This is a genomic window from Streptomyces vastus, assembly GCF_039532825.1.
GTDB classification, from domain to species: domain Bacteria; phylum Actinomycetota; class Actinomycetes; order Streptomycetales; family Streptomycetaceae; genus Streptomyces; species Streptomyces vastus.
The window spans coordinates 111,923-160,899 of the sequence record NZ_BAAASJ010000030.1; the positions used below are offsets into that span (position 1 = coordinate 111,923).

Consider the following 48,977-nt stretch of genomic DNA (forward strand, 5'->3'; position numbering starts at 1 on the left):
TACTTCATCGTGGCCGAAGCCCTGACCAACATCGCCAAGCACAGCAGGGCCCAGCACGCCACCGTCACCGTCCGCAGCCACGACGGCCGACTGCACCTGCAGATCAAGGACGACGGCCAGGGCGGCGCGGACGAAGCCGGCGGCTCGGGCCTGACCGGTATGCGCCGCCGCATAGCGGCCCACGACGGCACTCTCACCCTGACCAGCCCGCCCGGCGGGCCCACAACCCTCGAGGTGGACCTCCCATGCGGATCGTGATCGCCGAGGACGACCCTCTGCTGCGCGAAGGGCTCGCACTGCTGCTGCGGGCGGAGTCGCTCGACGTGGTGGCCACCGCCGGTACGGCCGACGGGATCCTCGACGCCATCGACGTACACAAGCCCGATGTCGCCATCTTCGACGTACGGATGCCCCCGACCCATACGGACGAGGGCATCGTCGCGGCGGTCGAGGCCAGACGCCGTCGGCCGGACCTGGCCGTGCTCGTGCTGTCCGCGTACGTCGAGCAGAGCTTCGCCACGGAACTGCTCACCGGCGGCGTCACCAGCCTCGGTTATCTGCTCAAGGAGCGGGTCGGGCGGGTCGAGGAGTTCCTGGACGCACTGCGGCGCGTGGCGTCCGGCGGCACCGCTATCGACCCCGAGGTCGTCGCGCAGCTCTTCACTCGCAGCCGCCACGACACCCGCCTGGAACGCCTCAGCCCCCGCGAACGCGACGTACTCGCCCTGATGGCCGAGGGCCTCGGCAACTCCGCCATCGCCGAACGCCTCGTCGTCACGGACGGCGCCGTGCACAAGCACATCCGCAGCATCTTCGCCAAGCTCGACCTGTCCCCCACCGACCAGGTGGACAGGCGCGTCGCCGCGGTCCTCCGCTACCTCGAGGACGTACGCCGCCGCGCCTGACCGACCGCCCGACGCGGCGAACTAGGCAGGAACAGCAACGCCGTTGAACGTCGTCTCGGGCGTCTGAGGGCTGGTGAACCGGGCGTTGACGAGATACAGCCGGTCCCCCCAGCGGGCGGCAGTGGTCGGCACGTCGAACCGGGGATCGGTGATCGTCCGCTTCAGCGTGGCCGTGGTGACCTTCGCGTCGAGGTCCCAGACACTGATCAGGTTCTGCCGGTTCTGCACGACGTACAAAGTGCGGCCTATACGCAGCAGACCGTCGCCGTTGGCCACATCGGCCTGCCCCTTCAGCGCGATCTTCTTCGCCTCACCGGTCTTGATGTCCACGTGGTAGAGCTCGCCCGGCGTGCTCTTGACGACGATCAGACCGCGGCCGTCAGGGGTTTCGACGATGCCGTTGGCGTTGTTCACGTCGGGCGTCTGCACCCAGTCACCACCGAGCGGCAGACTGCGTACCTCGCCGCCCCGGCCGCGGGGTACGCCGTACAGCACGGCGTTGCGGGAGTCGGTGAGCCAGGCGCGGTCGCCGAGGAGTATGACGTCGTTGACGAACGTGGCCGTGCTGTCGGTCAGTTGGTACGTGGACTTGAGCCTGCCGCTGCGGGAGTCGACGATGCGCGCGGTGCCGCCGGCACCTCCGGCGAGGTACAGCAGACCGTCGTGGTCCAGCTTCAGCCCGATGGACGCCGTGCCGGTGGCTCCCTCGAAGAGGACGCCGCCCTTGCCGGTGCGCAGGTCGGTGCGGTAGACGGCGCCGTTCGCGCGGGAGCCCATGTAGGCGTACGGCTTTCTGCCGATGGTGATGCCCTCGGGCAGCCAGCCGTCCGGGAGCGGGAACTCGGTCGGCCACGCACTCTTTACGGTTCCGGCGGCGGCACTGGCCGTGCCGGCACCGGCGGCCAGCGTGAGCGCGGCGGCGGCCCCGCCGAGAACGGTGCGCCGGGATGGCCGGGCTTGGTTCGGGGACATGGTTCCGGGCCTCCATGAAGGTGGGGGTGAAACTCTGCGAACTCGGCAACTCAGCGATCTGGTAGTGCACTTGGAGACATCGAGAACCAGACCGAGCCCAGCTCCCGAACTCTGCCCGCTCGAACGCCCCGCCCCACACGAGAGTTCCCCTTGGAATCCTCCCCTCCTGCAAGGGAGGGGAGTCCTGGCTGGCCGCCTCCTGGAGCAGCGCTCCAGGAGGACTTCTGCCAGCATCTTGTCGAGCTGAGCCTGGCCGCAGGTGGCCTTCTGGCCGGAGCCTTGTTGTGCAGGTGTACGGCCTTGGATTTGGCGACGCATTCGTTCCACAGCCAGCGGCATCGGTCCCACTCCGCCGCCAGGGCGGTGCGAGCGGCGGCAGACACGCGCAGCCGGTAGCTGTACCGGGCCTGCCCGGCCTCCGCAGCCGCCGTCACCTGCGCCACCTCGCCCCTTTCACGGCCCCGGCCGAGAGTTTCACTGTGGCGCGCCTGTGGTCATGGGCCGGTCGATATCGGATCGCGTGAGACAGGTGCGCGCTGGCACGCTGCCTGCATGGATCACGCGGAGGTACTGCTCATCGGAGGGCGGGCCGGAGTCGGCAAGACGACGGTGGGGTGGGAGGTTTCGGCGTTGCTGCGGGCTGCGGCGGTCCCGCATGCGGTCATCGACGGTGACTTCATGGGACAGGTGCATCCGGCACCGGAGGGGGACCCTCACCGCTCGGAGATCACGGAGAGCAATCTGACTGCCGTGTGGGCGAACTACGCCCGGCGCGGCTACCGCCGACTGATCTACACGAACACTCTGAGTGTGCTGCCCGAGACGACGGGAATGTTCGAGCGCGCCCTGGGTCCGGGCGTCCGGATCGTACGGGTCCTGCTCACCGCCTCCGATGCCACCGCCCACGAGCGGCTGGTCCGCCGGGAACTGGGTTCGGAGCTCGAGCAGGAGCTGGCGGGCAGTGCACGCAAGGCGCGACTGCTGGACCGACGGGCCCCAGCGGACACCATGCGGGTGGTGACAGACGGGCGGCCTGTCGTGGACATCGCCCGCGAGGTGGTGGCCGCCACCGACTGGACCGGATGGCAATCCGCTCGCTCTGCAAGGCACGGCGGGTGACGCAGGTCATAACCGTCCGTGTCATACGCAGCGCGCTCCCCCGTCGTGTCCCCTGCGCAAGGCTCTAACTTGCTTAACTAAATCAACGTACTTACATTTTATGGCATCGCGCATACCGACCGCCCACCCGGAGGCCCGACCATGTCCCACGCACAACCCCGCACCGCCACCACCGGCGCGGCAGCGCCACCGCGGCCGAACGTCGTGGTCGCGGTGCTGGCCTTCGGCGGGATCGTGGTCTCGCTGATGCAGACCCTTGTCATCCCGATCGTTCCGGAGCTGCCCACCCTCCTGAACGCCCCGGCGTCCGACACCGCCTGGGCCGTCACCGCCACCCTGCTCGCCGCCGCCGTCGCGACGCCGATGATGGGGCGGCTCGGCGACATGTACGGCAAGCGCCGGATGCTGCTGGTCAGCCTGGTCATGCTGGTGGCCGGGTCGATCACGGCCGCGCTCAGCGACTCCCTGGGCCCGATGATCGTCGGGCGTGCGCTGCAGGGTCTGGCCTCCGGTGTCATCCCGCTCGGCATCAGCATCATGCGCGACGAACTGCCCGCCGAACGGCTCGGTTCCGCCACCGCGCTGATGAGCGCGTCGCTCGGCGTCGGCGGCGCCCTCGGTCTGCCCGCCGCCGCGCTCATCGCCGACAACTTCGACTGGCACGTACTGTTCTGGGCCTCGGCCGGCATGGGCGCCGTCGCCCTGCTGCTCGTACCGGCCCTTGTACCGGAGTCGCAGGTGCGCACCGGAGGACGGTTCGACCTGATCGGCGCGATCGGGATGGCGGCGGGGCTGGTGTGCCTGTTGCTGGCGATCTCCAAGGGCGGGGACTGGGGCTGGGACAGCCGCACCACCCTCGGCCTGTTCGGTGCGTCCGCCGTGATCCTGCTGGTGTGGGGCCTTTTCGAGCTGCGCACCAAGGAACCGCTGGTCGACCTGCGGACCACCGCGCGCCGTCAGGTGCTGTTCACCAACCTCGCCTCGATAGCCGTCGGCTTCGCGATGTTCGCGATGTCCCTCGTCATTCCGCAGCTCCTGCAGTTGCCTGAGGCGACCGGATACGGTCTGGGCCAGTCGCTGCTCGCCGCCGGTCTCGTCATGGCGCCGTCCGGCCTGGTGATGATGGCCCTGGCCCCGGTCTCCGCGGCCGTCTCCAAGGCCAAGGGCCCCAAGGTGACGCTGATGATCGGCTCCCTGATCGTGGCCGGAGGCTACGGACTGAACATCGTGCTGCTGGACGAGGTCTGGCACTTCATCCTCGTGTCCTGCGTCATCGGCGCCGGTATCGGCTTCACGTACGGTTCGATGCCCGCGCTGATCATGAGCGCCGTGCCCGCGTCCGAGACGGGCGCCGCGAACAGCCTCAACACCTTGATGCGGTCCATCGGTACGTCGGTCGCCAGCGCGGTCGCCGGGGTCATCCTGGCGCAGATGACCACCACCTTCGGTTCCACCGCCCTGCCCTCCGAGGACGGCTTCAAGGCGGTCCTGGGCATCGGTGTCGGCGCGGCCCTTCTCGCCTTTGTCGTCGCCTCGTTCATCCCGCGACGGCAGCCGGTCGCGGCCGAGGCGGCCGGAACTTCCGGGACGCCGGACGGTGACGGGAGCGCGGACGACGCCGCCGCACTGGCCGTTCCCGCTGCCGCCGACGCAGGTGCGTCCAGCGTGCCGGTCACCCTTCCGCAGCCCCGCCGGCCCCTGGACGCGGCGGCCTTGGATGACGACGACACGACCGGCGTCCCCGTCCGCGGACACGTCCGCGGGGCGGAGAGCGCGCCCGTGTCCGGTGCCGCGGTGACGCTGATCTCCCTCGAGGGGCGGCAGCTCGGCCGGGCGGTCGCGCAGGGCGACGGCTCGTACGGTGTGCGGGCGCCGGGCGCCGGTTCGTACGTCCTGATCGCCGTGGCCGACGGCTACCGGCCGCAAGCCGCGACCGTCGTCGTAGGGGACGCCCCGGTGACGTACGACGTCCTGCTGAGCGGCACCAGCGGGCTTGCCGGGGTGGTGCGGTCGGCGGACAGCGGGGTGCGGGTCGCCGGGGCCGTGGTCATCGTGACCGATGTCCGTGGCGAGGTGCTGGCCAGTGGGGAGACGGACGCCATGGGCGAGTTCACCGTCCCGGACCTGGTGCCGGGGACGGTGACCCTCGCGGTCAACTCGGCCAAGCACCGGCCGCTGGCATTGCCCGTCGAGATCGGCGGCGCGGGGGCCACCCGTGTGGAGGTCGAGCTGCATCCCGGTGCGCAGGTACGGGGCACGGTGCGCGGCGCGGGTGCTCCGCTGAGCGACGCGCGGGTCACGCTGATGGACGCCGCGGGCAACGTGGTCGCCACGACGACGACCGGCGTCGAAGGGGCGTACGCCTTCTCCGACCTGGACAGCGGGGACTACACGGTCATGGCGACCGGCTACCCGCCGAAGGCCACCGCGGTGACCGTCTCCGGCGGTGGCGTCGACGGCCATGACATCGAACTGGCCCACGGAGGCGAGTAGTTCGGCCGGACTGGACGGCAAACGGCACGCACGGAAGAGAAGAGAGACGCGATGGCACTCAGCGCACGGATACGCACCCGGGACGGCTGGGCCGTGCCGCACGCGGTGGTCATGGTGACGGACATGACCGGCACGCAGATCCTGCGCGCGGAGGCGGACGCCGAGGGCGCCGTCAGGGACGACGCGCATCTCGAGCCGGGCTCGTACACGGCGATCGTGACCGCGGTGGGGTACGCGCCCGCCGCCTCGACCGCGCTCGTCACGGCGAGCGGTCGTGCGGAGCTCGGCCAGATCGTCCTCGGCCGGCAGGCGGGCGTCGAGCTGCCGCCGCCGGGTCCGTGGACGATCGACCCCGCCCACTCCTCGGTGGAGGCGGTGGCCCAGCATCTGGGGCTGTCCAGCGTGCACGGCCGTTTCACCGGCTTCGGCGGTCGCATCGAGATCGGCGAGGACGCCGGCAAGTCCCGGGTCGAGGCGTCCGTCCGCGCCACCTTGGGCGGGCAGAGGTTGCCTGCCCCGGGCTCGGCCTTGCTGTCCGTCAGGCCGCCGCGCGGGCGAAGCGGAGGGTGGTGGTAATGGTGGTCAGGCCGCGCATCATGCCCATCTGGTTCCAGGAGATGCCGAACTCGGTGCGGTCGACGGTCAGTTCGGCAGCCAGGGTGACCGCGTCGGCTGACGAGTCGGTGGCGCGGGCGGTGAAGGACACGGGGCGGCTGACGCCGCGTACGGTCAGCTGACCGGAGACCTCAACTGTGTCGTCCGTACGCGGGACGCAGCTGCGCACGGCGAAGGTGATCGCGGGGTGCCGGTCCACGTCGAAGAAGTCGGCAGAGCGCAGGTGCTTGTCGCGCTTGGTGTGCTTGGTGTCCAGGGAGGCGGCGTCGACAGTCACCGTGCCGCTGGCGGAACCGTCGGGGCGGACCTCGCCCTCGCCCGTGATCCCCGCGAAGGTGCCGTTCACGGTGACCATGCCCCACATCGTCTTCTGCCGGACGGCGACGGTGGAGCGGGCGGGGTCGAGCTGCCAGAGGCCGGTTTCGACTGCGACGGACATGAGGTTTCTCCTGACGGGGGCGTGCGTGACTGGTCACTGAAGGAGGTTATCCAAATTTGGACAGTCACACGCTAGCCCGTTATCCAAAATTGGACAACCGTTAGACTTGAGCATCATGGCCGACTCCACCGCCCCCACCGACCTGCCCGAGCGTGATCCATCGGGCGAGTCCTCTGGCGCTCCCACGGGCGAGGGCGGGCTGCTGCCGACGGAGCTGCGCGCCTGGATGCATCTGCTGGCCGCGGCCGGTGCGGTCGAGCAGCAGCTGCGTTCCCGCGTCAAGGACGCCCTCGGGATCTCGCACGACGAGTTCCTCATCGTGTGCCTGCTGGCCGACCAGCCCGGAGGCGGGCTGCGGATGACCCGCATCGCCGAACTCCTGGGCCGCCCCAAGACCCGGCTGACGTATCAGGTCGCCTGCCTCCAGCACGCCGGACTCGTCACCAAGGGTTCGGTCTGTGGCGACAGGCGCGGCATCGAGGTGACCCTCACCGAGAAGGCACGCCGGCTCCTGAAAGACACCTCGCCCCCTCTCGCGCACGCCGTCACCGACGCCGTCACCCGCGCCCTCGGCCCCGAGCAACGCGCTGCCCTGTGCGGCCTGCTGCCGGGCACAGCGGACACCGACCGCCAGCCGGACGAGCCGCCGGACAGGAGGGCCCTGTGACCGAGCAGCCCGCACCACTCCCGCTCACCGGCGTGACCGTCGTGAGCGTCGAGCAAGCCGTGGCCGCCCCCTTCGCCACCCGCCAGCTGGCCGATCTCGGCGCACGGATCATCAAGGTGGAGCGGCCGGGGGAGGGGGACTTCGCCCGGCGGTACGACACCACAGTCGACGGAGAGTCCAGCTATTTCGTATGGCTCAACCGGTCCAAGGAATCCCTCACCCTCGACCTGAAGTCGGCACAGGGGCGGGAGATCCTGGAGCAACTGCTCGGCGGGGCCGATGTGTTCGTCCAGAATCTGGCCCCGGGTGCGGCCGCCAGGCTGGGGCTGAGCGCGACGGATCTGGCCGCACGGCACCCCTCCCTCATCCCCTGCTCCATCTCCGGTTACGGAAGCAGCGGACCCTGGGCGAACCGAAAGGCGTACGACCTGCTCGTGCAGTGCCAGACCGGGCTGGTCTCACTGACCGGGAACGAGCACGGAGCGGCCCGCGCGGGGGTGTCGGTCGCCGACATCGCCGCGGGGATGTACGCGTACTCGGGCATCCTCACCGCCCTCTACACCCGCGCGACCACCGGCGTCGCCCGGGCCGTGGAGGTGTCCCTCTTCGAAGCGCTGGCCGAGTGGATGAGCCAGCCCGCCTACTACACCCGCCACAGCGGAACCCAGCCGCCCCGCATCGGCACCCAGCACGCCACCATCGCCCCGTACGGCGCGTTCACCGCGACCGACGGCAAGGACGTGCTGTTCTCGATCCAGAACGAACGCGAGTGGGTCGCGCTGTGCGAGCGGTTCCTGGAACGTCCTGAGCTCATCGAGGATCCGCGGTTCGCGACCGGCTCGGACCGGGTGGCGCACCGCGACGAGCTCAACGCGATCGTCGCCGAGCGGTTCAGCCGGTCCGGCAGCCGCGAGGTGGAGAAGCTGCTGGACGAGGCCGGTATCGCGAACGCCGGGGTCAATGACGTAGAGGAGTTCCTCGCCCATCCCGTACTCAGCGCGCGGGAGCGATGGCAGGACGTACGCCTGCCCGGCGGCGGTGCGGTGCCGGCGCTCCTGCCACCGGTGGACCTGGCCGGCACGACCGCCCGCATGGACCCCGTCCCCGCAGTCGGCGAGCACACCGAAGGGATCCTGGCCGAACTGGGGCACAGCGCGGAGGCCATCGATGGCCTCCGCGCCGCCAAGGTCGTCTGACGCGGCCTCGGACGTCAGTCGCAGTAGACGTCCCGCCCCGGCCGCTCCCCCATGGCCAGGAATCGGGACACGGTCCGGTCGCCGCACTCGTTGCCGTTGGCGAGGTAGGCGTCATGGCCGGTGGAGTTCACGGTCACCATGGTGGCGCGCTTGCCGAGGGCGCTACGGAGCTTCAGGGCGCCGCTCAGCGGAGTGGCGCGAAACGCCCCATCCTGCCAACTGGCCTATGTTGAGGGGGGGTTTACCCGAGTTGGGAATGGGGTTTTCCAACGTCTGAGCCGGGGCCGTGAGCGATCACGCTGAGCGTGCGCCTTGCGTGCAAGGCATATTGTTTTGCCCATGCCGCAAGACGACCATGGTGAGCTCGACAGCCTCGTACGCAAACGGATCCGCGCCCTGCGTATGGCGCAGGGCTGGTCCCTCGACGAGCTGGCCACCCGCGCCCGGCTCAGCCCGTCCACGCTCAGCCGCATCGAGAACGGTCAGCGCCGCCTCGCGCTGGATCAACTCGTCACCCTCGCCCGCGCCCTGGACACCTCGCTCGACCAGCTGGTCGAGACCGCCGCCGACGATGTCATCTCCAGCCCGGTGATCGACGCGGCCCACCAGCGGATGCAGTGGCTCATCCGTGCGGACCCGGGCATGACCGTCATACGTCAGCGCATGACGGACCCGCCGCCCGACAGCCCCTCGCGCATGCGTGCCCACCCCGGCCGTGAATGGCTCGTCGTCCTCTCCGGTACTGCCGTCCTCCTGCTGGGCAACCGGCGCCTTCGCGTGGAGACCAACCAGGCCGCCGAGTTCCCGACGATGCTCCCGCACGCCATCGGCGCCGAGGGCGGGCCGTGCGAGGTCCTGGGCATCTTCGACCGTGACGCCCGCCGCGGGCACCAGCGCAGCGAGGGTGCCGAATGACGGGCTTCTTGCGCAGACGGCAGGCCCGGTGGCCATCGTCTTGCTCTTTCGGGAAGCGGCCACGTCACGCGCCCGTGATCCTCTTAGCGTCGTCGGCATGACTCACACATCCCAGCGCGCCTCGCACGATCACCAAGGGCACGGAACCGACCAGCACGGAGCGGACCCCGACGCCGACGGCCAGGCGGAGATCCTCGACCTGGACGCCGAGGTGCTCGCCGAGTACATCGCCTCCATCACCGCATGGTTGCCCGTTGGAGCCGCCCCTCGTCACATCGTGGATCTGGGCTGCGGGACCGGGACCGGCACCTTCGCACTGCTCAAGCGCTTCCCTCATGCCGAGGTGACCGCCGTCGACACCTCGGCCGGGCACCTGCACCGCCTGTTCGAGAAGGCCACGACGGAAGGCGTGGCCGACCGGGTGCGCACCGTCCAGGCCGACCTCGACGCGACCTGGCCCGACCTCGGCACGCCCGAACTGGTCTGGGCATCAGCCTCCATGCACCACATGGCCGATCCTGACCGCGCCCTGGGCCAGGTCCGCAACACGCTTGCGCCGGGCGGGCTGTTCGTCGTCGTCGAACTGGCCGGCTTCCCCAGGTTCCTGCCCGAAGACGCCCCCGAAGACCGTCCCGGTCTCGAGGAACGCTGCCACGCCGCGCTTGCGCGGCAGCACGCCGAACATGTGCCGCACCGGGGCGCCGACTGGGGAGCCAAACTCACCGCTGCCGGCTTCACCGTCGAGGCCGAACGCACCGTCAGCGTGAACCTTGGCCCGCCCCACACCGACGCAGTTGGCCGCTACGCGCTCAGCAGCCTGCGCCGGCTGCGCAGCGGTGCCGCCCAGGCGCTGACAGCCGAGGACCTCGGGGCACTCGACCGGCTGCTCGACGCCGAGGGGCCGCACAGCGTTCTGCGGCGCGGCGACCTGACGGTGCGCACGGAGCGCATGGTGTGGGCCGCGCGGCACGCCTCCGGCGGTTGATCGGGGCGGCCTACGGGGGTGGTTCGTTCGGTTCGTGGGCGGGTGCGGGTGCGTTGTGGCTTGTCGCGCCCCGCTCAACCACCAGAGGCACTTGTCGGGCGGACCATCACGCAGTCGAACTCCACAACCCGCCCTGTGGCCGGTTCGCGGGTCACCGGGTACATGCCCGTGATCTCGAAGCCCGCCTCCTCGTACACCGCGACAGCCTCGTGCATTTGCGGGCTGCCCTCGTAGAGCCGGAGGAGGGCGACCTCCGACTGCATGCCGACGAAGTCGTCGATGCGTTTGCCGGCGCCCGCGAAGACCTCCAGGTCGTAGCCCTGGGTGTCCATCTTCAGGTAGGGCCGCGGATCGGTGAGGCCGTCCAACGCCTCGTCCATCACCGCGTCCAGGCGACGGATCTCGATCTGCTCCATGGTCGACTTGGCGAACCGCTTGTAGCGGCCCTTGCCGTACTCGGTGGGCGGGAGAAGGGAGTTCATGGAGTTCCAGTTGGAGTGGATCTCCATGGTGGCTTCTTCGCGGCCGAGGCCGCAGTTGTAGACGTGCCAGTCGGGGTCGTTCTCCGCCTTCTTCTGCAGCTTGGCGAAATGCTCTGCGGTGGGCTCGAAGGAGACGATGCGGCCGGTGTAGCCATGGCGGCGCAGGCGGCTGCCGTACTGGCCGGCGTTGGCGCCCACGTCGAAGACGCAGTTCACCTGGTACTTGTCCAGCAGACCATTCACGTGGTGCGCGCACAGGTAGTCGGCGGCGGCGAGCTGGAGGACGCGTTCGTCGCCCTTCGCCGCGTCCGGGTCGAACAGCAGGTGCGCCCCGGTCTGCCCGAGCGCGACGCTCTTCCACTTCGCCGACTTCGGCTTGGCCTTGGACCCCGCTGTACGACCGCGGGTCACCAGCCACGCGTCGCCACCGACAGGCGTTACGGCGTAGGCGCTACTTCGGCGGGCCAGCAGGTCCGCGCCCGCCTCCAGAGAGATCTGGGCACGCCCGCGGCGCCGGGAGACCAACGCCTCTCCGGGGCCAAGATCGAGTACCTGCACCCCGAGCTTGGGGGCCAGCTTGAGTAGTCGCCTGAAAAGGGTCTGCATCCAGACACCCTTACACGCGAGCAGCCGTTCGTTGAAGCGATCGCTTAACTTCCCGTTCAAGTAACGCCCTGTTCACGCGGGTACCAGAAGCGAACCCCGCGGGCGTGCACACAGGGTGCTCGCGCCCTGACGCCCGCATGCCCACTCCCCACGCCCTCAAGCCCCCGGCCCCCGCCCCGCCGGCTCCGGCGCCCCCTCCGCCTCGGGCGGCGTCGCCATCGGCCGACGGCGACGTACAACCGCCGTCAAACGCATGCCCAGCGGCTCCGTGAAGCGAGCCGTCAGCGGACCGAGTACGACCAGGATCAGGACGTACGCCGTGGCCAGCGGCCCGAGGGACGGTTCGATGCCCGCCGTGACCGCAAGGCCGGCGATCACGATCGAGAACTCGCCGCGCGCCACCAGCGCGCCGCCCGCCCGCCAGCGCCCCTTCGTCGAGATCCCGGCCCGCCCGGCGGCCCAGTACCCGGTGGCGATCTTCGTGACGGCGGTGACCAGGGCCAGAGCGAGCGCGGGCAGCAGCACCGGCGGCATGCTGGCCGGGTCGGTGTGCAGGCCGAAGAAGACGAAGAACACGGCGGCGAACAGGTCCCGGAGCGGGGAGAGCAGATTGTGCGCGCCCTCCGCCACCTCCCCGGACAGCGCGATGCCGACCAGGAACGCGCCCACCGCCGCCGAGACCTGGAGCTGCTGGGCCAGCCCGGCGACCAGCAGGGTCAGGCCGAGTACGACCAGAAGCAGCTTCTCGGGGTCGTCGCTGGAGACGAAACGGGAGATGAGACGGCCGTACCGCACCGCGACCACCAGTACGAGGGCCGCCGCACCCAGTGCGATGGCCAGCGTGACGCTGCCCGAGGCGAGGCCCGTGCCGGCCAGCAGGGCGGTGATGATCGGCAGATAGACGGCCATCGACAGGTCTTCGAGCACCAGGATGCTGAGGATCACGGGAGTCTCACGGTTGCCGAGCCGTCCCAGGTCGCCGAGGACCTTGGCGATGACTCCGGAGGACGAGATCCAGGTGACTCCGGCGAGGACCACGGCGGCCACCGGACCCCAGCCGAGCAGCAGCGCCATGACCGCGCCGGGCAGGGCGTTCAGGGCGGCGTCGACCAGGCCCGCCGGGTACTGGGTCTTGAGGTTCGTGACCAGATCGCTCGCCGTGTACTCGAGCCCCAGCATGAGCAGCAGCAGTACGACCCCGATCTCGGCGCCGATCGCCACGAACTCCTCGCTGGTGCCCAGCGGCAGCAACCCGCCCTTCCCGAAGGCGAGTCCGGCGAGCAGATACAGCGGGATGGGCGAGAACGAGAACCGCCCGGCGAAGCGGCCCAGCAGCCCCAGGCTGAGGATGATGGCGCCGAACTCGATCAGAAAGACCGCAGAGGTGTGCACTGCCGGTTCACTCCCGTCCGAGTATCGCCGCGGCCGCCTCCACGCCCTCCCGGGTGCCGATCACGATGAGGGTGTCCCCGCCGGCCAGCCGGAAGTCCGGCGGGGGCGAGGGGATCGCCTCCGCCCGTCGCAGCACGGCGACGATCGAGGCGCCCGTCTCGGTACGCATCCGGGTCTCGCCGAGCAGCCGTCCGTTCCAGTACGAGGTGCTGGACAGTTCGAGGCGTTCGGCCACCAGGCCCAGTTCGGTGGTGGACAGCAGATTCGGACTGTGATGCGTGGGCAGCAGGGCGTCGACGAGGGCCGCCGCCTCCTTCGGCGTCAGATGCACGGACAGCGAGCAGGCGTCCGGGTCGTCCGTGCGGTACGCGCTGAACGTCCGGTCGCCGTCGCGGTGCGCGACCACCGAGAGGCGGCGCCGCTCACGTGTCGTCAGGTCGTAGCGCACCCCGATGCCCGGCAACGGCGTACTGCTCAGGCGTGGTGTGCCCATGGCTGATCCCCTGTCCGATCAAGTGCGTACGTGTCCACGGGGCTGTTTCCGCCCCACATACGCACCGTACGCAACCCGTATGGAGGCCGGCGCCCCTGGGCGGAACGCCGGCCTCCATGGTCAGCCGGTCACTTCGATCTTCCCGTTGGCCGCCTCGGCGGGTACGGCCGTCTTGCCCGCCGTGATTCCCTTCAGCAGCTCGGCAAGGTCAACTCCCGTGGTGGAGCTGAGGAGTTCCATGCCCTGCGCGACGTTGTCGGCGACCGTGCGCGACAGCTGGCTGGCGCCGTCCGTCGAGATCACCGTCATCTTGTCCACCGCGGAGAGCGGCTCGGACGCCTTGGCGACGACCTGCGGCAGCACCTCGACGAGCATCTGGAGCACGGCCGCGTCGCCGTACTGCGCGAACGCGTCCGCCTTCTTCCGCATGGCCTCCGCCTGAGCGGAACCCGTCGCCCCGATCGCGGCGGCCTCCGCCTCGCCCTCCAGCCGGACCGCCTCCGCGATCGCCGCACGCCGGGACCGCTCGGCCTCACCCTCCCTGAGGCCCTCGATGGCGTTCGCCTCGGCGAGCGCGCTACGGCGCTGCTTCTCGCCCTCACCCGACAGCCGCGCCCGCTCGGCCTCCGCCTGCGCGGCGGCGATGGCGGCCAGCCGCTCCGCCTCGGCCTGCTTCACGCGGGCCACCCGCTTGGCCTCCGCCTCCTGCTCGGCCTCGTACCGCCGGGCGTCGGCGGGCTTGCGCACCTCGGTGTCGAGCTGACGGTCCTTCAGTGCCGCCTGGCGCTCGGCCACTTTCTCCTGCTGGATCAGGACGTCCTGCTGACGGGCGGCCTCGGCGAGCGGTCCCGCCGCGTTGGCCTGCGCGGCCGCCGCGTCCGTCTCGGCCTTGATCTCGGCCTGCTTGAGCGCGAACGTCCGCTGGGCGATCGCGATCTCCTCCTCCGCCTTCAGCCGCGCCTGCTCGGCGGCCCGGCGGGCCACCGCCTCCGCGATGTCGGCCTCCTGCTTGGCCCGCGCGGCCTCCGGGCGGCCCAGGTCCTCCAGGTAGGAGCCCTCGGTGGTGATGTCCTGGATCTGGAAGGCGTCGAGCACCAGGCCCTGCCCGGACAGGCTCGCCTCGGCCTCCTCCGCCACCTGCCCGGCGAACGCGGCCCGGTCCCGGATGATGTCCTCCACCGACATCCGGCCCACGATGGACCGCAGCGCGCCGGACAGCACCTCCTGGGTGAACCCGACGATCCCGCCCTGCTGCATCAAGAACCGCTGGGCCGCGGCCCGGATCGAGTCCTCGGAGCCGCCGACCTTGACGATGGCCACGCCTTCGAGGTTGGCCTTGACCCCGCGCAGCGTGACCGCGCCGCGCACCGAGATCGGGATGTGCCGCGAGGACAGGTCGAGGGTGAACTTCTGCTGCACGAACGGCACGACGAACACGCCGCCGCCGACCACGACCTTCTGGCCGCTGTTGTCGGTGAAGATGCGGCCGGTTTCCGGGTCGGTGGACTTCTTGCCGCGCCGCCCCGTGACGATGAACGCCTCACTCGGCCCGGCCACCTTGTAGCGCGTGACGACGACGAGCGCCAGCAGCACGAGGAGTACGACGACTCCGACGACGGCGATGACGACTGGACTCATGATGACTTCCCCCCTGCCGTCTCAGGGGACGGCAGATCGGTACGTACGAATGATTGCGGGGTGTGCTGTACGAGGTCTGATGTGCGGGTCAGCGCTCGACCTGGCGGACCGTCACCGACGTCGTCGACAAGGTCCCCTCGACCCAGATCTCAGCGCCCCGCGCGATGGGAACGGCGCTCTTGGCCGCGTACTTCACCGGCTGGCCCGCGAGATACACCAGTACCTCGCCATAGCCGTCGGCCGGGATCGCGGTGACCACGGAGCCCGAGGAGCCCACCAGGTCCTCACTGCGCGGGGTGACGGCGGGATCGTCCCGCATCAGGGTTCGGCTGAGCCTCCAGGTAAGCCAGCCCGCCCCGGCACCGGCGCCGACGCCCACGGCGGTGGCGGGTCCGGCTCCGAGGCCCGTCGTGCCGAGCACGATCGCCCCGGAGAAGCCGAGCATCGAGATGAACCCGGCAATGACCGGCAGCGACAGCAGCCCGTCGAACAGCCCGTCCAGGACCCCGGCCCCGTCTAAGAGCCCTTCCAGCACCCCGTCGAAGACGAGCGCCAGGATGAGCAGAACGACCCCCGCGATGCCGAGACCGAGAAAGAAGGTCATGCGGTACGCCCCCCGTGTCCCCGCGTACGCCGACCACCTCGGCGTACGGGGATCATCTCAGACGTGTGCCTCATCGCACATTGCCGTACTCCGGCAGTCTTTACGCCGCCTTGATGCCGGTTCCGGCCCATGCACCGGGCGCCGGCCGCGGGCCAGGATGGCCGGGCAGGAAACAAGGGGAGCACGGGGGAGCTACGGAGGACGGATACGGGCCCCGGTGCCGGGGTGTCGACGGGGGAGGACATCGGCACCGGGGCCCAGTTCTGTCCCCTGTGCCCAGTTCCGGCAGTGAACCAATCCCTGGCGGTCCGCCCCAGCCGCGTATGCGTTAGAAAGGCGTCAAGGGCTGATGACGTATCCGGGGGAGCGCATGGCGGGGCGGGACGTACCCGAGGAGTACCTCGACGGCTTCCCCGTCATCCTCGCGGACGCCTCCGCGACCGGCCGCCGGCTGACCCGCGACGAACTCGTCTCCCGCCGGGCGCTGGGCGAACGGGCCGCCGAGGCCGGGTACGGGCTCCGCGCCCTCGTCGGCGCGCACCTGGCCGCCGCCCGCGCCCACTGGCCGGCCGCGGCCCTCGCCTCCACGGACAGCGTGCTCGCCGCCGTCGAACAGACCGTCGACGCCTTCGCGGAAGGGTACGAGCGGGCCCAGCGTCAGGCCGTACGCCAAGAGGAGGCGGCGCGGCGGGAGTTCATCGACGACCTGCTGTACGGGCGCAGCGACCTGGGCCGGCTCGCCGAACGCGCCGAACGCTTCGGGCTGCGCCTCTCGCATGCCCACGCCGTCGCCGTGGGGCAGGGCAGGACCGGGTACGACGAGGGGGACGCCGTCTCCCGTGAGGTGGAGCGTGCGCTGATCGGCCGGTTCGGCGACCGCAGCATTCTCATGACCACCAAGGACGGGCGGCTCGTCTGCATCGCCCCCGGCGACCAGGACGAGGTCCTCGCCTTCTTCGCCAAGCAGGCGTACGCCGCGACCGACGGCGGCCAGGTCGCCATCGGCCGCCCGCAGCCCGGAGCCGGCGGGGTCGTCCAGTCGTACGAGGAGGCCCTGAACGCCCTCGACCTGGCCGGACGCCTGGCAATCGACGCCCCCGTACTCCGCGCCGCCGACCTTCTCGTCTACCCCGTCCTCACCCGCGACCGCCAGGCCATGGCGGACCTGGTGCGCAGCGCCCTCGGCCCGCTGCGGCAGGCCCGCGGCGGCGCCCGCCCTCTCCTCGACACCCTCACCGAGTACTTCGCCTCGGGCTGCGTCGCCGCGGAGGCGGCCCGCCGGCTCTCGCTGAGCGTGCGGGCCCTCACGTACCGGCTGGACCGGATCCACCGGCTGACCGGCGCGAATCCGGCCGACCCGGTGCATCGGTACACGCTGCAGACGGCGGTGATCGGGGCGCGTCTGCTGGACTGGCCTGAAAAGGATCTCTGAGCAGGAGCCCTGAGGACGAAGCCTGGGAGAGTCGCCGCTCCCCGGCCCCGTACGGCAGGATTCGGGCCATGACCGAGCGAGCCACGAGCGAGCGCGACCGCCCCATCCGCGTCCTGATCGCCGACGATCAGGACATGGTGCGCACCGGCTTCCGTTTCTTCCTGGACGCGCAGCCGGACATCACGGTGGTCGCCGCGGCGGCGGACGGGGAGCAGGCCGTCGCGCTGGCCCGTGAGGCCCGGCCGGACGTGTGCCTGCTCGACATCCGCATGCCGAAGGCCTCAGCCTCGCGCCCCTGAAAGGGGCCCACCTGGAGCCGCCGGCTACTGCGGCACATGTTCGGCGTGGTGACGCGCAAGCGCGGCGTGGCAGCGTTCCTCGAGACCGGGACGGTCTTCGGGGGCGTCTTCGGGCAGGACCACAAGGCCATGATCTGCCCGGAACCTGGTGAATTCGCCCTGAATTTAGGTACGTTGACCGCACTTCACCCCACGCCACCCAACCCCGCCGAGGGAGCCGCAGCCGTGCCCCAGCAGCAGAAGACCTTTCGCGCCTTGGATATCGGTGACGGCACCGACGGAACCTGGGCCGCCCATGCGCAGACCCTGTGGCCGGCCGCGGACGGGTGGCTGACCGAGGAGAGCAAGACCCCGGTGGGGGCGGCCCGCGCGCGGGAGTTGTTCGAGGCCCATATGCCGGAACTGGTACCGGTGCTCGACCGGTTGGCAGCCCAACTCGACCGCCCCGGAGGCGAAACCTTCCTCACCCTCGCCGGCATACGACCGTTCTTCGCGGGCTGCAGCCAGATCGGAGCCGGCGGCACCCTTATGCGCAACTACGACTTCGACCCTGCCGAATGCGAAGGCACCATCGTCTCCTCGCACTTCCTCCGGCCCGTGATCGGGATGCAGGACGCCGGCTGGGGGCTGCTGGACGGCATGAACGACGCCGGGCTCGCCGTCTCGCTCACCTTCGGCGGACGTTTCGTGCACGGGCCCGGCTTCGCCATCCTCATCGTGCTGCGGTACCTCCTGGAGACCTGCGAGACAGTCGACGCGGCCGTCGGCAAGCTGCGTACGATCCCGATCGGCATCCCCCAGAACGTCACCCTCGTCGACGCCGACCGCGCCGTGACCGTGCACGTCGGCCCCGACATCCCCCTCACCGAGGCCGCGGACGCCTGCGCCACCAACCACCAGCACCTGCCGGTCCCGGATGAGCAGGAACAGCAGAGCCGGACCCAGGAACGCCTGGCCACGGTCCGGGCGGCGGGCCCGGACCTCCCGGCGCTGCTGAAGCCACCGCTGTACAACTCCGCGTACGACACGGGCATGGGCACCGTCTACACCGCCCACTACCGCCCCACCGAGGGACAGGTCACCTACCACTGGCCCGCCGAGAGCTGGGACCAGTCCTTCGCCGGCTTCACTCCCGGCATACGCACGGTGACCCTGGGACAAGCGGACGGATGATCGGCCGAACAACCGGAAGCCGGGGGTGGTCATCCACGTGACGTGTGCGCAAGGATGTGGTTATGACCGCGGCCCATCGCGCCATGGCTCTCCTGGAGAGCTGGCCGAACCTGATAAGTGGCCCGCCCAAGTGCACCGTTGGGCATGCCTTCGCTTCAGCGGGACACGAGATCGTCCATTTCCACACCGCTGATTCCGCCGACCTCCACCTCACCTGCACGGCGGTCGAAAGGCTGCTCCCCCAGCTCCGCCACAGCAGCGCCATCCGCGTACGCCCGGGCGCCTCCTGGATCACCGTCCTCCTCGACTGCGACGCGGACGTCGAACTCCTGCTGGGCCTCGTGAGCGTCGCGCTGAAGGAACACAGCGACGATCACGGCGAGGATCCGCGGCTCCCTCTGTCCCCGCCCTGCGACTGGGAACGCCCTGCGGAACTGCCGCCGGTCCCCGCCTCACGTCCGGGAGCGGCCCGCCGCATGGTCGACCGGCTCATCCCCCACGGGCACGGGCACTGACGTACGTACTGCCACAGGCATTCGTCACGGCGCCGTACCGGCCGGCCCCGTCCACACCGCAGTCGGCGCCGCAGGGGCCGGCGTCGTGGACGTCGGCGTGGGCGCCGCCCCCACCACCGCCACCACGGCACCCGGATCAAGCCGCCGGTACAACCACTCCGCGTCGCCGCGGCGCAGCCCGATCCACCCCGTGGTGCTGTCGTAGTTGCCGGGCGCCTTCTCGTCCAGGGTGAAGGCGACGATGTAGTTCGTACGGTTCTGGGGGGTGCGCATCCGGATCACCCACGGCGCCTTCGTCTCGTACCGTCGCCCGAGTCCGAGCGTGTCGGTGGGCAGGACCGCGGCCTTGTACTTGCCGGTGACCGTCATACGGCCCGTCGGCGTCGGCGTCTTGGCCGCCCCCGCGGAGATGGGCAGGACGCGCCCCCCGACGACCAGTTCACGCCGGGAGAGGTTCACGGTCGCGGCGGGCACCGAGCCAGCGACGGACGACGGCCCCGGTGCCTTGAGCGTGGCGGCGGGCGGTCTGGAGTGGCCCTCCTTTCCGCCGACGAACGCCATGCTCAGGACCACCGACACGGCTGCCACCGCACTGGCACCGACCGTGGCCAGGGACGCGTGACGGCGACGTCGGCGGCGTACGGCACGACGGCGGATCTCGGCGCCCGGGACGGGGGGCGGACTCTCGTGGTCGTCGGCCCACTCATGGAGAGCGCGAGCCAGTTTGCGGTGGGACTCGGCGGGCCGGGGCTCATCGGACACGGTCGTCCTCCCTCTCAGCCAGTTCGTCGGCCTCGCTCAGCCACCGCGCCAGCGCCGCGCGGCCACGGGCCAGCCGGGCCTTGACCGTGCCCACGGGCGCATCGGTTTCGGAGGCTACCTGTTCGACACTGAGGTCGCACAGATGGTGAAGTACGACGGCTCGGCGCTGCGCCTCGGGCAGCTCCCGCAACGCCTGGACCAACGCGGTGCGCTCGGGCCCCGGCCCCGGCATGTGCTCCGGCGGCGCAGTGCGGCGCACCAGTTCCAGCCAACGCCTCGCCCGCCGCCAGCGGCTCACCGCGAGCCGCATCGCGACGGTACGGATCCATGCCTCGGGAGCCCCTTCGGCCAGGAACTCCCGCCGCCGGTCCCAGGCACGTACGAACGCCTCCTGGACGACGTCCTGCGCCTCTCCGTGGTCCCCGGTGAAGGCGTAGAGCTGGCCGGTCAGCCGCGGGAACGCGGTGGCGTAGAACGCGTCGAACTCTTCCTCGGTCATGCCCCCCGCCGGAGGTCTGCGGGACGCCGTGCAGCCCGGTGGTCTCTGCCGCGTGTACGGGTCCCTGGGTCGGGTGTACGGGTCCCTGGGTCGCGTACATCGAAGCACAACACGGTAGTTGACCGAGAGTCAGCCAGGGGTCAGCGCTTCTCGTACGGGTTCGACGGCTGGTCGACGCGGTCCACCGAGGTGGCGTTCAGGACCGGGCGGGCCTCGTCCGAGCCGGGCCTGCCGGTGCGGTGCCAGGTGCCGGTGACGGTGACCCAGGTGTCGCGGGCCGGGGCCTCGGCGCCGCGGACCTGGACCTTCAGGGGCGCGGCGTCGGCGGCGCAGCAGTTGACGAAGAGGCGGGCGACGTACCACCTGCCGTCGTCGTCCTTCGTCACGAAGCCCGTCAGCCGGAGGGTGCGCCCCTTCAGGGACGCGCCGCTGTCCCACTGTGCACGCGACGCGAACGCGTTCAGCGTGAGCTCGACCGGGTCCCCCGCCGGGAGCTCGGGGAAGGTGCCGACGCCCTGCGCCGCGACCTTCGCCTCCTCGCGCTCGGCGCTGTACGAGCCGAGGGCGGGCGGCGGGTAGAGGAGGAGGGCGAGGGCGGGGGCGGCGAGGAGCCAGGCGATACGGGGGCTGCGGGTGTGATCGTGACCGTGAGGGTCCTCCGGGCCATCCCCGCCCGTGCCCTGCTCGCTTCCGTGGCCCTCAGGGCCGTGCTCGCCGTCACCGTTCTCACGCCTGACGAGGGCCAGCACCCCGAGCACGAGCAGCAGCACCCCGGAAATGACCAGATACGGCCGCAGTCCCTCCTTCACATACCGCAGATACAGCTCGCTGAAGAGAGACACCCTCAGCAACGCCGCCCCGCACAGAAGCAGCAGCACCCCCTGCGTACGGAACCTCATAGCAGCCACCACCCCACACCCACACTGCTCGCCACGGCCACGACCCACGTCACGGAGGAGAACCGGATGGCGAAGGCCCGCCCGAAGGTACCCGCCTGGAGGGCGAACAGTTTCAGATCGACCATCGGCCCGACCACCATGAACGCGAGCCGCGCGGTGGGCGAGAACCCGGTCAGCGAGGCCGCGACGAAGGCGTCGGCCTCGGAGCAGACGCACAGCACGACGGCGAGTACGGCGAGCAGCAGCACCGACAGCCAGGGCGAGCCGGTGAAGACGTCGAGCACGGAACGCGGGACGAGGATGTTGAAGGTCGCCGCGGCAGCCGCGCCCAGTACGAGGAAGCCGCCCGCGTGCAGAAAGTCGTGCTGCAGCCCGTCCCGGAACCCGCGCCACCCGGTAGGGGACGCCCCCTTGCCTGTCGTACGCCGCCGGGGCAGCCACTCCTCCTTCCCGAACCGGATCCACAGCCAGCCCATCACCACGGCGGTGGCGAGTGAGGCGACGAGCCGGGCGCCGACCATGGCCGGGTTCCCGGGAAAGGCGATGGAGGTGGCGACGAGCACGACCGGATTGATGGCGGGCGCGGACAGCAGAAAGGCCAGCGCGGCGGCGGGCGCGACACCGCGCCGCATCAGGCTGTCGGCCACCGGCACGGAAGCGCACTCGCACCCGGGGAGCACCACCCCGGCCGCCCCCGCGACGGGCACGGCGAGCGCCGGCTTCTTCGGCAGTACGCGACTGAAGACCCGCTCCGGCACGAACGCCCCGATCGCCGCCGACACCGCCGTACCCAGCAACAGGAAAGGCATCCCCTGCACGGCGATGGCCGTGAAGACGGTCCACCAGGCCCCCATGGCAGGCGTGGCGAGATCGAGCGCGAACATCGGCCCGAGCACGGACCCGACGGTGACGATCGCCACGAGGGCAACACCGCCGACCACGACATGGACGAAGCCCCTCGCGACAACGCGCGCCCCGTCGCCCAGACTCCCTCTCTCCTCCACGCCCCTTGCTTCCCGCCTCACCGAGTCGTACGTCCGTACGTCCATACCTCCGTACGTCCGGGCAGATTAGCCGGTGCCGCTGTGCGGGCTCCTCGGCGCCTTGGTGTCAGGCCCGCGCCACTGTGCCCGCGATCAGCGTGGCGACGGCGTTTTCCAGGGTGGCGCGCAGGTCCAGGCGGAGCCCGATCACGTTGGGGTCGGCTTCGTAGGCGGCGAGCGCGCTGGCGGAGGGCCGGCAGTAGGCCGAGAGGGCGCCGGCCAGGATCAGCGTCATCATGGCCACCGTCCGGGCGCCGTCGCCGAGTTCCGGCACGTACTGGCGGATGGGGTCGGTCGCGGTCGTGATGCCGGCGACGGCGGACAGCTTGTGCAGCACCACGACGTCGGGCCCACCGCCGTCCACGACGGCTACTCGGGGCGGTGTTCGCCCTCGCGTCGTAGTGCCTACGTGTCGGCCCCGTACGTCCCGTACTCCGGAAGCCCCGTCGATTCGTAGACGAGGATCGTCAGTCCGGCCAGTGTCGTCTCGTTGCTCAGGAGCCGCAGGCCGGCCGGGGCGCCGCCGTCCGGGAACAGGCGGCGGCCGGTGCCCACGACGACCGGGGCGATCGCGAGTCGCAGTTCGTCGATCAGGCCGGCGGCCAGGAGTGCCTGGCCGAGACGGGCGCTGCCGTGGATCTGGAGTTCGCGGCCGGGCTGCCGCTTCAGTTCGGCGACCTGGGCGGGGACGTCGCCGGACAGGATCGTGGTGGGGTTCCAGTCGGCCTTGGTGAGGCTGTGGGAGGCCACGTACTTCGGCAGGCCGTTCAGGATGGCGGCGGACGGGTGCTCGGTCATCTTCGGCCAGTCCCGCGCGAAGTTCAGGTACGTACGGCGGCCGAAGAGGAACGCGTCCGCCTGCTCGAGCCATGTGCCGGCCAGCCGCTCGAACGCCTCGTCCAGATGCGGTACGAACCAGCCGCCCTGGGTGAATCCGTCGCTCGTGTCCTCGTCGGGGGCGCCCGGCCCCTGCGAGACGCCGTCCAGCGACAGGAACTCCTGCAGAACCAGTCTCATCACGTATCACTCCCGCTTCGGCTTCCGCTTTCGGAATTCGGTATTCGGTATTCGGCGGGGACGTAGTCGCACCCCTCTCCCCCAGACCGTATGCCGTGCGGAGACTCATCGGTCCGACCCGGACCGCCCGACCCGGACCGCCCGATCCGAACCGTCCGTTCCGAATGGTCCGAAGCGATCGGTTCGGGAACCGTCAGTGATGCGGCCCCGCCGCCCCCGCGCTGATCAGAGCCGCGCAGGCGACAACCGCGGCGCACAGGGCCGTGAGGTAGCGGACCGAGACATGGCGGGCCGTGACGTGGAGCGCCGAGACATAGCGCGTGGACATGCGTCGGAACACGGCGACAACCTCGCATCGTCGGTGCGTTAAGTGAGGGCAATCGTAGGTTTAACGCGCCGCTTAACGTAGGGCGGAACAGGCCGAGGGGCAAGAGGGATCGGGATTCTCCTGCCCGCTTTCCGCGAGCATTAACTGGCTTGTTCCGAACGGAAGTTGATTTGTCAGTAGAGGTAAGTCGACTTACTGGCATGCTTGGGCCATGGCCGAGCGTGACGACCCGGGAATCATCGGGCGCCGAGTCCAGCAGCTGCGTACCGAACGCGGGCTGACACAGAAGCAGTTGGCGGAAGGGGCGTACACGCCGGCCTATATCTCCACGCTGGAGGCAGGGCGCGTACGGCCCTCGGAGCAGGCGTTGCGGCACATCGCCGCCCGGCTCGACGTCGCGTACGAGGAACTGGCCACCGGCCGGCCCGCCCACCTCGCCACGAACCTGCGGCTGCGGCTCACCGACGCCCAGCGCACCCTGGCCACCGGCGAGGCGGAGGCCGCAGCCGAGCAGTACGCGGCGCTGCTGGCGGAGGCGGAGGCGCACGGCCTCGACGCCGAATGCGCCGCCGCGCTGCTGGGGCTCGGCGAATGCGCCCTGGAGTCCGGCGAACTGGTCGTCGGGCGGCTCCGGTTCGAGCAGGCGGAGAAACGGCTCGCGGACACGCCGTTACCGATCCGGGTGCCCGCCCTGCGAGGACGCGCGGTCGCCCACCACCTGGCGGGCGAACTCCGGTACGCCTGCTACCTCCTGGAGTCCGCCCTCGACGAACTCAACCGCACCGGCCTGCATGACCCCGGCGCCCTGGTCCTCCTCTACGCGAGCGTGATCGGGCCGTACATGGACATGGGCGCCCACGCGCGCGCCGCCCAGGCCGCGGAGTTCGCCCTCGCGCTGGCTCCGCAGGTGCAGGACCCGGCACTGCTGGCACGTATGCACCGCTCGGTCGCCCGTACGCTGCTCGCCGAGGGCCGGACCGCGGAGGCGGACGCGTCCCTGGCGAAGGCGGCGGAGTTCTACCGCCAGCTTCAGATCCGTACGGAACTCGCCAACTGCCACTGGATGCGCGGCTACGTATACGCCCAGAACGGCCAACTCGACCGCGCTGAGAGCGAGTTGCGCGAGGCCCGCGCGATCCTCGCCGCCAAGCGCGCAACGCTCTACACCAGCCAGGTGGTGGTGGAACTGGCGGACGTCCTGCACCGGCAGGGAAAGTCGTCCGAGGCGGCGAAGCTGCTTCGCGATGTGCTCGGGGATCTGCATTCGGAGCGGGGTGCTGTGCATTCGGCGGCGGCTCATCGGCTGCTGGGGATCATCGCCGAGGACGCGCAGGACACGGAGTCGGCCGAGGAACACTACGTACTCGCGCTCAGCCTCCTCGAACGGGCGGGCGCGGCGGGCGACTTGGCCGACCTGTGCCGGATGCTGGGCGACCTGTTCCGGCGTACGGGGCGGGTGGAGGCGGCGCTGGACGCGTACCGAACCGGTCTGGGGCACCAGACCGCGCCGGGGACGACGACGCTCGGTCCGGCACCGGCGCACCCGCCACTCTGAGGGCGGCGAGTCTCGCCGTCGCGCCGACTGACAAACAGGCTGTTCCCAGAGTCGTCATATGCGAACGGAACCCAGGCGGGATCCCAGGAGGAGAAGATCTTCCGGTGACTCAGGTACTCGTCACCGATCATCCGCACACCACTGAGCCGATGAGCGACCGGCAACACGAACTCCCCGCCCCCGTCGTGACGCGACAACGAAGCGACCAGTTCCTCGGGGAGGGAAAAACCGAGCGCGACCGTCATGCCCGCCAGCATTGTGGCGACACACGCCCTGGTCCAGGCCCGGGCTGAAGGGTGGGGCCGGCGAGGACCGTGGCCTACAGGGACGTGACGAAGGCGGAGAAGGCGTCTGGGGTGACCGTGAAGGCTCCGCCTTCGGGGTTCTTGGAGTCGCGGACGGCGATGTGGGGGGTGAGGTCGGCGACCTCGACGCACTCGCCGCCACTCGATCCGCTGTACGTCGACTTGCGCCACTCGGCGTTGCCGAGAGGGGCGCACTCGACGCAATCGCCACCGCTCGTTCCGCTGTAGCTGGACTTACGCCACGTCGCGGCCGTCAGTGCCTCGCTGGTCTCCATAGCGCTCCTCCATCACGCGGGCGATCAGTTCTGCCGAGTCCTCGGGCGAGAGGGCCATGGCCTGCAAGCGAGCGTAACCGACCGAACGCTCCCTGATCACTTGCGGGTTGGCGGTCATGTGTGGGACGTCGTACGTCTCCGCGTAGAAGAGGTCCGGGTCGTCCTCGAAGCGCAGGAGATTGAACGAGCCCATCATCCCGGTGTGTTGGCCCACCGAAGAGGGCAGCACCTGAATCTGCACCCACGGTCGCGTACGGAAACTCAACAAGTGGGCCAGTTGGTTCCGCATGACCTTCCGGCCTCCCACCTCCTGGAGGAGCACCGACTCGTCCATCACCACCCAGAGGGCGGGCGGGTGCTCGCGTTCGAGGATGCGTTGCCGGTCCAGCCGAGCCACGACCATCTCCTCAGACCTTGTCGGGATGGTCCACGCCCAGCAGGGCTGCTGCGTACTCCCTCGTCTGCAGAAGCCCGTACACCAACTGGCACTGATACGTGGAGAGAAAAGTCGCCCTCGCCTCCATGTCCGCGTACGGCTGGAACCAGTTCGGCAACTGGGACCGCAGCACAAGCCCAACCAACCGCGAAAAGGCCCCCTCCGTCTCAAGGGCCACATCCACCCGCTCGCTGAACTCCCGCGTGGGAACCTTGTGCGCCGTCTCGATCTGCCCGATCAGGGACCCCGTGCAGAACACGGCCGAACCCAACTGCTTCTGGTTGAGCCCGGCGGCCTCGCGGAAGCGGCGCAGCTCCGCGCCGTAGTAGTCCAGCGGGCTCGCGCAGGGATCGAGGTCTCGGATATTGACCATGTGGCGCCAACTCCCAAGTGCACGCGGCACATCGTTTTGTTCCAGCCGTAGCCGAGCGTAACCGGATCACTCCACTCTGGTGACGTGAATCACGCAACTGACCTTCCAGAGGCGGGGCTTGGCGCCAGGTATGGCGGCAACTTCACCGTCGGTGAGCACTCGGCCCGGCACTTGCGCCGCATTCTCCGGGCGTACCTGCTGGCATGGGAGATGCCCGAACTGATCGACGCGGCGGGCCTCGCGCTCACGGAGCTGATCGCGAACGTCGTACGGCACGTACCGGGGCGGCGCTGCTCACTGCTGATGCTGCGGCGGCCGGAGGGGCTGCGGGTGGAGGTGACGGACGCCTGCCCTTCGCCGCCGTTGTCCACAGCTGTGGACGAACTGGCGGAGGGCGGCCGGGGCCTGCTGATCACCGAGGCGGTCACGGACCGGTGGGGCTGGCAGCCGCTGACGGGCGGCGGCGGCCGTACCGGCAAGACCGTGTGGTTCGAGTGCGACGCCAAGGCGCAGAGATGAAGGCATGACCGTACGCTGCATTTCGTGACCTCTGCCGCCGCCCGCACCGCGCTGGACCTCACCGGGGATCTTCCGCTCCCCGCCCTTGAGGACTTCTACCGCGACCTGCATCGCCACCCGGAGCTGTCCCTCGCCGAGCACCGCACGGCGTCGCGGCTCGCGGAGCGGCTGCGGGCGGCCGGGTACGAGACGGCCGAGGGCGTCGGCGGTACGGGCGTGGTGGGCCTGCTGCGCAACGGCGACGGCCCGACCGTCCTCCTTCGCGGCGACATGGACGCGCTGCCGGTCGCGGAGGAGACCGGGCTGCCGTACACCTCGCAGGCGCCCGGCGTCATGCACGCCTGCGGGCACGATCTGCACGTCACCTGGCTGGCGGGCGCCGCGTCCGCGCTCGCCGAGGGGCGGGACACCTGGTCCGGCACGCTGCTCGTGGTGGGCCAGCCCGCCGAGGAGACCGGCGAGGGAGCGGCGGCGATGGTCGGGGACGGGCTGTACGAACGTTTCCCGCGCCCCGACGTCCTGCTCGCCCAGCACGCGACGCCCGGTCCGACCGGGCTGTACGCGCACTCGCCCGGCCTGATCATGTCCGCCGCGACGGACGTCGACATCGTGGTGCACGGGGTGGGCGGCCACGGGTCCCGGCCCGAGGCGACGGTCGACCCGGTGGTGACGGCCGCGTACATCGTGACGCGTCTCCAGACCGTCGTATCAAGGGAGTTGGCGGCCCGGGAGTCTGCCGTCCTGACGGTCGGCCGGATCGAGGCGGGCACTCGGCACAACATCATCCCGTCCGAGGCCCACATCGCCCTCAACCTCCGTACGCAGTCCGCCGCCGTACGCGACCGGATGCTCGACTCGATCCGCCGTATCGCGGTGGGCGAGTGCGCGGCGGCGGGCTGCCCGAGCGAACCCACGATCACGATCGGCAGCAGCTTCCCGGTCACCGTGAACGACCTGGAAACCGACCGTCGCGTAGCCGCCGTCCACGGCGAGGTCTTCGGCGCGGGCACGATCCTCGACTTCGGCCCCGTGATGGGCAGCGAGGACTTCCCCGTCCTCGCCGACGGCGACCTCCCCTACGCGTACTGGTTCGTGACCAGCACCCCCGCCGACGTCTGGAACGCCGCATCCGCGGCCGGCGACCTGATGCACCAACTCGCAGCGGTCCCGAGCAACCACAGCCCACACTTCGCGCCTGACCTGGCGACGGTGGGGCCGGGGGTACGGACGCTGGTCTCGGGCGCGCTGGAGATGCTGGCGGAGCGGTGACCCCGGCCTGCCAAGGATGAGAAACGCTCAGCCATGCCGACCGACCCCAGTGATGAGTTTTCGCGCCCGCACCCGTCACACCTACGACGGGACACGACGAGGCGTAAGGATGACGTGATGAGTGCGGACACACGGCTGGAGGAGCTGGGCGTGAGCAGTCTGGGCGAGGTCGACGAGCCGGCGTTCTCGGGACTGGCGGAGCGGCACCGGCGGGAGCTGCACGTGCACTGCTACCGGATGCTCGGGTCGTTCGAGGACGCCGAGGACACCGTGCAGGAGACGTTCCTGCGTGCCTGGCGGCGGCGGGAGACCTTCGAGGGGCGGTCGACGTTCCGGGCCTGGCTGTACCGGATCGCCACAAACGCCTGCCTGGACCTGCTCGCCAAGTGCCGCCCGGAGCCTGCGACCGGCGGCGAGGTGCTGTGGCTGCAGCCCTACCCGGACCGGCTGCTCGACGAGCTGCCCGCGGGCGACGCGGACGAGCCGGAGACCGTCGCCGTCGCGCGGGAGACGATCGAGCTGGCGTACCTGGTCGCAGTCCAGCACCTCGCGCCGCGCCCCCGGGCCGTGCTGATCCTGCGGGACGTGCTGGGCTGGCCGGCGAAGGACGTCGCGGAGGTCCTCGGGAGCTCCGTCAACTCCGTGAACAGCGCGCTGCAGCGGGCCCGCGCCGGCATGCGGGAGCACCTGCCCGCCGAGCGGCAGGACTGGACCGGCGGCCAACAGGACGCCGGGACGCGCGAGCTGGTGCGCCGCTATACCGACGCCAGCGTGGCCACGGACATCCCGGCGCTGGCCTCGATGCTGCGGGACGACGTCCGCTCCTCGATGCCGCCCACGCCGGGCCTGTACGTCGGCCGCGACGCGGTGGTGAACGACTGGGTCGAGGGCGGCTTCGAGGGCATGAAGGGCCTGCGCCCCGTCCCCACCTCCGTGAACCGGCAGCCCGCCGTCGCCTTCTACCTCTGGCAGAAGCAGGAGGGCGCGTACCTGCCACTGACGATCGACGTCCTGCGCGTCACCGGCGGGGCGATCACCGAGATCGTCACGTTCCATGACGACCAGTTCCCGCGGCTCGGGCTGCCGGAGCGCCTGCCGGCGGACGGCACGGAGTAGTCCCGGTGTGGACGCTCGCGCTGCGCGGTGGCGCGCGTGTCGCGGTGGTCGCGGCGGAGTGGTACGACGACGCGTTCGGTGTCGTCACCCGCGGGCGGGTGCGGCTGGAGCTGCGCGACGGCGAGATGGGGCCGGTCCTCGGACGCGGCGCTGGGTTCTGGCTCCGCGGCACCGGCGTCCGCGCCCTGCGAAACCCCGGCCGTCGCACGGCGAGGGTGCGCATCGTCACCCCCAGTTCATGGCGCCAAGGATGATGGGCTATTCACCACTCTTTCAACCTGTATGCCGTTTTGCCCCGCTCTGGAGGGACGGCTGAGTCCGAGGTCTTGGCGCCCTTCTTACGGTGTCGTGACGTGCTGGGCGCGGAAGCGCCGTTCGGTGGAGCTCGGGACTAGCGTTTCCGTATGCGAGTACTGGTCACCGGCGGAGCCGGGTTCATCGGGTCGGCGGTTGTGGCGGCGCTTCGGGCGCGGGGGCATGAGGGGGTCGTCTACGACCTCGTGTCCGGGGGCGATGTGCGGGACCGGGGAGGTGTCGAGCGGGCGCTCGACGGGGTGGACGCCGTGTGTCATCAGGCGGCGATGGTGGGGCTGGGGAAGGGGTTCGAGGACGCGGCCGCGTACGTGAGCAGTAATGATCTCGGGACCGCTGTGTTGTTGTCCGCCATGGCGGATGCGCGGGTGCGGGGGCTGGTGCTCGCCGGGTCGATGGTCGTTTACGGGGAGGGGCGGTACGAGTGCGGGCGGCATGGGGTGGTGCGGCCGGGGCCTCGGGACGTCGCCGATCTGGATGCGGGACGGTTCGAGCCCAACTGCCCTGTGTGTGGGGATGAGTTGGCGCCGGGGCTCGTAGGTGAGGACGCTCCCGTCGATCCCCGGAACGTGTACGCCACGACCAAGCTCGCCCAGGAGCATCTGGCCGCCTCCTGGGCTCGCGCGGTGGGCGCTCGGACTGTTTCGCTTCGGTACCACAACGTGTACGGGCCGGGGATGCCGCGTGACACTCCGTACGCCGGGGTCGCTTCCTTCTTCCGGTCCGCGCTGGCACGCGGGGAGTCCCCTCGCGTCTTCGAGGACGGGGGCCAGCGGCGGGACTTCGTGCACGTGCGTGATGTGGCCTCCGCCAATGTGCTGGCCCTGGAGGCCCTTTCGGACGCGGCCCCGTTCAGGGCGTACAACGTCGGCAGCGGAGATCCGCACACCGTGGGCGAGTTGGCCGCCGCACTGGCCACCGCCCACGGCGGGCCCGCGCCCGTCGTCACCGGGGAGTACCGGCTGGGCGACGTACGGCACATCACGGCGGATTCGGCGCGGGTGCGGGGGGAGTTGGGCTGGAAGCCGGAGGTCGGATTCGAGGAGGGGGTGCGGGAGTTCGCCACGGCGGCGGCCCTGAGGGACGCTGGGCGCTGACGCGCCCCGTCAAGGGGCGCCCCATAGGGGCGCGGGGAACTGCGCGACCCGCCACGACGGGCCTGCAGCCGCGACACACCGTGTCACCCCCACCCCGTGGCGGGGGGCCTGGGGGCGCAGCCCCCCACGCGGCGGAGCCGCAAATTGATACAGCCGGGAAGGGGCGGGGCTGGGAAAAGCAACCCTCGTGAAGCTCAGCCCACCCGCTGACCAGCCCGGAGTTGCTCCAAGCGCTGGTGGACATGCCGGAGCGCGCCCTCGCGCCGCCCCGGCACGCGGCGACGCAACTCGGCCAGGGCGGAGCCCAGTTCACGGGCCGGGCCCGCGTCAGCGATACGCCCCCACTGGTGATGAGCCCGGTCAACGGCCGCCTCGACACCAGGCGCGTCCGGGGACTGCCCCGCACCGAGCCGGGCATCGGCCACAGCCAGCCAGGTCCGGCAACTGCGCACAGCGTCCCCGGCAAACATGGCCAGATCGGCCCGTACTTCCATCCAGTGCACAACCTCGTCCGACCCGGGCCCATACGTACGCAACGCGTCCTCCTCCCAACGGGCGGCCAACCCGTCGGCGTCACCGTGCCGCCCGGCCTCCACGGCGGAGGCGATCTCGGCGTGGGAGTCGAAGGGTTCGGAGGCGGCGGAGGGTACGGGCGCCTCCGGCAGGGAGGCGGCAGGGACGAACGGGGCGGGCGCCTCCGGCGGTGCGGCGCCAGCGATGAACGGCGCAGGCACCGTCTCTGGCGGTGCGTCGGCGGACACGAACGGCGCGGGCACCTTTGGCGGTGAGGCAGCAGGGGCAAGGGGCGCGGGCGGCTCCGACCGCGAGGCAGCGGAGGCAAGAGATGCGGGTGCCTCCGACCGCAAGCCGTCGGGGACGAACGGCGCCGGCGCCTCCCACGGTGAGGCAGCGTGAACGGTCGGCGCCGCTGCCGCGAACGGCGCGGGAACAGCGGGGGTGGGTGAGTCCACCGTCAGCACGAGGTCCCGCCGAACCGCCTCCGGTTCCTCCCCCGCCACCCGCGCCAGCGCCTGCTGGTGCAACTGGCCCGGCTCCGGACGGTGACCGCTGCGCAGGATCGTCGCGACGGACTTCATGTACGTCGGCATCGCGAGCGTCCGCCGGGGCGGGGGCGGAGCGATCCGTCCGTACAGCCGGGCCCCTGGACCGACGGCGAGCGGCTGCGTGGCCAGGTGCTGCCAGGTCTCCGCGTCGGCGTGCAGGTCGACGAACACCGTCGTACCGCCGGGCGCGCGCAGCCGCAGCTCCTCACGGATCCAGTGCCAGGGAAAGCCGGTGTAGCGGACGGTCGACGGGGTCGTACGGGCCAGGGCCAGGTGCGGAAGCCGTTGGCGGCGGTCGAGTTGGAGCTGGCCGGTGACGAAGACCGTCAGCGGACCGGGGGCCGTCGCGGCGGCGCGCAGGCGGGTCAGGACGGCCTGGGGCTCCAGGGGGTCGGCGAGTTCGACGACGTTGGCGGTGTCCGTGCCGGAGAGCACCGCGGGCGAGACGGCCGCGAGCACGGGGAGCACCGACGCCGCGTCCACCAGGGACCCCTTGCCCACCGGTGAAGCCGCTAGCAGCAGCACGGTCCCAGGCATCGTTCCCGCCCCCTCTCCCTCGATCACTCCATCGATCAGCACGTCAGCACCGTAACCGCTGCGCGTGCAAAGCGGGGCCAGAGGGAGGATCCCTGGGGTTCGAGCAAGCGGACGAAGTCCCTCACCCTACCTACGGGTACGTGTGACCATGGGTGCTCCTGTGAAGCTTTGAGGTCTCAAAAAGTCAGCAAAGGAACAGGACATGACCAAGCCTGTCCCCAACTCCCCCACAACCGCTGTTTCCTCGCCTGCCGCCCCCTCGGGCGCCGCCCCCGCCACCCGTCTCCTCGTGGTGGAGGACGACGTCGGCGTCCGCGACGTGCTCACCATGGCCCTGGAATTCCTCGGCTTCGAGGTGACCTGCGCAGCCACCGGCCACCAAGCCCTGCGTCTCGTCACACGGCGCACCCCCGACCTCGTCCTGCTCGACGTCAACCTCCCCGACCTCGACGGCTTCGAGGTCTGCCGGACCCTGCGCGAACGGGACCTCACCATGCCCGTGCTGTTCCTCTCCGGACGCAGCGGGGTCGACGACCGGGTGCACGGACTGGACGTGGGCGGCGACGACTTCGTCACGAAGCCGTTCGAGCTGAAGGAGGTGGCGGCCCGCATCCGCGCCCTGCTGCGCCGCACTGCCGAACCGCCCACGCGGGGCCGCTGCCTGAGCGTCGGTCATGTGCAACTCGATCCCGACGCACACCAAGTGTGGGCGGCCGGGCGCCCGGTCCGGCTCACCCCCACCGAATTCGCCCTGCTGCGCTATTTGTTGGAGAACTCCGGCCGGGTGCTGACCCGCTCCCAGATACAGGAGCGCGTCTGGAACCACCGGGACGAGAGCTCAGGCATCGTGGACACCTGCGTCTACTACCTGCGCCGCAAGCTGGGCGACCAGGACCAGTCACTCATCCGTACCGTTCGCGGTGTGGGCTACCGGCTGTCCGCGGCCTGACCGCCGAAGTCCACGTCGCGCCGCAACCTTCATCAAATCCTTATCCCGTACGGAGCGGTTCCGGATCCACGCTCGCTTCACTGGGGCCGCGGCCTCCGCTCGGGGCTGCCTCCTTTGTTTTCCACCCCCACAGGGAGCACAGCAGCATGTCTTCCGTACGGCAAAAAGTCGCGGCCGCCCTGGGTTCCGCGATCACCCTGGCCGCCCTCGTCGTGGCCACCCCCGGCACCGCCATGGCCGACCACGAGGAGCAGCCGACCGTCGCGCAGCTCCTCGAGCAGTGCAACAACGGCACGGACCGGTGCGAGTTCCACGTCGAGTCGGTCGAGAAGTACCTCGGCCCGGAGCAGCGGGTCACCTCCGACGCGTACAACTGCACGAGCGTCAACCAGAACATATCCAAGACGTGGTCGGACACCACGACGACCGGCACCTCGACGACCCAGACCATAGAGTTCGGCGGGGCCTTCGAGGCCTTCACCGCCGGGTTCAGCAGCGCCACCGGGAAGACCTGGGAGAAGTCCCACACCGAGACGCACACCGAGAGCCTGTGGATCGGCCCGCACAAGAAGGGCTGGCTCACCCACCGGGCGCACATGGTCAAGTCGCACGGCTACTACTAGCTCAACTTCGGTGACCGCTACTACGGTCACTACATCTGGTACGTCAACGACGTGACGATGACCGGCATCGACCCCGACAACACGTACGGCGAGAGCCCCGTGTTCCGCGAGGCGGAGACGAGCTCCGGCGACTGCTGAGCACGCGGGCGAGATGCCGGTTCCCCGCGCCCCGTGAGGGGCGCGGGGCTGTATCAATGCGCGGCTCCGCCGCCATGGGGGGAGCGACCAGCCACAACGCGACGGGCCCACTGCCTACGAACGCCCCGCATTCTTACGCCTCGACGGTCGGCAACGTCACCTCGAAACGACAGCCCCCCGACACATTTCGTACGATCGCCCGGCCCTGGTGGGCCTCAACGATCCCGCGCACGATCGCGAGACCAAGCCCCGCCCCCGCCGGAGGCGTCCGCGCATGGGTCCCCCGCCACCCCGTATCGAAGACGCGCGGCAGATCCTCCTCAGGAATCCCCCCACACCCATCCGTCACCGACAGCACAACCCCCTCCGGCGACCGGTGCGCGGAAACGGCCACCGTCCCATCCGACGGCGTCCGCCGAATCGCGTTGACCAGCAGGTTCCCGAGTACGCGACTCATCTCCTTGCCGTCGACCTCCACCGGCACCGGATCGATCCCGGCCCCCACCAGCCGCACGCCATGCTCACGGGCAAGCGCGTGCGCCCCCGCGAGCGCGTCCCCGACGAGGTCGTACACCGACATCCGTGAAGGGCTCAGCGCCAGCGCGCCCGCATGGATGCGGGAGAGTTCGAAGAGGTCGCCGACCATGTCGTTGAGCCGCTCGACCTCCGTACGGATCTGCCGCAGATAGCGTTCCGGCTCCGCCGCGACCCCGTCCTCCAGCGCCTCCGACATCGCGCGCAGTCCGGCCAGCGGGGTGCGCAGGTCGTGCGAGATCCAGGCGACGAGTTCGCGCCGGGAGGTCTCCAGGGCGCGTTCGCGGTCCCGGGACTCGTGGAGCTTCGCGCTGGTGGCCGCCAACTCCCGGCTCAGCGCGTCGAGTTCGGCGGTCGTGTGCCCTGCGGGCGCGGCGAAGTCACCGCCGTCGCCGAAGGAGCGGGCGGCGAGCGTGAGCGCCCGGCTGCGGGCGACCACCCAGCGGCCCAGGAACATCGCCGTCGCCAGGGAGACCACGGCCGCCATCGCGACGACCGTCGTCACAACGGTGAGGTCGTGATCGTTCAGGAACATCGCCTGCGCCACCGCCAGTGTTCCGGCGAGCATCGCGGTCACGGCGACGGCGGTGACCACGCCCAGCGAGACGGTCAGGGACCGCCGCCGGACGAACCACAGCGTGAGCGCCCCGAACAGCCCGGCGGCCGCCGCTCCGAGGAAGGCGAAGAAGGCGATGAGGAGTATGTCCTGCATGGGGGGTATTTCCTCCATGGCGATCATCAGTCCTCCCCTCCGTCGGAAACACCGGCCGCGTCAGCACCGGCCGTGTCGAAGCGGTACCCCACCCCCCACACCGTCTGGATCAGCGCGGGCCGCGCCGGGTCGGTCTCGATCTTGGCGCGGAGGCGGCGGACGTGGACGGTGACCGTGGAGAGGTCGCCGAAGTCCCAGCCCCAGACCTCGCGCATCAGCTCCTCACGGCTGTACGCGTGTCCGGGGTTCCGCAGGAAGAAGGCTAGGAGGTCGAACTCGCGGACGGTGAGGGCGAGTTCCGTACCGTCCTTGGTGGCGCGGCGGCCCTCCGGGTCCACACCGATGCCGGCCGCGCGCAGCAGCCCGCGCGGCTCGGCGGAGGGCCGGCTGCGGCGCAGTACGGACTCGACGCGCAGGACCAGCTCGCGAGGGCTGAACGGCTTGGTGACGTAGTCGTCGGCGCCCACCTCCAGGCCGAGGATCCGGTCGTCCTCGTCGCCGCGGGCGGTCAGCATGATCACGGGTACGGGCCCCCGCCCGCGCATCCGGCGGCACACCTCCAGGCCGTCCATGCCGGGCAGCATCAGGTCCAGTACGACCAGGTCGGGCCAGTTGGCGGTGGCCTGCGCGAGCGCGGCGGGGCCGTCGACCGCCCGGTCCACGACGTATCCGGCGCGGTCGAGGTAGCCCGAGACGATCTCGGCGACGGTGGGGTCGTCGTCGACGACGAGGACGCGGGTGCCGGAGGTGCTGTCGTACGGCTGCAGCTGGTGCATGTCGCCAGGGTCGCACCAGAGGCGCGCGGCTGTCCTGCGTCCGGGGCCAGGAGACCGCGGGCGTCCTTGATTCGTAAGGAGATGAGGACAGGAATCCGTACGGAATACGGGCGGACTGCGAGGCGGCGGACCGACGTCCGTGTTTCGTAAGGAGCCGCTGCCTGGAATGCCCGCTTCGCGTTCGTACTGTGAAAACCGTGTATTCCAATCCCACCACGAAACCCGACGTCGATGTCGTCCTCCCGTGCCTGAACGAAGCCGCCGCGCTCCCCTGGGTGCTGGCCCTCATCCCCGGGGGCTGGCGCGCGCTCGTCGTGGACAACGGTTCCACCGACGGCTCCGCCGACGTGGCCCGCGACCTCGGCGCAACCGTCGTCCACGAGGAGCGGCGCGGCTTCGGGGCGGCCTGTCACGCGGGGCTGCTCGCCGCCACCGCGGACATCGTCTGCTTCTGCGACTGCGACGCCTCGCTCGATCCGTCCCTGCTCGTGCCCTTCGTACGCGAGATCCGTGACGGGCAGGCCGACCTGGTGCTCGGGCGGCGGCGCCCGCAGGGCCGTGGCGCCTGGCCGGCGCACGCCCGCGCGGGCAATCTCGCGCTGTCCCGGATGCTCCGCCGCCGCACCGGCGTACGCCTGCACGACCTCGGCCCCCTGCGCGCCGCCCGCCGCGAGGACCTGCTCGGCCTCGGCCTCACGGACCGCCGCAGCGGCTATCCCCTGCAGATGGTCGTCCGCGCCGCCGACGCCGGCTGGCGCATCGCCGAGCACGACGTCCCGTATCTGCCGCGCACCGGCACCTCCAAGGTCACCGGCACCTGGCGCGGAACCTGGCACGCGGTGCGGGACATGCGCCGGGTGCTGACGGAGCCGGCGTACGCCGCCAGCCACCCAGCCGCCGAAGGCCCCGGCCGGGGAACCGCCCAAGGACCCTTCCAAGGAGGAGCCCACCGATGACCACCCTGCTCGTCATCGCGAAAGAACCGCGACCCGGACGTGTGAAGACCCGGCTCACCCCGCCGTTCACGCCCGAGGAGGCGGCGGCGCTCGCGGAGGCCGCGCTGGCCGACACCTTGAGCGCGGTGCTCGCGACGCCCGCGGACCGGCGGGTCCTGGTGCTCGACGGGGAGCCGGGACCGTGGCTGCCGCCCGGCGTCGAGGTGGTCCCGCAGTGCGCGGGCGGGCTCGACGAGCGGCTGGCCGCGGCGTTCGCGGACTGTGCGGGACCGACGCTGCTCATCGGCATGGACACCCCCCAGGTGACCGCCGAACTCCTCGCGTTCGGGGCCGACTTCATGGACTGCGACGCCTGGTTCGGGCCCGCGGAGGACGGCGGCTTCTGGGCGCTGGGGCTCGCCGAACCGGACCCCGCGCTGCTGCGTGGCGTACCGATGTCGACGCCCACGACAGGCGCTGTGCAGCGGGCCCGGCTCACCGCCGCCGGACTGCGCGTACGCGATCTGCCGCGGCTGCGGGACGTCGACACGGCGTACGACGCCTGGCTGGTCGCCGAGCAGGTCATGGCCCAGGGGCAGGGCGGCCGGTTCGCGGCGGAGTTCGACCGGCTGGCGGCGGGCGTGCGGCGATCGGAAGTCGAGCGATCCGTCGTCGAGCGATCGGTTGTGGGGCGATGAGGGCGGCGAGTACTGCGAGCGCGGCGGGTACGGCGACGGCGTGGTGCATCGACCCTTACGCGGACGCCCTCCGCAACGGGCGCGGCCCGCTCTTCCTGCGCCGCACCGACGGCTGGCTGCTCCCGCTGGAGATCGAGCGGTGGTGTGCGCGGGCCGACGCCGCCGATCTGTCCGCGCTGCGGCAGTGCGAAGGGGCCGTACTGGATGTGGGCTGCGGACCGGGGCGGCTGGTCGCGGCCCTCGCCTTTCAGGGCCGGACCGTGCTCGGGATCGACGTCAGCGAGGCAGCCGTCAACCACACCGTGGAGCTCGGCGGACAGGCGCTGCGCCGGTCGGTGTTCGAACCGGTGCCGGGGGAGGGCCGCTGGAACACGGCGCTGCTCATCGACGGGAACATCGGGATCGGCGGCGACCCGGACGCCCTGCTGCGCCGGATCGCCCAACTCCTCGCCCCGGGCGGCCTGTTGATCGCCGAGACAGCACCCGTGGACGTCGACGAGCAGGTCCAGGTCCATGTCACCGACACCCAGGGAGCCGCCGGAGCCCCATTCCCCTGGGCCCGGCTCGGCAGCCGCGCCCTGCTGAAGCGCGCACGCCGGCTCGGCTGGCGTACGGACGGTCAGTGGACGGCGGACGGCCGCTGCTTCGTGGCCCTGCGCCGCGCCCGCACCGAACGGATCAGCATCCACAGCGCCGACACCCCGAACAGCACGGCCGTCATCAGCAGCCAGCGGGCCAGGAACCCCTCGCCGGACGAGCCGGTCGACGCCTCGTAACGCCGCTCGACCCGCCCGCTGATCAGCGGGAACCACACCAGCAGGAGCAGTCCGGACAGGGCCGACGGGACACGGACGAACATCAGCCACTCCCGGCGCCCGACCGTACCGAGCACCGCCCGGACGACCCGGTCGGCAGCGGCGCACAACGGCAGCAGCACGAGGTCATGCAGCAGCGCCGCCCCGACCATCCACATCAGTACGCCCCACCAGTCCCCCGCGAGCAGCTGTACGCCGGCATACGCAACGAGCGCGAACGAGCAGGCGAGGAGCAGGAGTTGGAAGGGGCTCTCGCCGTACCAGCGGCGCCACCGGTTCCGTACGCCCGTCATTCTTCCGTGCATTCGTCCGTGCATCACAGGTCTCCGAACGTCAGCCGGGATACCCACTTGGTGTTCAGCACTCCGGGCGCGGCGGGGACGATGATGCGCGCCGGGTAGCCGTGGTCGGGGGTCAGCGGCTCGCCGTTGACGTACAGGGCGAGCAGCGAGCGCGGGTCGCGGACCTGGTTGTCGCGCAGGGCGGCCCGCCGGAAGGCACCCCGCCGCTGAAGGGACTCCACGAACAGATCGGGCTCCTGGCCCTGGTCGTACCCCGCCAACTCCGACAGATCCCGCAGCCGTACGCCCCGCCACCACTGGTTGCCCGTCGACCAGCCCTCCACGCAGGCGATGGGCAACGCGGCGCTGTAGAGGGGCAGTTCATGGAGCTGCTCCCGGCTGAGACGAACCGTGCGGCGCCCTTCGACGACGAGCCGCCACGCCTCGTCACTCGTCTCATCCGTCCGGATCCCCACGGCCGCGGCCGTCTTGTTGATCTGGAAGCCGCCGGGTCCCGAGCCCGGCTCCGAGCCGCCGTGCGGCGCGAGAACCGCCGTCTGGCGCAGCGGCCCGTCGAAGTTCTGGCCCGCGGTCGTGGCGAGCAGGAACAGCGAAGAACCGCCGACGATTTGGAGCGCGCCGCGCCGGGAGACGGTGGGCGGGTCGGGCCGGGGCGACACCAACTCACCTATTTCTCCTTCCCCTTCCCCTTTGCCCCGTTCGCGTCGGATGTTGCGCAACACCGTCGGCGTCTTCAGCGCCGTGTGCGCGACGAAGGCGGCGAAGAACACCCAGGCGCCGTAGAAGTGCAGGGGGTAGAAGGAGCCGGGGAAGACGTAGTCGAGCTGGACGTTCAGCACTCCTGTCACGAACTCGAACAGCGCGCTTGCGACCAGCACGAGCAGCGAGAGCCGTTCCAGCGCGTGCCCGAGCGAGCGCGCGGGCGGCAGCTCGAAGAGCTTCGGCACGACCGACCACAGCTTGGCGAGGAGTACGGGGATCAGGGCGATGCCGAGCGTGACGTGCGTGCCCTGGTTGAGGCGGTACAGCCAGGGCGGGTCGGTGGGCCAGGCGAAGAGGTAGAAGCCGAGGAGGCCCTTGTCCGGGGTCTTGTCGTTCACGGGCGAGAGGTTCGGGTTGTACGCGGCGTACGACACGAGGCCCGTAACGAAAAGGAGGGTGACCCCGGCGAGCAGCACGACACCGAGCAGCGAGGTGAGCCGAGGGCCGCGCAGGGGGCTGCGCCAGAAGGCGGGGGAGGTGGGGAGCCGTTCGCTCATGCCCCGACGGTAGGCCGGTGCGGGCGGGCCGAGGGGGGATCGACTCATGACGAAAGGCTGACGTTCGTGCTGGCCGGGGCGCCAAGTGGTGGCCTCGGCCCTAGCGTTTCCGCTGTGAACCGTGACCTTCTCCGGGGCCCTGGCCAGAAGCGGAACCAGGACCAGCGCGACGGCCTTCGTGATGACCCCCGCCAGGAAATCGGCCTGGACACCGGCCAAGACGTCGGGCAGGACGTCGGCCGTGGCTCCCGCCGGGGCCTTCGCCCTGACCTGTACGCCGCCGGGGCCGCGGTGCTCCTCTTCGCCACGGCCGCCGTCGTCGGCCACGCCATCGAGAACTCCGACGGCTCCCTGCACCTCGCCTGGGCGCCGCTGTACGCCTGGTGGTCGCCGCAGGTGGGGCCCGGTACTCCGGCCGCGATCACGGTGGCCGTGGCGGTGATCGCGTACGGCCCCGGTCTCGCGGCCCGGCTGCCGTGGCGGGTGCTCGTGCCGGTGACCTGGTTCGTCGCCATGGCCTGGACGTGGTCGCTCGCGCTGATCGACGGCTGGCACTACGGCATCGAGCGGCGGCTCACCACCCGCTACGAGTACCTGACGGTCATCGACCGCTTCGACGACATCGGGGCGACCCTGCGCGGCTTCACCCAGCACATCCTGATCGACTCGCCCGACCACTGGCCCCCGCACATCGCCGGCCATCCACCGGCCGCGACGCTCACCTTCGTCTGGCTGGACCGGATCGGCCTCGGTGGCGGGGGCTGGGCGGGCGTCTTCTGCATCACGGTCGGCGCTTCCGCCGCCGTGGCAGTGCTCATCGCCGTACGAGCCCTCGCCGACGAGACGCTGGCCCGGCGGGCCGCGCCGTTCGTCGCCCTGGCTCCTGCGGCGGTCTGGGTGGGGGCCTCGGCGGACGGTTACTTCGCGGCGGTGGCGGCGTGGGCAGTGGCGTTGCTGGCGCTGGCGGCGACCGGTGGGCGCAGGGTTCCCGCCTTCGGTTGCGGGTTCGGTTCCGGGGTGCTGCTGGGGTTCACCGGCTATCTGTCGTACGGGCTGACCCTGTTCTCGATCATCGCCGTCGCCGTGCTGCTGCTGACCTGGCGACAGTGGCCGCGCACGCTTCTCCTCCCACTGCTGGCGGGTGCGGCCGTCGTGCCGGTCGCCTTCACACTCGCGGGCTTCAACTGGTGGGAGGCGTATCACCTGTTGGTCGAGCGGTACTACCAGGGTGCGGGTGCCATCCGTCCGTACTGGTACTTCGTGTGGGGCAACCTCGCGTGCACGGTGCTACTCGTGGGACTGGCGGGGGTGGCGGGCCTGCGCCGCGCGTCAGCCACTGCGCCGGCCGCTTTCCGCCGCCTGCGTGGCGGCGCTCCGACCTCCACCGACCGGCTTGTCGGTCTCGTCCTCGCCGGTCTCCTCATGGTGCTTGTCGCCGACTTCTCCGGCATGAGCAAAGCGGAGACGGAACGTATTTGGCTTCCCTTCGCCTTTTGGCTGCTGCCTGCGACGGCGCTCCTGCCGCGGGGCGGTCAGCGGGGGTGGCTTGTCGCCCAGGTGACGGTGGCGCTGGCGATCAACCACCTGTTCCACACGGGGTGGTGAGCGCCGGGTTTTCTTTTCCCAGGCCCGCCCCTGCCCGAAACTGAGGGTTGCGCCCCCAGACCCCCTGCCTCCGGTGGGTGGCGCCTACCGGAGTTGTGGCTGGTCGCACCCGCGCGGCGAAGCCGCATATGTCACAGCCCCGCTCCCCTGAGAACGGCCTACGGCATCCGGGCGACCGCGGTCCCTCCCTCTCCACTTGCCCGCCCCGCCCACCAGGTGTGCTCTGGAGGCAGGGGCGAGGAGAGAGGAGTGGGGTCATGGCTCACGCAGCGCCACGTGCCGCTCGGTGGTACGGCAGCCCCGCACGGGTCGCATCAAAGCTCACCGCCCCCGTACTCGGGGGGATCGTCTTCGGCCTGTGGGCCGCCGCCATCGGACGCGACGCAGGGCCGATCACCGGCTGGAACGTCCTGCTGGGCGTCGTGTCCGCGGTCGCCTTCGTGGCCGCGTACCTCGGGCTGCGTCTGCTCGGCACGCACCTGCCGCGCGAACTGCGCGCCGCCGCGTGGGCGGGCTTCGCCGGCGTCGCGGTCGGGTTCCTGCACGGCCTCACCGGTTCGAGCGTCCTGAGGTCGGCCGCCGTGGCGTTCGCGGTGGCGGCGGGCGCCTTCGCGGTGGTGTTCTACCGCTTCTACACGATGGAGGACTGACCGGAGACCGACGAGAAGCACGAGAAGCATAAGAATCACGAGAAGAGACAAGGACAAGATCTGACCTATACGCCCGCCACCTTCACGGCATGAGTTCTGCGGGACTAGGACAAAAAGCCCACGACGGATCCAGTGCCGAAATCTACGATGAGTTTGCTGCCCGGTGGGGGTCTACATCTCAACGACAGCTCAGCACTCGTAGAGGACTGGATGGGGCGGACATGAAAAGCGACCACCTTGCCGGGGGAGGGCCGGCCATCGAGACCGCCGGCCTGGTGAAGACCTTCGGCGACAACCGTGCCGTGGACGGCGTCGACCTGCGCATCGAGAGGGGCACGGTGTACGGCCTGCTCGGTCCGAACGGCGCGGGCAAGACGACCACGGTGCGGATGCTGGCGACCCTGCTCCGCCCCGACGGCGGCGAGGCCCACGTCTTCGGCCACGACGTCGTACGGGAGGCGGACGCGGTGCGCAGCCGGGTCAGCCTCACCGGGCAGTACGCCTCGGTGGACGAGGACCTCACCGGCACCGAGAACCTCGTACTGCTGGCCCGTCTGACCGGCCACAGCAAGAAGGCCTCGTACGACCGAGCGGCCCAACTCCTCGCCGCCTTCGGCCTGTCGGAGGCCGCGGGCCGCCAGGTGAAGAATTACTCCGGCGGCATGCGGCGCCGTATCGACATCGCCGCGTCGATCCTCAACACCCCGGACCTGCTGTTCCTGGATGAGCCGACGACGGGCCTGGACCCGCGCAGCCGCAACCAGGTCTGGGAGATCGTACGAGCGGTTGTAGCCCAGGGCACGACGGTGCTGCTGACGACGCAGTACCTCGACGAGGCCGATCAGCTGGCGTCCCGGATCGCCGTCATCGACAAGGGCAAGGTCATCGCCGAGGGCACCAAGGGCGAGCTGAAGGCCTCGGTCGGCGCGGGCGCCGTGCACGTACGGCTGCGGGACGCAGACCAGCGCCCCGACGCCGAACTCCTGCTCAGGCAGGCACTCGACGCGGAGGTACAACTGGAACCCGACCCGGTGGCCCTGACGGCCCGGGTCGGCGGCAACGGCGGGGCGAACGGCGTCGGCCCCTCCGAGAAGGCCTCCCGGGCCCTCGCCGAACTGGCCCGCGCGGGCATCATCGTCGACAACTTCTCGCTGGGACAGCCGAGCCTGGACGAGGTGTTCCTGGCCCTCACCGGCAGCCCGACCGACCACGACCGGACGACCGAGGCACAGACGAAGGAGGCCACGGCATGAGCACCGCGACCCAGACCACCGAGAGCACGGAACTCGCCCCGGTCCGCACCGAGAGCCTGGCCGAACTGCTCGTCGCCCGGGAGCGGCCGCCGCGGCCGAACGCGCTGCAGACCTCGCTGACGTTCGGCTGGCGGGCGATGCTCAAGATCAAGCACGTACCGGAGCAGCTGTTCGACGTGACGGCGTTCCCGATCATGATGGTGCTGATGTACACGTACCTGTTCGGTGGCGCCCTGGCCGGCTCCCCCAGCGAGTACATCCAGTATCTGCTGCCCGGCATCCTCGTGATGTCCGTGACCATGATCACGATGTATACGGGCCTCGCGGTCAACATCGACATCGAGAAGGGCGTCTTCGACCGCTTCCGTTCCCTGCCGATCTGGCGGCCGTCGACCATGGTCGGCTATCTGCTCGGTGACGCCGTGCGCTACACGCTCGCGTCGATCGTGATGCTGACCGTCGGCCTGATCATGGGCTTCCGCCCGGACGGCGGCTTCTCCGGCGTCGTGGCGGGCGTGGTGCTGCTGATCATCTTCTGCTTCGCCTTCTCGTGGGTGTGGACGATGGTCGGTCTGCTGATGCGCACGGAGAAGGGCGTGATGAGCGTCAGCATGATGGTGCTGTTCCCGCTGACGTTCCTGAGCGACATCTTCGTCCGCCCCGAGACGATGCCGGGCTGGCTGCAGGCCTTCGTCAACAACAACCCGATCACCCACGTCTCCTCGGCGGTCCGCGATCTGATGGCCGGCTCCTGGCCGACCGAGGAGATCGCGTGGACGCTGGGCTGGGCGGCGGTGTTCGTGGCGGTGCTCGGGCCGGTGACGATGCGGCTGTACAACCGCAAGTAGTCGCAGAAGCCTCAGAAGTCCCAAGCCCCCAGATGTGCCAGAAGTCCCAGAAGTCCCAGGGGGCTGGTGTCCCCCGGAAGAACGCAATCCACGTCCGGATGCAGTCACCCCGGCCGTGCCCCGAAGGCTTCGGGGCACGGCCGGGGTTCTTTCTTGAGCTGTGCGCAAAGTCGGTGTTCGGAAAGTCATCTCGGCGGTACTGATCGCCCTCGGCTGTCTCCTCGTGCCGCTCGGCGGGCTCTCGGTGTGGGCGAAGTACGAGATCGGCGACACCCGGCGGTACGTCGCCACGATGGGGCCGCTCGCGACCGGGTCCGAGGTGCGCGGGGCGGTCACGGACACCGTCACCGACGGGATCATGACCAAGATCGAGGCCGGGCCGCTCGAGGGCGAGGTCCGGCGGTTCGTGCGCGAGGCGGTGCGGTCCTTCACCGGTACGCCGGCCTTCCGCGCCGCCTGGGACACCGCGAACCGTGCCGCGCACGACGCCGTCCTTCGGGCCCTGCGCGGCGAACGCGACGACGCGGTCACGCTCGACCTCGCACCGGTCACGCAGCAGCTCAAGGACCGGCTGGCCGACGACCGCGTACCGCTGGCGCACCGTATCCCCGTTACCCACACCGAGATCACGGTTCTCGAGGGCCGGGAAGTGGCCACGCTCCGGAAGGGTTTCCGCATGCTGGAGTTCGCGGGTTTCTGGCTGCCGATCGCGGCGCTGGCACTGTCCGTCGGCGGCATCCTCCTCGCGGTACACCGCCGCCGCGCGATCACCGCGACGGCCCTGGGCACGGCGCTGGGTGCTGCTCTCCTCGCCCTGGCGACGGCAGTGGGCCGCGCCCTGACACTCGCCGACCTCCCGCCCCATGTCTCCCGTGCCGCGGCGGGCACCGTCTACGACGCCCTCACGTCCACCCTCCGCACGGCGACGTGGATCATCCTCGCCCTCGGCCTCACGGTGGCGGCGACGACCTGGCTCACGGGCCGAGTCGCGCGATATCGCGCACGATCCGCAGAGCTTCCTCCAGCAGCGGCACAGAAACAGACGCGAGCCCGAGCCTGACGGCATCCGCCGCGGAGCCCGGCGTGGCGGGTCGCGCGGCCGGCGTGCGCCCGGCCTGCGGCGTGCGCTGGGGCTCCACGGCGAACGCATGCCCCGGCGTGAGGGCCACCCCGCGTGCCGCTGCCGCAGCCGTGAACGTGTCCGCGCGCCAGGGCGGGGGCAGCTCCCACCAGGTGTAGTACGCGTACGGATCGGCCCGTACGGCGAACTCCCCCAGCCACTGCTCGACGATCCGCTGCCGCGCCCGCGCGTCCGCCCGCTTGGCCGCGACGAGCCGCTCGACCGTCCCGTCACCGATCCACCGCACCGCGGCCTCCAGCGCGAACCGCCCCGCCGTCCACCCGCCCGACCTCAACGCCTCGCCGACCGCGTCCACCCGCCCCCGCGGCACGACGAGGAAACCGACCGTGAGGCCGGGCGCGACGCGCTTGGACAGCCCGTCGACGAGGTACGTGCGCTCGGGGGCGTACGAGGCAAGGGGAGTGGGCCCCGCCTGGCCGTCCCGCAGGAACGACCAGATCCGGTCCTCCACGACCGGAAGGTCCAACTCACGCAGGGTGCCGGCCAGTTCGCGCCTTCTCCCGTCCCCCATCGTCACGGAGGTGGGATTGTGAAGCGTCGGCTGTACGTAGACGGCGGACAGCGGCGCGGCGCGATGGGCGGCGACGAGGCCGTCGGCCCGTAGCCCCTCATCGTCCATCGCCAGCGGTACGAGGGTGATGCCGAGCCGTGCCGCGATCTCCTTGACCAGCGGATACGTCAGCGCCTCCACGCCGACGCGCCCTCCGGGCCGTACGAGTGAGGCGAGGGCGCCCGCGATCGCCTGCCGGGCGTTCCCGGCGAAGAGGACCCTCTCCTGGGCGGGCCGCCACCCCGTACCGCCCAGGAGCCCGGCGACGGCCTCGCGTGCGGCGGCCGTGCCGGTGGCGGGCGCCGTACGCGTCGCCTCCGCCAGCACGTCGGCCCGCAGCAGCGGCGCGAGCCCGACGGCGAGCAGCTCCGACTGCCCATCCGCGAACGGGTAGTTGAGCTCCAGATTGATACGCGGCCCAGTGGCCTTGCCCTGCTCCCGCCCCTCCTCCTCGGCCAGCGCCCGCCCCGACGGCACCGGCCCCGCCCGTACGAACGTCCCCCGCCCCACCTCGCCGACCACGAGCCCTCGCCGCACCAACTCCGCGTAGACCCGCCCGGCCGTGGACCCGGCGATACGGCGCCGTCGCGCGAACACCCGTTGCGGCGGCAGCCGTTCACCGGGCTTGAGCCGCCCGGTGAGGATCTCCTCGGCCAGCCGGTCGGCGATCCGCCGGTAGTCCTCCACGCGTGCCCCTTTCCATTGCCTCAGGATTGCACCGAGGGCAAAGTTTTCATTGCACCGAGTATGCGGTGCGACCTAGGGTCCACTCATGGCTCCCTTCCTCGCATACGAGGACAAAGGCGCGAAACTCTCAACTCCCCTGCCTCTTGTCCTGATCCACGGCCACCCGTTCGACCACACGATGTGGAACCCGCAGGTCACAGCCTTCTCGCCGACGCGCCGGGTGATCGCCCCGGACCTGCGCGGTTACGGCGCGTCGCCGGTCGTCCCCGGCGTCACACCGCTGTCCACGTTCGCCGAGGACATCGCGGCCCTCCTGGACGAACTGCACGTGGAGCGCTTCGTCCTGGGCGGCCTGTCGATGGGGGGCCAGATCGTCATGGAGTGCTACGCCCGGTTCCCGGACCGTATCCGGGGCCTGATCCTGGCCGACACCTTCGCCTCACCGGAGACTCCGGCCGGCAAGAAGTCCCGTAATGAGATGGCGGACCGGCTCCTTGCGGAAGGCATGCGGGGCTACGCGGACGAGGTCCTGCACAAGATGGTCGCGCCGTACGCCGACGCGTCCGTGGCAGCCCACGTCCACGGCATGATGACCGCCACGCCGCCGATGGGCGCGGCGGCCGCCCTGCGGGGGCGGGCGGAACGCCCCGACTACCGGGAACTTCTGACCCGCGTCAGGGTCCCGTCCCTGGTGGTGGTGGGCGAGGACGACGAGTACACGCCGGTCTCCGACGCGAAGTCGATGGCCGAAGCCCTGCCCGACGCCACGCTCCACGTCATCCCGCGAGCGGCCCACATGCCGAACCTGGAACGCCCGGGGGAGTTCAACGAGGCGCTGGCGAGCTTCTTGGGCCGGGCCGATGGCTCTGCTTGAGCGGTTTTCTTCCCCAGGCCCGCCCCTTCCGGAAACTGGGAGCTGCGCCCCCAGTTTCCGGAAGGGGCGGGCCTGGGGAAATGAACCCTCCCCCCACCCACCCCGTCTTTGAGGGAGGATTCAGGCAGAACGGAAGGTGCGGACGTGGGTACTGCTACGACTGAGGCGGACGAGTGGGCCGACGCCCCGGTGGCGCGCCGGCCCGGCCGCGCAGCCGGCGCCTGGATCGCCGCCCTGCTGCTCCTCGGTGTGAGCATCGTCGTAGGGTGCCGCATCGCCGACACGGACGGCATCACCCCCGTACCGCAAATCATCGCGTTCCTGCCCTGGCTGCTCGCCCCCACCGCCCTCGCCCTCCTCCTCGCCGCCCTGGCCCGCTGGCGCATCGGCCTCGTATGGGGCGTGCTCGCGGCAGCGGCGATCGCCTGGTTCATCGAGCCGTACGGAAAGACGAGCGAGCCGAAGGGCACCCCGGTCGCAGAGCTGCGCGTGCTGACGTCGAACGTGGAGTTCGGCCAGGCCACCGACGAACTGATCGAGATCGTACGGAGCGAAAAGCCGGACCTCGTGTTCGTCGAGGAGTGCGAGACCAGCTGCGACGAGAAGCTGACACAGGCCTTGGGCAGCGACCAGGCGCAGGGGGCGAGAGGCACGTACCCCTACCGCCAGGCCGTGGAAGGGTACGGCTCGGACGGATCCGTCATCCTCAGCCGGTACCCCCTCAAGCCGGCCCCCGGCGTAAGGGGCACCATGGGCATGCCTGGCGCGACCGCCGACGTGAAGGGCCGCGAGGTGAGGGTCCAGCTCGCCCACCCCATGCCCCCGCTGTCAGCCCACGTGGACGACTGGCAGAGGGAACTGCGCGCCCTCCGCGACTACGCCGCCGCGGACAGGACCCGCCCCACCATCCTCGCGGGCGACTTCAACGCCTCCCAGGACCACGCCGCGTTCCGCCGCATCCTGGACACGGGCCTGCGCGACGGCGCCCGTCTCACCGGCGACGCCCGCACCCCGACCTGGCCGGCCAGAACGGTCCCGGCCTTCGGCGCCCAGATCGACCACATCCTGGTCTCCGAGGACTTCGCGGCGAACAGGGCCCGCTTCCTGGACCTGAAGAACACGGACCACCGCTCCCTCCTCCTGGACCTGACCCTCCACGAGCGCGACGACGCCTGACGGCTGAATCGAGTAGGAGGGACGGGTCGCCCGTCCCTCCTCTCACACCACCGGACATGCGGGCCACGCATCCGGCGGTTCATCCAGCTGATCTCAACCGTTGCCA

Annotated in this window: 49 protein-coding genes and 7 pseudogenes (1 of these 56 cut by a window edge); 31 read left to right on the forward strand and 25 right to left on the reverse strand. The window is 70.7% G+C overall.

Annotation, left to right across the window (positions count from 1 at the left end; genetic code table 11):
• Both ABD357_RS14085 and ABD357_RS14090 read left to right on the forward strand, forming a co-directional pair.
• Nucleotides 1-258: the 3' portion of a sensor histidine kinase gene (locus tag ABD357_RS14085; RefSeq protein WP_344390182.1), read on the forward strand. Its footprint begins 1,017 nt before the window's first position; only the last 258 of its 1,275 coding nucleotides appear in the window; its start codon lies beyond the left edge, outside the window; the stop codon is at nt 256-258.
• Complete coding sequence (locus ABD357_RS14090) at nt 246-905, forward strand: response regulator (protein ID WP_344390184.1); 660 nt, start codon at nt 246-248, stop codon at nt 903-905. Before ABD357_RS14085 ends, ABD357_RS14090 begins: the two co-directional genes overlap by 13 nt.
• Nucleotides 906-926: 21 nt before the next feature.
• On the opposite strand, the gene ABD357_RS14095 is transcribed toward ABD357_RS14090, so the two are convergent.
• Nucleotides 927-1,877, reverse strand: coding sequence for an SMP-30/gluconolactonase/LRE family protein (locus ABD357_RS14095; RefSeq protein ID WP_344390263.1), 951 nt, complete (start codon nt 1,875-1,877; stop codon nt 927-929).
• Between the two features lie 228 nt (nt 1,878-2,105).
• Nucleotides 2,106-2,320, reverse strand: a pseudogene (locus ABD357_RS14100) (RNA-guided endonuclease TnpB family protein); the annotation flags it as partial.
• Between the two features lie 109 nt (nt 2,321-2,429).
• On the opposite strand from ABD357_RS14100, the gene ABD357_RS14105 reads away from it, so the two are divergent.
• The 3 genes and pseudogenes from ABD357_RS14105 to ABD357_RS14115 all read left to right on the forward strand — a co-directional run.
• Nucleotides 2,430-2,996: an ATP-binding protein gene (locus ABD357_RS14105; protein ID WP_344390185.1), complete on the forward strand. Its 567-nt coding sequence runs from the start codon at nt 2,430-2,432 to the stop codon at nt 2,994-2,996.
• 141 nt (nt 2,997-3,137) lie between these two features.
• Nucleotides 3,138-5,489 carry an MFS transporter gene (locus ABD357_RS14110; protein WP_344390187.1) on the forward strand — a complete coding sequence of 784 codons (2,352 nt, stop codon included), beginning with the start codon at nt 3,138-3,140 and terminating at the stop codon, nt 5,487-5,489.
• Nucleotides 5,490-5,540: 51 nt separating this feature from the next.
• A pseudogene (locus tag ABD357_RS14115) lies at nt 5,541-5,978 on the forward strand (carboxypeptidase-like regulatory domain-containing protein); the annotation flags it as partial.
• Between the two features lie 49 nt (nt 5,979-6,027).
• Here the strand turns inward: ABD357_RS14115 and ABD357_RS14120 are convergent.
• The gene (locus tag ABD357_RS14120; RefSeq protein WP_344390189.1) at nt 6,028-6,543 is read right to left on the reverse strand and encodes a YceI family protein; all 516 of its coding nucleotides are present in this window, start codon (nt 6,541-6,543) and stop codon (nt 6,028-6,030) included.
• A 115-nt stretch (nt 6,544-6,658) separates the two neighbouring features.
• Here ABD357_RS14120 and ABD357_RS14125 point away from each other — a divergent pair, with 115 nt between their 5' ends.
• Nucleotides 6,659-7,210, forward strand: coding sequence for a MarR family winged helix-turn-helix transcriptional regulator (locus ABD357_RS14125; protein ID WP_344390190.1), 552 nt, complete (start codon nt 6,659-6,661; stop codon nt 7,208-7,210).
• Complete coding sequence (locus tag ABD357_RS14130) at nt 7,207-8,406, forward strand: CaiB/BaiF CoA transferase family protein (protein ID WP_344390191.1); 1,200 nt, start codon at nt 7,207-7,209, stop codon at nt 8,404-8,406. Before ABD357_RS14125 ends, ABD357_RS14130 begins: the two co-directional genes overlap by 4 nt.
• Nucleotides 8,407-8,420: 14 nt before the next feature.
• On the opposite strand, the pseudogene ABD357_RS14135 reads toward ABD357_RS14130, so the two are convergent.
• Nucleotides 8,421-8,603 (reverse strand): annotated as a pseudogene (locus tag ABD357_RS14135) (alpha/beta hydrolase); the annotation flags it as partial.
• 142 nt (nt 8,604-8,745) lie between these two features.
• On the opposite strand from ABD357_RS14135, the gene ABD357_RS14140 reads away from it, so the two are divergent.
• Both ABD357_RS14140 and ABD357_RS14145 read left to right on the forward strand, forming a co-directional pair.
• Complete coding sequence (locus ABD357_RS14140) at nt 8,746-9,321, forward strand: helix-turn-helix domain-containing protein (RefSeq protein WP_344390193.1); 576 nt, start codon at nt 8,746-8,748, stop codon at nt 9,319-9,321.
• A gap of 97 nt (nt 9,322-9,418) precedes the next feature.
• On the forward strand, nt 9,419-10,306 hold the full coding sequence (locus ABD357_RS14145; protein ID WP_344390194.1) for a class I SAM-dependent methyltransferase: 888 nt from the start codon (nt 9,419-9,421) through the stop codon (nt 10,304-10,306).
• A gap of 74 nt (nt 10,307-10,380) precedes the next feature.
• Here the strand turns inward: ABD357_RS14145 and ABD357_RS14150 are convergent, their stop codons facing one another.
• The 5 genes from ABD357_RS14150 to ABD357_RS14170 all read right to left on the reverse strand — a co-directional run bounded on the left by ABD357_RS14150 (nt 10,381) and on the right by ABD357_RS14170 (nt 15,521).
• On the reverse strand, nt 10,381-11,394 hold the full coding sequence (locus ABD357_RS14150) for an FkbM family methyltransferase (protein ID WP_344390196.1): 1,014 nt from the start codon (nt 11,392-11,394) through the stop codon (nt 10,381-10,383).
• A 156-nt stretch (nt 11,395-11,550) separates the two neighbouring features.
• Nucleotides 11,551-12,786, reverse strand: a complete 1,236-nt coding sequence (locus ABD357_RS14155; protein WP_344390197.1) for a cation:proton antiporter — start codon at nt 12,784-12,786, stop codon at nt 11,551-11,553.
• 7 nt (nt 12,787-12,793) lie between these two features.
• On the reverse strand, nt 12,794-13,279 hold the full coding sequence (locus tag ABD357_RS14160; protein ID WP_344390201.1) for a cation:proton antiporter regulatory subunit: 486 nt from the start codon (nt 13,277-13,279) through the stop codon (nt 12,794-12,796).
• Between the two features lie 120 nt (nt 13,280-13,399).
• A complete protein-coding gene (locus ABD357_RS14165) occupies nt 13,400-14,917 on the reverse strand; it encodes a flotillin family protein (protein ID WP_344390202.1) in 1,518 nt (505 codons plus the stop codon).
• Between the two features lie 88 nt (nt 14,918-15,005).
• Nucleotides 15,006-15,521: a hypothetical protein gene (locus ABD357_RS14170; protein ID WP_344390204.1), complete on the reverse strand. Its 516-nt coding sequence runs from the start codon at nt 15,519-15,521 to the stop codon at nt 15,006-15,008.
• Nucleotides 15,522-15,891: 370 nt separating this feature from the next.
• Between ABD357_RS14170 and ABD357_RS14175 the strand changes: the two genes are divergently transcribed.
• Both ABD357_RS14175 and ABD357_RS14180 read left to right on the forward strand, forming a co-directional pair.
• The gene (locus ABD357_RS14175; RefSeq protein WP_344390264.1) at nt 15,892-16,953 is read left to right on the forward strand and encodes a PucR family transcriptional regulator; all 1,062 of its coding nucleotides are present in this window, start codon (nt 15,892-15,894) and stop codon (nt 16,951-16,953) included.
• A 68-nt stretch (nt 16,954-17,021) separates the two neighbouring features.
• Nucleotides 17,022-17,231, forward strand: a pseudogene (locus tag ABD357_RS14180) (response regulator transcription factor); the annotation flags it as partial.
• Nucleotides 17,232-17,282: 51 nt separating this feature from the next.
• On the opposite strand, the pseudogene ABD357_RS14185 reads toward ABD357_RS14180, so the two are convergent.
• Nucleotides 17,283-17,369 (reverse strand): annotated as a pseudogene (locus tag ABD357_RS14185) (SAM-dependent methyltransferase); the annotation flags it as partial.
• Between the two features lie 12 nt (nt 17,370-17,381).
• On the opposite strand from ABD357_RS14185, the gene ABD357_RS14190 reads away from it, so the two are divergent.
• Both ABD357_RS14190 and ABD357_RS14195 read left to right on the forward strand, forming a co-directional pair.
• On the forward strand, nt 17,382-18,425 hold the full coding sequence (locus tag ABD357_RS14190; protein WP_344390205.1) for a C45 family autoproteolytic acyltransferase/hydrolase: 1,044 nt from the start codon (nt 17,382-17,384) through the stop codon (nt 18,423-18,425).
• 62 nt (nt 18,426-18,487) lie between these two features.
• Nucleotides 18,488-18,940, forward strand: coding sequence for a luciferase domain-containing protein (locus ABD357_RS14195; protein ID WP_344390207.1), 453 nt, complete (start codon nt 18,488-18,490; stop codon nt 18,938-18,940).
• A 24-nt stretch (nt 18,941-18,964) separates the two neighbouring features.
• Here ABD357_RS14195 and ABD357_RS14200 read toward each other — a convergent pair whose 3' ends face one another.
• The 7 genes from ABD357_RS14200 to ABD357_RS14230 all read right to left on the reverse strand — a co-directional run bounded on the left by ABD357_RS14200 (nt 18,965) and on the right by ABD357_RS14230 (nt 23,500).
• Nucleotides 18,965-19,702 (reverse strand): L,D-transpeptidase, encoded by a 738-nt coding sequence (locus ABD357_RS14200; protein WP_344390208.1) that lies wholly within the window; start codon nt 19,700-19,702, stop codon nt 18,965-18,967.
• A complete protein-coding gene (locus tag ABD357_RS14205; protein ID WP_344390209.1) occupies nt 19,692-20,201 on the reverse strand; it encodes a SigE family RNA polymerase sigma factor in 510 nt (169 codons plus the stop codon). Before ABD357_RS14205 ends, ABD357_RS14200 begins: the two co-directional genes overlap by 11 nt.
• Before the next feature lie 140 nt (nt 20,202-20,341).
• Entirely contained in the window at nt 20,342-21,100 is a 759-nt protein-coding gene (locus tag ABD357_RS14210; protein ID WP_344390211.1) for a TIGR03943 family putative permease subunit, read from the reverse strand.
• The gene (locus ABD357_RS14215) at nt 21,097-22,149 is read right to left on the reverse strand and encodes a permease (protein WP_344390212.1); all 1,053 of its coding nucleotides are present in this window, start codon (nt 22,147-22,149) and stop codon (nt 21,097-21,099) included. Before ABD357_RS14215 ends, ABD357_RS14210 begins: the two co-directional genes overlap by 4 nt.
• A 61-nt stretch (nt 22,150-22,210) precedes the next feature.
• Complete coding sequence (locus ABD357_RS14220; RefSeq protein ID WP_344390213.1) at nt 22,211-22,507, reverse strand: hypothetical protein; 297 nt, start codon at nt 22,505-22,507, stop codon at nt 22,211-22,213.
• A gap of 41 nt (nt 22,508-22,548) precedes the next feature.
• Entirely contained in the window at nt 22,549-23,160 is a 612-nt protein-coding gene (locus ABD357_RS14225) for a dihydrofolate reductase family protein (protein ID WP_344390216.1), read from the reverse strand.
• A 193-nt stretch (nt 23,161-23,353) separates the two neighbouring features.
• A complete protein-coding gene (locus ABD357_RS14230; protein ID WP_344390217.1) occupies nt 23,354-23,500 on the reverse strand; it encodes a hypothetical protein in 147 nt (48 codons plus the stop codon).
• Nucleotides 23,501-23,699: 199 nt separating this feature from the next.
• On the opposite strand from ABD357_RS14230, the gene ABD357_RS14235 reads away from it, so the two are divergent.
• Complete coding sequence (locus ABD357_RS14235) at nt 23,700-25,043, forward strand: helix-turn-helix domain-containing protein (RefSeq protein ID WP_344390218.1); 1,344 nt, start codon at nt 23,700-23,702, stop codon at nt 25,041-25,043.
• A gap of 23 nt (nt 25,044-25,066) precedes the next feature.
• Here ABD357_RS14235 and ABD357_RS44705 read toward each other — a convergent pair.
• The 3 genes and pseudogenes from ABD357_RS44705 to ABD357_RS14245 form a co-directional block, all read right to left on the reverse strand.
• Nucleotides 25,067-25,300, reverse strand: a pseudogene (locus ABD357_RS44705) (SMI1/KNR4 family protein); the annotation flags it as partial.
• Between the two features lie 62 nt (nt 25,301-25,362).
• Complete coding sequence (locus tag ABD357_RS14240) at nt 25,363-25,623, reverse strand: DUF397 domain-containing protein (protein ID WP_344390220.1); 261 nt, start codon at nt 25,621-25,623, stop codon at nt 25,363-25,365.
• A pseudogene (locus tag ABD357_RS14245) lies at nt 25,583-26,432 on the reverse strand (helix-turn-helix domain-containing protein). Before ABD357_RS14245 ends, ABD357_RS14240 begins: the two are co-directional and overlap by 41 nt.
• Before the next feature lie 84 nt (nt 26,433-26,516).
• Here ABD357_RS14245 and ABD357_RS14250 point away from each other — a divergent pair.
• The 5 genes from ABD357_RS14250 (at nt 26,517) to ABD357_RS14270 (ending at nt 30,745) form a co-directional block, all read left to right on the forward strand.
• Nucleotides 26,517-26,951 (forward strand): ATP-binding protein, encoded by a 435-nt coding sequence (locus ABD357_RS14250; RefSeq protein WP_344390221.1) that lies wholly within the window; start codon nt 26,517-26,519, stop codon nt 26,949-26,951.
• A 24-nt stretch (nt 26,952-26,975) separates the two neighbouring features.
• On the forward strand, nt 26,976-28,220 hold the full coding sequence (locus ABD357_RS14255; RefSeq protein WP_344390222.1) for an amidohydrolase: 1,245 nt from the start codon (nt 26,976-26,978) through the stop codon (nt 28,218-28,220).
• Between the two features lie 117 nt (nt 28,221-28,337).
• Nucleotides 28,338-29,336, forward strand: a complete 999-nt coding sequence (locus ABD357_RS14260; RefSeq protein WP_344390224.1) for an RNA polymerase subunit sigma-70 — start codon at nt 28,338-28,340, stop codon at nt 29,334-29,336.
• A 5-nt stretch (nt 29,337-29,341) separates the two neighbouring features.
• A complete protein-coding gene (locus ABD357_RS14265; protein ID WP_344390225.1) occupies nt 29,342-29,590 on the forward strand; it encodes a hypothetical protein in 249 nt (82 codons plus the stop codon).
• Nucleotides 29,591-29,740: 150 nt separating this feature from the next.
• Nucleotides 29,741-30,745 carry an NAD-dependent epimerase/dehydratase family protein gene (locus ABD357_RS14270; protein WP_344390226.1) on the forward strand — a complete coding sequence of 335 codons (1,005 nt, stop codon included), beginning with the start codon at nt 29,741-29,743 and terminating at the stop codon, nt 30,743-30,745.
• A gap of 194 nt (nt 30,746-30,939) precedes the next feature.
• Here ABD357_RS14270 and ABD357_RS14275 read toward each other — a convergent pair whose 3' ends face one another.
• Nucleotides 30,940-32,346 (reverse strand): hypothetical protein, encoded by a 1,407-nt coding sequence (locus ABD357_RS14275; RefSeq protein ID WP_344390266.1) that lies wholly within the window; start codon nt 32,344-32,346, stop codon nt 30,940-30,942.
• Nucleotides 32,347-32,548: 202 nt separating this feature from the next.
• Between ABD357_RS14275 and ABD357_RS14280 the strand changes: the two genes are divergently transcribed.
• A complete protein-coding gene (locus tag ABD357_RS14280; RefSeq protein ID WP_344390228.1) occupies nt 32,549-33,295 on the forward strand; it encodes a response regulator transcription factor in 747 nt (248 codons plus the stop codon).
• 146 nt (nt 33,296-33,441) lie between these two features.
• Nucleotides 33,442-33,918, forward strand: a complete 477-nt coding sequence (locus tag ABD357_RS14285) for a hypothetical protein (protein WP_344390229.1) — start codon at nt 33,442-33,444, stop codon at nt 33,916-33,918.
• Nucleotides 33,919-34,189: 271 nt separating this feature from the next.
• Here the strand turns inward: ABD357_RS14285 and ABD357_RS14290 are convergent, their stop codons facing one another.
• Nucleotides 34,190-35,302: a sensor histidine kinase gene (locus ABD357_RS14290; protein WP_344390232.1), complete on the reverse strand. Its 1,113-nt coding sequence runs from the start codon at nt 35,300-35,302 to the stop codon at nt 34,190-34,192.
• Nucleotides 35,303-35,328: 26 nt separating this feature from the next.
• Complete coding sequence (locus ABD357_RS14295; RefSeq protein ID WP_344390234.1) at nt 35,329-36,078, reverse strand: response regulator transcription factor; 750 nt, start codon at nt 36,076-36,078, stop codon at nt 35,329-35,331.
• 197 nt (nt 36,079-36,275) lie between these two features.
• Between ABD357_RS14295 and ABD357_RS14300 the strand changes: the two genes are divergently transcribed.
• The 3 genes from ABD357_RS14300 to ABD357_RS14310 are packed head-to-tail and all read left to right on the forward strand — an operon-like array spanning nt 36,276 to nt 38,487.
• Nucleotides 36,276-37,034: a glycosyltransferase family 2 protein gene (locus ABD357_RS14300; RefSeq protein WP_425584866.1), complete on the forward strand. Its 759-nt coding sequence runs from the start codon at nt 36,276-36,278 to the stop codon at nt 37,032-37,034.
• Nucleotides 37,031-37,711, forward strand: a complete 681-nt coding sequence (locus tag ABD357_RS14305) for a TIGR04282 family arsenosugar biosynthesis glycosyltransferase (RefSeq protein ID WP_344390239.1) — start codon at nt 37,031-37,033, stop codon at nt 37,709-37,711. The genes ABD357_RS14300 and ABD357_RS14305 overlap by 4 nt, the downstream gene beginning before the upstream one ends.
• Entirely contained in the window at nt 37,708-38,487 is a 780-nt protein-coding gene (locus ABD357_RS14310) for a methyltransferase domain-containing protein (protein ID WP_344390240.1), read from the forward strand. The genes ABD357_RS14305 and ABD357_RS14310 overlap by 4 nt, the downstream gene beginning before the upstream one ends.
• A 355-nt stretch (nt 38,488-38,842) precedes the next feature.
• On the opposite strand, the gene ABD357_RS14315 is transcribed toward ABD357_RS14310, so the two are convergent.
• Complete coding sequence (locus tag ABD357_RS14315) at nt 38,843-40,087, reverse strand: molybdopterin-dependent oxidoreductase (RefSeq protein WP_344390241.1); 1,245 nt, start codon at nt 40,085-40,087, stop codon at nt 38,843-38,845.
• Nucleotides 40,088-40,285: 198 nt separating this feature from the next.
• Here ABD357_RS14315 and ABD357_RS14320 point away from each other — a divergent pair, with 198 nt between their 5' ends.
• The 5 genes from ABD357_RS14320 (at nt 40,286) to ABD357_RS14340 (ending at nt 45,503) form a co-directional block, all read left to right on the forward strand.
• The gene (locus tag ABD357_RS14320) at nt 40,286-41,692 is read left to right on the forward strand and encodes a hypothetical protein (protein ID WP_425584869.1); all 1,407 of its coding nucleotides are present in this window, start codon (nt 40,286-40,288) and stop codon (nt 41,690-41,692) included.
• Nucleotides 41,693-41,949: 257 nt separating this feature from the next.
• Nucleotides 41,950-42,342: a hypothetical protein gene (locus ABD357_RS14325; RefSeq protein ID WP_344390244.1), complete on the forward strand. Its 393-nt coding sequence runs from the start codon at nt 41,950-41,952 to the stop codon at nt 42,340-42,342.
• Between the two features lie 221 nt (nt 42,343-42,563).
• On the forward strand, nt 42,564-43,595 hold the full coding sequence (locus ABD357_RS14330) for an ATP-binding cassette domain-containing protein (RefSeq protein WP_344390245.1): 1,032 nt from the start codon (nt 42,564-42,566) through the stop codon (nt 43,593-43,595).
• Nucleotides 43,592-44,443, forward strand: coding sequence for an ABC transporter permease (locus tag ABD357_RS14335; protein ID WP_344390247.1), 852 nt, complete (start codon nt 43,592-43,594; stop codon nt 44,441-44,443). The genes ABD357_RS14330 and ABD357_RS14335 overlap by 4 nt, the downstream gene beginning before the upstream one ends.
• Nucleotides 44,444-44,603: 160 nt before the next feature.
• Nucleotides 44,604-45,503: a hypothetical protein gene (locus ABD357_RS14340; RefSeq protein WP_344390248.1), complete on the forward strand. Its 900-nt coding sequence runs from the start codon at nt 44,604-44,606 to the stop codon at nt 45,501-45,503.
• Here ABD357_RS14340 and ABD357_RS14345 read toward each other — a convergent pair.
• The gene (locus ABD357_RS14345; protein WP_344390249.1) at nt 45,418-46,821 is read right to left on the reverse strand and encodes an aminotransferase-like domain-containing protein; all 1,404 of its coding nucleotides are present in this window, start codon (nt 46,819-46,821) and stop codon (nt 45,418-45,420) included. The genes ABD357_RS14340 and ABD357_RS14345 overlap by 86 nt on opposite strands.
• An 85-nt stretch (nt 46,822-46,906) precedes the next feature.
• Here ABD357_RS14345 and ABD357_RS14350 point away from each other — a divergent pair, with 85 nt between their 5' ends.
• Complete coding sequence (locus ABD357_RS14350) at nt 46,907-47,695, forward strand: alpha/beta fold hydrolase (RefSeq protein ID WP_344390252.1); 789 nt, start codon at nt 46,907-46,909, stop codon at nt 47,693-47,695.
• 144 nt (nt 47,696-47,839) lie between these two features.
• A complete protein-coding gene (locus ABD357_RS14355) occupies nt 47,840-48,871 on the forward strand; it encodes an endonuclease/exonuclease/phosphatase family protein (RefSeq protein WP_425584867.1) in 1,032 nt (343 codons plus the stop codon).
• Nucleotides 48,872-48,977 lie beyond the last annotated feature (106 nt).

Bases quoted from the DNA above. Each gene is read 5' to 3' on its own strand.
- ABD357_RS14090 (WP_344390184.1), top strand. From the start codon at position 246: ATGCGGATCGTGATCGCCGAGGACGACCCTCTGCTGCGCGAAGGGCTC.
- ABD357_RS14095 (WP_344390263.1), bottom strand. From the start codon at position 1,877: ATGTCCCCGAACCAAGCCCGGCCATCCCGGCGCACCGTTCTCGGCGGG.
- ABD357_RS14105 (WP_344390185.1), top strand. From the start codon at position 2,430: ATGGATCACGCGGAGGTACTGCTCATCGGAGGGCGGGCCGGAGTCGGC.
- ABD357_RS14110 (WP_344390187.1), top strand. From the start codon at position 3,138: ATGTCCCACGCACAACCCCGCACCGCCACCACCGGCGCGGCAGCGCCA.
- ABD357_RS14120 (WP_344390189.1), bottom strand. From the start codon at position 6,543: ATGTCCGTCGCAGTCGAAACCGGCCTCTGGCAGCTCGACCCCGCCCGC.
- ABD357_RS14125 (WP_344390190.1), top strand. From the start codon at position 6,659: ATGGCCGACTCCACCGCCCCCACCGACCTGCCCGAGCGTGATCCATCG.
- ABD357_RS14140 (WP_344390193.1), top strand. From the start codon at position 8,746: ATGCCGCAAGACGACCATGGTGAGCTCGACAGCCTCGTACGCAAACGG.
- ABD357_RS14145 (WP_344390194.1), top strand. From the start codon at position 9,419: ATGACTCACACATCCCAGCGCGCCTCGCACGATCACCAAGGGCACGGA.
- ABD357_RS14150 (WP_344390196.1), bottom strand. From the start codon at position 11,394: ATGCAGACCCTTTTCAGGCGACTACTCAAGCTGGCCCCCAAGCTCGGG.
- ABD357_RS14160 (WP_344390201.1), bottom strand. From the start codon at position 13,279: ATGGGCACACCACGCCTGAGCAGTACGCCGTTGCCGGGCATCGGGGTG.
- ABD357_RS14165 (WP_344390202.1), bottom strand. From the start codon at position 14,917: ATGAGTCCAGTCGTCATCGCCGTCGTCGGAGTCGTCGTACTCCTCGTG.
- ABD357_RS14170 (WP_344390204.1), bottom strand. From the start codon at position 15,521: ATGACCTTCTTTCTCGGTCTCGGCATCGCGGGGGTCGTTCTGCTCATC.
- ABD357_RS14175 (WP_344390264.1), top strand. From the start codon at position 15,892: ATGGCGGGGCGGGACGTACCCGAGGAGTACCTCGACGGCTTCCCCGTC.
- ABD357_RS14190 (WP_344390205.1), top strand. From the start codon at position 17,382: ATGATCTGCCCGGAACCTGGTGAATTCGCCCTGAATTTAGGTACGTTG.
- ABD357_RS14195 (WP_344390207.1), top strand. From the start codon at position 18,488: ATGACCGCGGCCCATCGCGCCATGGCTCTCCTGGAGAGCTGGCCGAAC.
- ABD357_RS14205 (WP_344390209.1), bottom strand. From the start codon at position 20,201: ATGACCGAGGAAGAGTTCGACGCGTTCTACGCCACCGCGTTCCCGCGG.
- ABD357_RS14210 (WP_344390211.1), bottom strand. From the start codon at position 21,100: ATGAGGTTCCGTACGCAGGGGGTGCTGCTGCTTCTGTGCGGGGCGGCG.
- ABD357_RS14215 (WP_344390212.1), bottom strand. From the start codon at position 22,149: ATGGACGTACGGACGTACGACTCGGTGAGGCGGGAAGCAAGGGGCGTG.
- ABD357_RS14225 (WP_344390216.1), bottom strand. From the start codon at position 23,160: ATGAGACTGGTTCTGCAGGAGTTCCTGTCGCTGGACGGCGTCTCGCAG.
- ABD357_RS14235 (WP_344390218.1), top strand. From the start codon at position 23,700: ATGGCCGAGCGTGACGACCCGGGAATCATCGGGCGCCGAGTCCAGCAG.
- ABD357_RS14240 (WP_344390220.1), bottom strand. From the start codon at position 25,623: ATGGAGACCAGCGAGGCACTGACGGCCGCGACGTGGCGTAAGTCCAGC.
- ABD357_RS14260 (WP_344390224.1), top strand. From the start codon at position 28,338: ATGAGTGCGGACACACGGCTGGAGGAGCTGGGCGTGAGCAGTCTGGGC.
- ABD357_RS14270 (WP_344390226.1), top strand. From the start codon at position 29,741: ATGCGAGTACTGGTCACCGGCGGAGCCGGGTTCATCGGGTCGGCGGTT.
- ABD357_RS14275 (WP_344390266.1), bottom strand. From the start codon at position 32,346: ATGCCTGGGACCGTGCTGCTGCTAGCGGCTTCACCGGTGGGCAAGGGG.
- ABD357_RS14280 (WP_344390228.1), top strand. From the start codon at position 32,549: ATGACCAAGCCTGTCCCCAACTCCCCCACAACCGCTGTTTCCTCGCCT.
- ABD357_RS14285 (WP_344390229.1), top strand. From the start codon at position 33,442: ATGTCTTCCGTACGGCAAAAAGTCGCGGCCGCCCTGGGTTCCGCGATC.
- ABD357_RS14290 (WP_344390232.1), bottom strand. From the start codon at position 35,302: ATGCAGGACATACTCCTCATCGCCTTCTTCGCCTTCCTCGGAGCGGCG.
- ABD357_RS14295 (WP_344390234.1), bottom strand. From the start codon at position 36,078: ATGCACCAGCTGCAGCCGTACGACAGCACCTCCGGCACCCGCGTCCTC.
- ABD357_RS14305 (WP_344390239.1), top strand. From the start codon at position 37,031: ATGACCACCCTGCTCGTCATCGCGAAAGAACCGCGACCCGGACGTGTG.
- ABD357_RS14310 (WP_344390240.1), top strand. From the start codon at position 37,708: ATGAGGGCGGCGAGTACTGCGAGCGCGGCGGGTACGGCGACGGCGTGG.
- ABD357_RS14315 (WP_344390241.1), bottom strand. From the start codon at position 40,087: ATGAGCGAACGGCTCCCCACCTCCCCCGCCTTCTGGCGCAGCCCCCTG.
- ABD357_RS14325 (WP_344390244.1), top strand. From the start codon at position 41,950: ATGGCTCACGCAGCGCCACGTGCCGCTCGGTGGTACGGCAGCCCCGCA.
- ABD357_RS14330 (WP_344390245.1), top strand. From the start codon at position 42,564: ATGAAAAGCGACCACCTTGCCGGGGGAGGGCCGGCCATCGAGACCGCC.
- ABD357_RS14335 (WP_344390247.1), top strand. From the start codon at position 43,592: ATGAGCACCGCGACCCAGACCACCGAGAGCACGGAACTCGCCCCGGTC.
- ABD357_RS14350 (WP_344390252.1), top strand. From the start codon at position 46,907: ATGGCTCCCTTCCTCGCATACGAGGACAAAGGCGCGAAACTCTCAACT.